48 protein-coding genes and 2 pseudogenes (1 of these 50 running past the window's edge) are annotated in these 57,671 nt (G+C 71.5%); 30 read left to right on the top strand and 20 right to left on the bottom strand.

Annotated features, from left to right (window positions below; genetic code table 11):
* The 3 genes from AB0H53_RS09155 to AB0H53_RS09145 form a co-directional block, all read right to left on the bottom strand.
* A protein-coding gene (locus tag AB0H53_RS09155; protein ID WP_362109152.1) for a gamma-glutamyl-gamma-aminobutyrate hydrolase family protein crosses the window boundary here: on the bottom strand, positions 1-96 show its 5' end (the start). 609 nt of this gene lie to the left of the window's left edge; 96 of the gene's 705 nt are visible here — the first part of the coding sequence; the start codon lies at positions 94-96; the stop codon falls past the left edge of the window.
* A 14-nt stretch (positions 97-110) separates the two neighbouring features.
* Complete coding sequence (eat, locus tag AB0H53_RS09150; RefSeq protein ID WP_362109150.1) at positions 111-1,559, bottom strand: ethanolamine permease; 1,449 nt, start codon at positions 1,557-1,559, stop codon at positions 111-113.
* Between the two features lie 336 nt (positions 1,560-1,895).
* Complete coding sequence (locus tag AB0H53_RS09145; RefSeq protein WP_362109148.1) at positions 1,896-2,633, bottom strand: FCD domain-containing protein; 738 nt, start codon at positions 2,631-2,633, stop codon at positions 1,896-1,898.
* Positions 2,634-2,711: 78 nt separating this feature from the next.
* On the opposite strand from AB0H53_RS09145, the gene AB0H53_RS09140 reads away from it, so the two are divergent.
* The 4 genes from AB0H53_RS09140 (at position 2,712) to AB0H53_RS09125 (ending at position 7,278) form a co-directional block, all read left to right on the top strand.
* Complete coding sequence (locus tag AB0H53_RS09140; RefSeq protein WP_362109146.1) at positions 2,712-4,076, top strand: glutamine synthetase family protein; 1,365 nt, start codon at positions 2,712-2,714, stop codon at positions 4,074-4,076.
* Positions 4,077-4,084: 8 nt separating this feature from the next.
* The gene (locus AB0H53_RS09135) at positions 4,085-5,449 is read left to right on the top strand and encodes an aldehyde dehydrogenase family protein (protein ID WP_362109144.1); all 1,365 of its coding nucleotides are present in this window, start codon (positions 4,085-4,087) and stop codon (positions 5,447-5,449) included.
* Positions 5,450-5,454: 5 nt separating this feature from the next.
* A complete protein-coding gene (locus AB0H53_RS09130; RefSeq protein ID WP_362109142.1) occupies positions 5,455-6,246 on the top strand; it encodes a 3-oxoacyl-ACP reductase in 792 nt (263 codons plus the stop codon).
* A 126-nt stretch (positions 6,247-6,372) separates the two neighbouring features.
* Positions 6,373-7,278, top strand: coding sequence for a DUF2510 domain-containing protein (locus AB0H53_RS09125; RefSeq protein ID WP_362109140.1), 906 nt, complete (start codon positions 6,373-6,375; stop codon positions 7,276-7,278).
* A gap of 46 nt (positions 7,279-7,324) precedes the next feature.
* Here the strand turns inward: AB0H53_RS09125 and AB0H53_RS09120 are convergent, their stop codons facing one another.
* Positions 7,325-8,527, bottom strand: a complete 1,203-nt coding sequence (locus AB0H53_RS09120) for an amino acid deaminase/aldolase (protein WP_362109138.1) — start codon at positions 8,525-8,527, stop codon at positions 7,325-7,327.
* Between the two features lie 779 nt (positions 8,528-9,306).
* Here AB0H53_RS09120 and AB0H53_RS09115 point away from each other — a divergent pair.
* The 3 genes from AB0H53_RS09115 to AB0H53_RS09105 are packed head-to-tail and all read left to right on the top strand — an operon-like array spanning position 9,307 to position 11,997.
* Positions 9,307-10,080, top strand: a complete 774-nt coding sequence (locus AB0H53_RS09115) for a hypothetical protein (protein ID WP_362109446.1) — start codon at positions 9,307-9,309, stop codon at positions 10,078-10,080.
* On the top strand, positions 10,077-11,285 hold the full coding sequence (gene mycP, locus AB0H53_RS09110; protein ID WP_362109136.1) for a type VII secretion-associated serine protease mycosin: 1,209 nt from the start codon (positions 10,077-10,079) through the stop codon (positions 11,283-11,285). The genes AB0H53_RS09115 and mycP overlap by 4 nt, the downstream gene beginning before the upstream one ends.
* Positions 11,263-11,997: an SseB family protein gene (locus tag AB0H53_RS09105; protein WP_362109134.1), complete on the top strand. Its 735-nt coding sequence runs from the start codon at positions 11,263-11,265 to the stop codon at positions 11,995-11,997. The genes mycP and AB0H53_RS09105 overlap by 23 nt, the downstream gene beginning before the upstream one ends.
* 3 nt (positions 11,998-12,000) lie before the next feature.
* On the opposite strand, the gene AB0H53_RS09100 is transcribed toward AB0H53_RS09105, so the two are convergent.
* A complete protein-coding gene (locus AB0H53_RS09100) occupies positions 12,001-12,363 on the bottom strand; it encodes a DUF1844 domain-containing protein (protein WP_362109132.1) in 363 nt (120 codons plus the stop codon).
* Between the two features lie 360 nt (positions 12,364-12,723).
* Between AB0H53_RS09100 and infC the strand changes: the two genes are divergently transcribed.
* From infC to AB0H53_RS09050, 10 genes are all read left to right on the top strand, one after another.
* Positions 12,724-13,362, top strand: coding sequence for a translation initiation factor IF-3 (gene infC, locus AB0H53_RS09095; protein ID WP_362109444.1), 639 nt, complete (start codon positions 12,724-12,726; stop codon positions 13,360-13,362).
* A gap of 100 nt (positions 13,363-13,462) precedes the next feature.
* Positions 13,463-13,657, top strand: coding sequence for a 50S ribosomal protein L35 (gene rpmI, locus AB0H53_RS09090; RefSeq protein WP_019884943.1), 195 nt, complete (start codon positions 13,463-13,465; stop codon positions 13,655-13,657).
* Between the two features lie 108 nt (positions 13,658-13,765).
* Positions 13,766-14,152, top strand: coding sequence for a 50S ribosomal protein L20 (gene rplT / locus AB0H53_RS09085; protein ID WP_064068121.1), 387 nt, complete (start codon positions 13,766-13,768; stop codon positions 14,150-14,152).
* 176 nt (positions 14,153-14,328) lie between these two features.
* Positions 14,329-15,183, top strand: coding sequence for an RNA methyltransferase (locus tag AB0H53_RS09080; protein ID WP_362109129.1), 855 nt, complete (start codon positions 14,329-14,331; stop codon positions 15,181-15,183).
* Positions 15,184-15,361: 178 nt separating this feature from the next.
* The gene (locus AB0H53_RS09075) at positions 15,362-16,405 is read left to right on the top strand and encodes an ATP-binding protein (protein WP_362109442.1); all 1,044 of its coding nucleotides are present in this window, start codon (positions 15,362-15,364) and stop codon (positions 16,403-16,405) included.
* 116 nt (positions 16,406-16,521) lie between these two features.
* A complete protein-coding gene (gene pheS, locus AB0H53_RS09070; RefSeq protein WP_362109127.1) occupies positions 16,522-17,661 on the top strand; it encodes a phenylalanine--tRNA ligase subunit alpha in 1,140 nt (379 codons plus the stop codon).
* Positions 17,661-20,189, top strand: a complete 2,529-nt coding sequence (gene pheT / locus AB0H53_RS09065; RefSeq protein ID WP_362109125.1) for a phenylalanine--tRNA ligase subunit beta — start codon at positions 17,661-17,663, stop codon at positions 20,187-20,189. Before pheS ends, pheT begins: the two co-directional genes overlap by 1 nt.
* Positions 20,190-20,347: 158 nt before the next feature.
* A complete protein-coding gene (locus AB0H53_RS09060) occupies positions 20,348-21,457 on the top strand; it encodes a PP2C family protein-serine/threonine phosphatase (RefSeq protein ID WP_362109123.1) in 1,110 nt (369 codons plus the stop codon).
* Positions 21,458-21,738: 281 nt separating this feature from the next.
* Positions 21,739-23,079 carry a transcriptional regulator gene (locus AB0H53_RS09055; RefSeq protein ID WP_362109121.1) on the top strand — a complete coding sequence of 447 codons (1,341 nt, stop codon included), beginning with the start codon at positions 21,739-21,741 and terminating at the stop codon, positions 23,077-23,079.
* A gap of 51 nt (positions 23,080-23,130) precedes the next feature.
* Positions 23,131-23,661, top strand: a complete 531-nt coding sequence (locus AB0H53_RS09050; RefSeq protein ID WP_362109119.1) for an NUDIX domain-containing protein — start codon at positions 23,131-23,133, stop codon at positions 23,659-23,661.
* Positions 23,662-23,676: 15 nt separating this feature from the next.
* Here AB0H53_RS09050 and AB0H53_RS09045 read toward each other — a convergent pair whose 3' ends face one another.
* Positions 23,677-23,934, bottom strand: a complete 258-nt coding sequence (locus AB0H53_RS09045) for a hypothetical protein (RefSeq protein WP_362109117.1) — start codon at positions 23,932-23,934, stop codon at positions 23,677-23,679.
* Between the two features lie 179 nt (positions 23,935-24,113).
* Complete coding sequence (locus AB0H53_RS09040; protein ID WP_362109115.1) at positions 24,114-24,974, bottom strand: 3-hydroxybutyryl-CoA dehydrogenase; 861 nt, start codon at positions 24,972-24,974, stop codon at positions 24,114-24,116.
* A 159-nt stretch (positions 24,975-25,133) separates the two neighbouring features.
* On the opposite strand from AB0H53_RS09040, the gene AB0H53_RS09035 reads away from it, so the two are divergent.
* Positions 25,134-26,450, top strand: a complete 1,317-nt coding sequence (locus AB0H53_RS09035; protein WP_362109113.1) for a family 10 glycosylhydrolase — start codon at positions 25,134-25,136, stop codon at positions 26,448-26,450.
* A gap of 9 nt (positions 26,451-26,459) precedes the next feature.
* Here AB0H53_RS09035 and AB0H53_RS09030 read toward each other — a convergent pair whose 3' ends face one another.
* Together AB0H53_RS09030 and AB0H53_RS09025 are read right to left on the bottom strand one after the other, a co-directional pair.
* Positions 26,460-26,654, bottom strand: coding sequence for a DUF1918 domain-containing protein (locus tag AB0H53_RS09030; protein ID WP_362109111.1), 195 nt, complete (start codon positions 26,652-26,654; stop codon positions 26,460-26,462).
* An 82-nt stretch (positions 26,655-26,736) separates the two neighbouring features.
* Positions 26,737-27,706, bottom strand: a pseudogene (locus AB0H53_RS09025) (DMT family transporter).
* Between AB0H53_RS09025 and AB0H53_RS09020 the strand changes: the two are divergent.
* The 3 genes from AB0H53_RS09020 to AB0H53_RS09010 all read left to right on the top strand — a co-directional run bounded on the left by AB0H53_RS09020 (position 27,705) and on the right by AB0H53_RS09010 (position 30,853).
* Positions 27,705-29,141 (top strand): PLP-dependent aminotransferase family protein, encoded by a 1,437-nt coding sequence (locus AB0H53_RS09020; RefSeq protein WP_362109109.1) that lies wholly within the window; start codon positions 27,705-27,707, stop codon positions 29,139-29,141. The pseudogene AB0H53_RS09025 and the gene AB0H53_RS09020 overlap by 2 nt on opposite strands.
* 81 nt (positions 29,142-29,222) lie before the next feature.
* Positions 29,223-29,657 (top strand): GNAT family N-acetyltransferase, encoded by a 435-nt coding sequence (locus AB0H53_RS09015; protein WP_362109107.1) that lies wholly within the window; start codon positions 29,223-29,225, stop codon positions 29,655-29,657.
* 47 nt (positions 29,658-29,704) lie between these two features.
* The gene (locus AB0H53_RS09010; RefSeq protein WP_362109105.1) at positions 29,705-30,853 is read left to right on the top strand and encodes a methyltransferase; all 1,149 of its coding nucleotides are present in this window, start codon (positions 29,705-29,707) and stop codon (positions 30,851-30,853) included.
* 88 nt (positions 30,854-30,941) lie between these two features.
* Here the strand turns inward: AB0H53_RS09010 and AB0H53_RS09005 are convergent, their stop codons facing one another.
* Positions 30,942-31,700, bottom strand: coding sequence for a LysR substrate-binding domain-containing protein (locus AB0H53_RS09005; protein WP_362109103.1), 759 nt, complete (start codon positions 31,698-31,700; stop codon positions 30,942-30,944).
* Between the two features lie 57 nt (positions 31,701-31,757).
* On the opposite strand from AB0H53_RS09005, the gene AB0H53_RS09000 reads away from it, so the two are divergent.
* On the top strand, positions 31,758-32,162 hold the full coding sequence (locus AB0H53_RS09000; protein WP_362109101.1) for a DUF5997 family protein: 405 nt from the start codon (positions 31,758-31,760) through the stop codon (positions 32,160-32,162).
* A 694-nt stretch (positions 32,163-32,856) separates the two neighbouring features.
* Here AB0H53_RS09000 and AB0H53_RS08995 read toward each other — a convergent pair.
* Positions 32,857-34,029 (bottom strand): epoxide hydrolase family protein, encoded by a 1,173-nt coding sequence (locus AB0H53_RS08995; RefSeq protein WP_362109099.1) that lies wholly within the window; start codon positions 34,027-34,029, stop codon positions 32,857-32,859.
* 103 nt (positions 34,030-34,132) lie between these two features.
* On the opposite strand from AB0H53_RS08995, the gene AB0H53_RS08990 reads away from it, so the two are divergent.
* Positions 34,133-34,708, top strand: a complete 576-nt coding sequence (locus AB0H53_RS08990) for a CGNR zinc finger domain-containing protein (protein WP_362109097.1) — start codon at positions 34,133-34,135, stop codon at positions 34,706-34,708.
* Positions 34,709-35,335: 627 nt separating this feature from the next.
* Here AB0H53_RS08990 and AB0H53_RS08985 read toward each other — a convergent pair.
* The 8 genes and pseudogenes from AB0H53_RS08985 to AB0H53_RS08950 form a co-directional block, all read right to left on the bottom strand.
* Complete coding sequence (locus AB0H53_RS08985; protein WP_362109095.1) at positions 35,336-36,250, bottom strand: hypothetical protein; 915 nt, start codon at positions 36,248-36,250, stop codon at positions 35,336-35,338.
* Positions 36,251-36,379: 129 nt separating this feature from the next.
* A complete protein-coding gene (locus AB0H53_RS08980; protein WP_362109093.1) occupies positions 36,380-36,532 on the bottom strand; it encodes a hypothetical protein in 153 nt (50 codons plus the stop codon).
* Positions 36,533-36,615: 83 nt separating this feature from the next.
* Positions 36,616-41,187 (bottom strand): ATP-binding protein, encoded by a 4,572-nt coding sequence (locus AB0H53_RS08975; RefSeq protein WP_362109091.1) that lies wholly within the window; start codon positions 41,185-41,187, stop codon positions 36,616-36,618.
* Between the two features lie 657 nt (positions 41,188-41,844).
* Complete coding sequence (locus AB0H53_RS08970) at positions 41,845-42,888, bottom strand: hypothetical protein (protein ID WP_362109472.1); 1,044 nt, start codon at positions 42,886-42,888, stop codon at positions 41,845-41,847.
* A 347-nt stretch (positions 42,889-43,235) separates the two neighbouring features.
* A pseudogene (locus AB0H53_RS08965) lies at positions 43,236-43,679 on the bottom strand (TniQ family protein); the annotation flags it as partial.
* Between the two features lie 11 nt (positions 43,680-43,690).
* A complete protein-coding gene (locus AB0H53_RS08960) occupies positions 43,691-44,950 on the bottom strand; it encodes a TniB family NTP-binding protein (RefSeq protein ID WP_362109089.1) in 1,260 nt (419 codons plus the stop codon).
* Complete coding sequence (locus AB0H53_RS08955) at positions 44,947-47,220, bottom strand: transposase (RefSeq protein WP_362109087.1); 2,274 nt, start codon at positions 47,218-47,220, stop codon at positions 44,947-44,949. The genes AB0H53_RS08960 and AB0H53_RS08955 overlap by 4 nt, the downstream gene beginning before the upstream one ends.
* Before the next feature lie 58 nt (positions 47,221-47,278).
* The gene (locus tag AB0H53_RS08950; RefSeq protein WP_362109085.1) at positions 47,279-48,046 is read right to left on the bottom strand and encodes a TnsA-like heteromeric transposase endonuclease subunit; all 768 of its coding nucleotides are present in this window, start codon (positions 48,044-48,046) and stop codon (positions 47,279-47,281) included.
* A gap of 210 nt (positions 48,047-48,256) precedes the next feature.
* Here AB0H53_RS08950 and argC point away from each other — a divergent pair, with 210 nt between their 5' ends.
* The 5 genes from argC to AB0H53_RS08925 all read left to right on the top strand — a co-directional run bounded on the left by argC (position 48,257) and on the right by AB0H53_RS08925 (position 53,277).
* Entirely contained in the window at positions 48,257-49,285 is a 1,029-nt protein-coding gene (gene argC, locus AB0H53_RS08945; RefSeq protein WP_362109083.1) for an N-acetyl-gamma-glutamyl-phosphate reductase, read from the top strand.
* 180 nt (positions 49,286-49,465) lie between these two features.
* On the top strand, positions 49,466-50,617 hold the full coding sequence (gene argJ / locus AB0H53_RS08940) for a bifunctional glutamate N-acetyltransferase/amino-acid acetyltransferase ArgJ (protein WP_362109081.1): 1,152 nt from the start codon (positions 49,466-49,468) through the stop codon (positions 50,615-50,617).
* Positions 50,614-51,543, top strand: coding sequence for an acetylglutamate kinase (argB, locus tag AB0H53_RS08935; RefSeq protein WP_362109079.1), 930 nt, complete (start codon positions 50,614-50,616; stop codon positions 51,541-51,543). Before argJ ends, argB begins: the two co-directional genes overlap by 4 nt.
* Positions 51,540-52,721, top strand: a complete 1,182-nt coding sequence (locus tag AB0H53_RS08930) for an acetylornithine transaminase (RefSeq protein WP_362109077.1) — start codon at positions 51,540-51,542, stop codon at positions 52,719-52,721. The genes argB and AB0H53_RS08930 overlap by 4 nt, the downstream gene beginning before the upstream one ends.
* A gap of 19 nt (positions 52,722-52,740) precedes the next feature.
* The gene (locus tag AB0H53_RS08925) at positions 52,741-53,277 is read left to right on the top strand and encodes an arginine repressor (protein ID WP_362109075.1); all 537 of its coding nucleotides are present in this window, start codon (positions 52,741-52,743) and stop codon (positions 53,275-53,277) included.
* 49 nt (positions 53,278-53,326) lie between these two features.
* On the opposite strand, the gene AB0H53_RS08920 is transcribed toward AB0H53_RS08925, so the two are convergent.
* Positions 53,327-54,010, bottom strand: a complete 684-nt coding sequence (locus tag AB0H53_RS08920; RefSeq protein ID WP_362109073.1) for a L,D-transpeptidase family protein — start codon at positions 54,008-54,010, stop codon at positions 53,327-53,329.
* Between the two features lie 780 nt (positions 54,011-54,790).
* Between AB0H53_RS08920 and AB0H53_RS08915 the strand changes: the two genes are divergently transcribed.
* Entirely contained in the window at positions 54,791-55,987 is a 1,197-nt protein-coding gene (locus AB0H53_RS08915; protein WP_362109071.1) for an argininosuccinate synthase, read from the top strand.
* Between the two features lie 114 nt (positions 55,988-56,101).
* Positions 56,102-57,529, top strand: coding sequence for an argininosuccinate lyase (argH, locus tag AB0H53_RS08910; RefSeq protein WP_362109069.1), 1,428 nt, complete (start codon positions 56,102-56,104; stop codon positions 57,527-57,529).
* Positions 57,530-57,671 lie beyond the last annotated feature (142 nt).

Genomic DNA, 57,671 nt, shown 5'->3' with positions numbered 1-57,671 from the left:
GGCGGGCATGTCCCACACGCCCCAGGCCGCCCGGTCCAGGTAGGTGGTGACGCCGATCAGCGGCCTGGGCGCGTCGGCGGACCCTCCTGTGGGCACCCCGGTCGCTCCTCTCACCCGCGTTCCAGTTCGGCCTCGGCCGCGGCCAGTGCCGCGAACTCCTCCTCGGGAGCGCCGGCGACGAGACGCTTGCGACTGTAGAGCGCGAAGTAGGCCAGGGCGACGCCGTAGACACCGAGCGCGATGAACGCGGCCTCCTTGTCCACCAAGAACGTCGCCACCAGCGCGGACAGCGCCAGCGCGAGGGCGACGGACGAGGTCAGCACTCCGCCCGGGGTGCGGTAGGGGCGCGGCAGGTCCGGCTCGCGGCGCCGCAGCACGATGTGGGAGAGCGCCATCAGCGCGTAGCTGATGGTCGCGCCGAACACCGCGATGTTGAGCATCCGCGCGCCGTCCCCGGTCCCCGCCGCCAGCGCGAAGCCGAGCGCGCCCGGGACCAGCAGGCCCAGGTACGGGGACTTGCGCCGGCTGGTCAGGGACAGGAACCGGGGCAGGTAGCCGGCCCGGGACAGGGCGAAGAGCTGACGGGAGCCGGCGTAGATGAGGGAGAAGAAGGACGCCACCAGGCCGGCGAGGCCCGCGTAGTTCACGAACCGGCTCAGCGGGGTGGGGGCGCCGTCCCCCTGGAGCGCCACGACCAGCGGGTTGCCCGCCTCCTGGATCGCGGCCGAACCGCGCGCCCCGGTGGCCGCGAGGAACGTCAGCGCGGCCAGTGCCACCAGGATCAGCATCGACAGGGACAGCGCCCTCGGCATGGACCGCACCGGGTCCTTCGCCTCCTCGGCGGCCAGCGGCACGCCCTCCACGCCCAGGAAGAACCACATGCCGAACGGGAACGCCGCCCAGATGCCCAGCAGGCCGAACGGCAGCCACGAGCCGGCGCCGAACGCGCCGGTGTCGACCGGGATGTCGTCCAGCCCGGCGACGTGGAAGTCGGTGAACGCGCCGGCCGCGAAGATCAGCAGCGCCACCACCGCGATACCGGTCACCACGAGACTGAAGCGCAGGGCCTCGCCCACCCCCCAGAGGTGGATGCCGATGAAGACGGCGAAGCAGGCGAGGTGGACGGGCCAGCCGGACTCCAGGCCGAACAGGCCGAGCGATTCGACGTAGTCGCCGATGAAGATGGAGATCGCGGCCGGGGCGAGGATGTACTCGATGAGGATCGCCGTGCCGGTCAGGAAGCCGCCCCAGGTGCCGAGCGCCCGGCGGGCGAAGCCGTAACCGCCGCCCGCCGCGGGCAGGATGGCGGACAGTTCGGCCAGTGCGTGGACCAGGCAGGCGTACATCACGCCCATCAGGACGGTGGCGATCGCCAGCCCGCCGAAGCCGCCCTTGGCCAGGCCGATGTTCCAGCCGGAGAAGTCGCCGGAGACGACGTATCCGACACCGAGCCCGGTGAGCAGCAGCCAGCCGGCGCTGCCGCGCCGCAGGGCCCGGCGCTCGAGATAGCCGTCGGGACCGTCCGGCGCGGAGGTGTCCTTGGTGTCGTCCAGCGTCATGGCAGCAGAGCTCCCGCATCGGCCCAATGGAATGGACCCATACCTTTGCGGCGGTGCGGCCCGAGCGCAAGACCCGTACCCGACTTTCGGGCGAACGCCCCGCTCGCGCGACCCGCGCTCCGCGCCCGGCGGCGCGACCGCCGGTGACCCACGCGCCCCGCGCCCGGCCGGCCGCCGCCGTCGCTCCCGGCCGCGGGCCGCCGCGGGCCGCCGCCCGCCGACCGCGCACCGGCCGCCGCCGCCCGCGCGCCCGCTGCTCGCCGGCGCCCGGCGGCGCGCCGCCCCCGCCGGCCACCCGGCCACCCGTGCGCCCGCAGGCCGCCGCCCGCCGACCGCTCAGCCCAGGAACCCGCGCAGCAGCGCCGCCGTCCCCGCGCAGTGCTCCCGCATCACCTCGCGCGCCGCGTCGGCGTCCCCCTCCAGCACGGCCTCCACCAGCGCGGTGTGCTGGTGCTGCGAGTGCTCCAGGTTCCGCACCAGCAGCGGGATGCAGTCCAGCAGGTCGTTCACCGACGCCCGCACCGCCGCGTACTGCGCGGTCAGCGTCGGCGAGCCCGACAGCTCCGCCAGCGTCAGGTGCAGCAGCGTGTCCTGGCGCCGGTAGTCGTCCAGCGGCGCGTCGTGCGTCGCCGCCAGCGCCGCGCGCAGCCGCTCGGCACCCTGCCCGGAGAGCCCGTGCGCGGCGCACAGGCCGGCCGCGCCCACCTCCAGGACCTCCCGGAAGCGCAGGGTGTCCTCCACGTCCACCGCCGCGATCCGGCGCCGCAGCTCCTGCTCACCGGGGGTGCGGTCGCGGTGCAGCACAAACGTTCCGCCGTAGCGGCCGCGCCGGCTCTCCACCAGGCCCTGCTCCTGGAGCACCTTCAGCACCTCGCGCAGGGTCACCCGGCTGATGCCCATCCGCTCGGCCAGCTCCCGCTCGGCGGGCAGCCGCTCACCGCCGGGCACCAGGCCGAGACGGACCACCTGGAGGACCTGCTCCAGAGCCTCCTCGAAGCCGTTGCCGGCCCGCACCGGCCGCAGTACGGGGGCCAGCCGGTCCTCCGGCCCGCCCCCCGGGGTCTTCTTCGCCACCTCGCGGTTTCCCCTTCCCAAGCAATGGTCTTCGGCAATACCTTATGGCTTCCGGCTGACCGAAGGAGGAGCAATCCCGTGGCAGACCGCAAACCCCCGCTCGCCGTCGAGGAGCTGCGCAGGCTCGTCGCGCACGGTGAGATCGACACAGTGGTCCTGGCCTTCCCCGACATGCAGGGGCGGCTCCAGGGCAAGCGGTTCGCCGCGCCGTTCTTCCTCGACGAGGTACTGGAGCACGGCACCGAGGGCTGCAACTACCTGCTCGCCGTGGACGTGGAGCTGAACACCGTCGACGGGTACGAGATGTCCTCCTGGACCAAGGGGTACGGCGACTTCGCCATGCGCCCCGACCTGTCCACCCTGCGCCTGGCCCCCTGGAACGAGGGCACGGCCCTGCTCGTCGCCGACCTGGCCTGGGCCGACGGCTCACCCGTCGTCGCCGCCCCCCGCCAGATCCTGCGCCGCCAGCTGGAACGGCTCGCCGCACACGGCTACACCGCCCACGCCGGCACGGAGCTGGAGTTCATCGTCTTCAAGGACACCTACGAGCAGGCCTGGAACGCGAACTACCGGGGCCTGACCCCGGTCAACCAGTACAACATCGACTACTCGGTCCTCGGCACCGGCCGTGTCGAACCGCTGCTGCGCCGGATCCGCAACGAGATGGCCACCGCGGGACTGACCGTCGAGTCCGCCAAGGGCGAGTGCAACCCCGGCCAGCACGAGATCGCCTTCAAGTACGACGAGGCCCTGGTCACCTGCGACCAGCACGCCGTGTACAAGACCGGCGCCAAGGAGATCGCCGCCCAGGAGGGCGTCTCGCTCACCTTCATGGCCAAGTACAACGAGCGCGAGGGCAACTCCTGCCACATCCACCTCTCCCTCCAGGACGCCGGGGGCAACAGCGTCATGGCCGGCGCGGGACCGGGCGGCATGTCCCAGGTCATGCGGTACTTCCTGGCCGGGCAACTGGCCGCGATGCGCGACTTCTCCCTCCTCTACGCGCCGAACATCAACTCGTACAAGCGCTTCCAGCCCGGCTCCTTCGCCCCCACCGCCGTCGCCTGGGGCCACGACAACCGCACCTGCTCGCTGCGGGTGGTCGGCCACGGCCGGTCCCTGCGCTTCGAGAACCGCCTCCCCGGCGGCGACGTCAACCCCTACCTGGCCGTCGCCGGCCTGGTCGCGGCCGGCCTGTACGGCATCGAGCACGAGCTGGAACTCCCCGAGGCGTGCCAGGGCAACGCGTACACCGCCGACTACGCCCATGTCCCCACCACGCTGCGGGAGGCGGCCGAACTGTGGGAGTCCAGCCCCATCGCGCGGGCGGCCTTCGGGGACGAGGTGGTCGCCCATTACCGCAACATGGCGCGGGTCGAGCTGGACGCCTTCGACGCCGCGGTGACCGACTGGGAGCTGCGCCGCTCCTTCGAACGCCTGTGAGGAACGCCTTGTCCGCCGAGCACCACGTACTCAACCCCGCCACCGAAGAGGTCGTCGCCACCGTCCCGGCCGCCACCGCCGCCGACGTCGACGCCGCGGTGGCCCGCGCCGCCGTGGCCCAGCGCGGCTGGGCCGCCGCCGCCCCCGCCGACCGCGCCCGGCTGCTGCGCCGGTTCGCCGCCGTGGTGGACGACCACCGCGAGGAACTGGCCCTGCTGGAGGTCCGCGAGGCCGGGCACACCCTCGGCAACGCCCGCTGGGAAGCCGGGAACGTACGCGACCTGCTGGACTACGCGGCCGGGGGAGTCGAGCGGCTGAACGGCCGGCAGATCCCCGTCCCCGGCGGTCTCGACATCACCCTCCTGGAACCCCTCGGCGTGGTCGGCGTCATCGCCCCCTGGAACTTCCCCATGCCCATCGCCGCCTGGGGCACCGCCCCCGCGCTCGCGGCGGGCAACGCGGTGATCCTCAAGCCCGCCGAGACCACCCCCCTGACCGCCCTGCGCCTCGCCGGCCTCGCCCTGGAGGCCGGCCTGCCCGAGCACCTCTTCCAGGTCCTGCCCGGCGCCGGCGACGTGGCGGGGAACGCGCTGGTCGAGCACCCCGGCGTCGCCAAGATCGTCTTCACCGGATCCACCCGGGTCGGCAAGCGGATCATGGCCACATGTGCCGACCGCGTGAAGCGCGTCACCCTGGAACTCGGCGGCAAGAGCCCCAACATCGTCTTCGCCGACGCCGACATCGAGGCGGCAGCGGCCGCCACGCCCATGTCCTTCCTGGACAACGCCGGCCAGGACTGCTGCGCCCGCACCCGCGTGCTCGTCCAGCGGACGGTGTACGACCGCTTCATGGAGCTGCTGGCGCCCGCCGTGGAGGCGGTCGTCGTCGGCGACCCGGCCGACGAGAAGACGCAGATGGGGCCGCTGATCTCCCGTACCCAGCTGGAGCGGGTCCGGTCCTATGTCCCCGACGACGCGCCCGGTGTCCGGGGCACGGCCCCCGAGGGCCCCGGCTTCTGGTTCCCGCCCACCGTCCTCACCGGACTCGCGCCCGACGCGCCCGCCGCCGTCGACGAGGTCTTCGGACCGGTGGCCGTCGTCCTGCCCTTCGAGGACGAGCAGGACGCGGTACGGCTGGCCAACGCCACCGAGTACGGCCTGTCCGGCTCCCTCTGGACCCGCGACATCGGCCGCGCGCTGCGCGTCTCGGGCGCCGTCGCGGCCGGCAACCTCTCCGTCAACTCCCATTCCAGCGTCCGCTACTGGACCCCGTTCGGCGGCTTCAAGCAGTCCGGCATCGGCCGCGAACTGGGCCCCGACGCCCTGACCGCTTTCACCGAGACCAAGAACGTCTTCATCAGCACGGAGGCCTGAACCACATGACCGACCGCACCCCAGAGACAGTCTGCCGCCGCCTGGTCGGCCGTACCGCCGTCGTCACCGGCGCCGGCAGCGGCATCGGCCTCGCCGCCGTCCGCCGCCTCGCCTCCGAGGGCGCCCACGTCGTCTGCGGCGACATCGACGAGACGGCGGGCGGGGCCGCGGCCGACGAGGTCGGCGGGACCTTCGTACGTGTCGACGTCACCGACGCCGAACAGGTCGAGGGGCTCTTCAGGACGGCGTACGAGACCTACGGCAGCGTGGACGTCGCCTTCAACAACGCGGGCATCTCGCCGCCGGAGGACGACTCCATCCTGACCACCGGTCTGGAGGCCTGGAAGCGGGTCCAGGAGGTCAACCTCACCTCCGTGTACCTCTGCTGCAAGGCCGCCATCCCCTACATGCGGCGCCAGGGCAGGGGCTCGATCATCAACACCGCCTCCTTCGTGGCCCGTATGGGCGCGGCGACCTCGCAGATCTCCTACACCGCCTCCAAGGGCGGCGTGCTGGCGATGTCGCGGGAACTGGGCGTGCAGTTCGCCAGGGAGGGGATCCGCGTGAACGCCCTGTGCCCGGGACCGGTCGACACCCCGCTCCTGCGGGAGCTGTTCGCCAAGGACCCCGAGCGCGCCGCGCGCCGCCTGGTCCACATCCCGGTCGGCCGTTTCGCCGCCGCGGAGGAGATAGCCGCCGCCGTCGCGTTCCTGGCGAGCGACGACTCCTCCTTCGTCAACGCCACCGACTTCCTGGTCGACGGCGGCATCGCCGGGGCCTACGTCACCCCCGTGTAGCCCCCCGTCCCGGCGGCCGGGTGCCGTACGGCGCCCGGCCGGCCCGTACCCGCCGCCGGAACGGCCCGCCCGGACCGGCCGCCGGGACGGTGTACGGGCCGCGAAACCGCCCCCTATGGTGGCCGGATGAGCATGACGAGCCCGCCGGGCTGGTACCCCGATCCGGGCATCCCCGCCCTGGAACGCTGGTGGGACGGCGCCGCGTGGAGCGAGCACACCCGCCCCGCGGGCGCGCCGCCCCGGCGGCGCGGCCGGCCCGCCCTGCCCGTCGCGGTCGCGGGCGTGGTCCTGGTGGCGGCCGTCGCCGTGGCGGCGACGTTCCTGCGCCCCGGTGACGACGGGGCGGGCGGGGGCACCGGGTCCCCGCCCGCCCCGTCGGCCTCCGCGTCCGGCCCCGTGTCCGCGCCGGCGTCGCCACCGGCGTCCGCGCCCGCCTCCGCCCCGCCGTCCGACGGCCCGGCAGACGGCCCGGCAGCCGTCGCCGACCAGCTCAACGGCATCACCCTGCCCGTCCTCGACGGCTGGCGGGAGCCCGAGTACGGCACCGACGGCGCCCCCACCGTGGCCACCGTCGCCGACGCACCCTGCCCCTCCGCCACCGGCCGCCGCTGCGCGCGCGGCACCGTTTCCTCCCGCACCGCCCCGGCGAGTGACACGACCAGCCCCCAGGCGCTCGCCGAACAGGACATCGAGCGGGCCGCCGAGTGGGCGTACGGGGAGGACCGGCTGGGCAACCGGCCGCACGGCGGCATCCGTTCCCACCGGCTGCTCGCCGCCCGCCCCGCCGTCGTCGCGGGACGCACCGGCTACCTGGTCCGGTGGCGGGTCGTCACCGGCGCCGGGCCCGGTGGTTACGTCCAGTCGCTGGCCTTCCCCTCACCGGCCGGCAGCGAGGCACCGGTCGTCGTCCGCTTCGCGCTGGACGCCACCCAGGACGCGCCGCCGCTCACCACCATGGACGAGATCACGAAGGGCATCCGCCCCATCGGCGGCCCCACCGGCGGCGGGGTCGGCAGCACCATCGCCCCCTGACCGGGCGCCGGCCGCCGCACAGCGGGGGCCGGCGAGGGGACGCCGGTCACAGGAAGGTCCGGCCCTCGCCCCGGTAGGTCGGCACGGTCGCCGTGACCCGGTCGCCCTCGATCAGGTGCAGCGCGTCGAAACGCTCGCACAGCTCCCCGGCCTTGGCGTGCCGGAACCACACCTTGTCGCCGATCAGCAGGTCGTCGGCGGGCGAGCCCAGCAGCGGCGTCTGCACCTCGCCCGCGCCCTCCCGCGCGTCGTAGCGCAGCCCCTCCGGCAGGTACGGGACGGGCAGCCGGTCCCGGCCCGCCGCCCCGGACGCGGGATAGCCGCCCCCCAGCACGGTCACCGCGCCCATACCCGGCCTGCGCACGACCGGCTGGGCGAACAGCGCCGCCGGGCGCCCCGTGAAGGAGGTGTAGTGGTCGAACAGCCGTGGCAGGTACAGCCCCGAGCCGGCCGCGACCTCGGTCACCGCCGCCTCGGCGGCCGTGTGCTGGACGCTGCCGGTGCCACCGCCGTTGACGAACTCCAGACCGGGCGCCACCTCCCGTACCGCCCGCACCACCGCGGCCCGCCGGGCCGCCAGCTCCCCGCGGGCCGCCGCCTGCATCAGCCGGACGGCCCGGGAGCGCACCGGACGGCCCGGGACCGCGTCACCCACCCCGGCGACATGCCCCTCGTAGGCCATCAGCCCCACCAGCCGGAAGCCCGGCCTGCGGGCCACCGAGCGCGCCAGCTCGGCCAGTTGGGCGGGCTCCCGCAGCGGTGAGCGCCGGGCCCCGACCCGCACCCGGCCGCCCAGCAGGCGCAGTGAGGTGTCCACCTCCAGACAGACCCGGATCACCTCGCCCCCGCCGTCCCTGGCCCCGTCGATGAGGTCGAGCTGGGCCGGGTCGTCCACCATCACCGTCACCGCGCCCGCGAGCTTGGCGTCCCCCGCCAGCTCCGCGAACCCGGCGCGGTCCGCCGAGGGGTAGGCCAGCAGTACGTCACCGAACCCGGCCCGGGCCAGCCACACCGACTCGGCCAGTGTGAACGACATGATGCCGGCGAACCCCTCACGCGCCAGCACCCGTTCCAGCAGCGCCCGGCAGCGCACCGACTTGCTCGCCACCCGGATCGGCTTCCCGGCCGCCCGGCGCACCAGGTCGTCGGCGTTGGCGTCGAACGCCGCCAGGTCGACCACGGCGAGCGGGGCGTCCAGATGGGCGGTGGCCCGGTCGTACCGGGCGCGGTCAGCGGCACGCGGAGTCATGGCCAGAGCCTGCCAGAGCCGCTGGTCCGGGGGTAGGGGGACGTTCCGGTCACTTCCCGCCCCCACCTGCGGCCTCGTTGCCGACGACCCGGTCGGAGCCCGTAAAGTGACGCCCACGCGCTACGAACGGGCCTGCCCCGAAAGGCGAATACGAACGACACCGAGGGGGGCGGATGAGCACCGAAGCACGACACCCCTTCCGCTCCTCCTCGCGCGTCACGGACGCCCCGCTCCCGGGCGCCCCCGGACGCCCCGCCCCCGCGCCGGCCCCGCAGACGCCCGCCGGGCCGCCCCCGCCCATACCGCCGGGCGGTCCCGCGCGTCCCGCGGCCCGGTCCGCCGGGCCCGGCCACCGCGTGCCGGAACCGGCGGCCACGGAGATCACCACCCGGCTCCGGCCGGTCCGCCAGGCGGCCCCGGCCCCCGGACCGGCACCGGCCGAGGAGCCGGCCCGTCCCACGTCCCCGTCCGCCCGTCCGGTGCCCCCCTCCCGTTCGGGTGTCCCGCCGCGCCCAGGCCCGGCCGCGCCGGCCGGCGGACCCCGCGGCGCCGCCGCGGGCGCCCCGCCGGGCACACGCCGGGCCGGGTGGCCCGCCGAGGGCGCCCCGCCGCCCCGGCCCGCCGGCCCGCCGCCCACCCGCCGGCGGCCGGTCGGCTCCGTCGACCTGACGCCGGGGCCGGGCGCCGTCCCCTGCCCGCCGGTCGGCCCGGGCACGAGCCGCCCCGGCGACCGGTTCGCCTGGGCGCCGCCCGAGGCCCCGGCCGGGACCACCACCCGGCTGCGCCCCGTCCGCGCCCGGTCCGCCGGCCGGACCGCCGCCGCCCTGCTGTGCCTGGTGCTCGGGCTGGGGCTGGTCGGCGGCGCCGCCGCCGGGACCTGGCTCGTCGGGGACGCGGTCGGCGAGACCGCCGCCGGCACCGGGTACGCCCAGACCCGCACCCTGTGGCACAGCGTTCCCGTGGACACGCTCTTCCCGCGCACCCTCAAGGGCGACGGCGCCGGCCCGGGCGGGGCCGACCGGGTGTGGACCCGCCTGACCGTCGCGCCCGACGGGCCCTGCGCGGGCGCGCTGGACCCGCTCCTGGCCCGGGCGCTGCGGCCGGTGGGCTGCCTGCGTCTGCTGCGCGCCACCTACACCGACGCCACGTCCACCGCGGTGACCACCGTCGGGCTGGTCTTCACCGAGGCCGACGCCGCCGGTATGACCGCGCTGCACACCCGGTTCACCGACGAGAGCCTGGACGAACGCCCCGACCTGATGCCCCGCGCCCTGCCGGCCCCCGGTACCGCCGCCGCCGGCTTCGGCGACCGGCAGCGGGCGAGCTGGCGGGTGAACGTGCTCACCGAGGTGCCGGTGGTCGTGTACGCGGTGTCCGGGTTCGCCGACGGCCGTGCCGTCACCGACCCGCAGCCCGCCGCCGAGGCGATGGCCGACGGCCAGACCACCGCGCCCGCCCAGGCGGGCCTGGGCCACGAGGCCAAGGGCATCGCCGACCGGATCGAGCGGGGCCTGCGCGGCGCCGTCGGCGGGGCCACGGAGGAGCCCGGGTGAGACACCTCCGCCGTACCGCCGCCGCGGCCCTGGCCGCCACGGCGTTCGCACTGCTGCCGGCGCTCCCCGCCCAGGCCGACACCATCCGCTCGCGCCAGTGGGGCCTGGCGGCGCTGCGCACCGACGAGGCCTGGCGCACCACCAGGGGCGCGGGCGTCACCGTGGCCGTCCTGGACACCGGTGTCGACGCGAGCCATCCCGACCTGGCCGGCAACGTGCTGCCCGGCAAGGACCTGGTCGGGTTCGGCGCCCGGCGGGGCGACCGGGCCTGGGCCCGCCACGGCACCGCCATGGCGGGGATCGTCGCGGGACACGGGCACGGCCCCGGCCGCGAGGACGGCGTCCTGGGCATCGCGCCCGAGGCGAGGATCCTGCCCGTCCGGGTCATTTTGGAAGGCGGCGACCCGGCCCGTACCAAGGCCCGCAACACCCGGGGCACCGCCCTCGCCCAGGGCATCCGGTGGGCCGCCGACCGGGGCGCGGACGTCATCAACCTCTCGCTGGGCGACGACAGCGAGTCGGCCCACCCCGACGCCGGCGAGGACGCGGCCGTCCAGTACGCCCTGGCCAAGGGCTCCGTCGTCGTCGCCTCCGCCGGCAACGGCGGCGAGAAGGGCGACCACATCTCCTACCCCGCCGCCTATCCCGGGGTCATCGCGGTCACCGCCGTCGACCGGTACGGCACCCACGCCGCCTTCTCCACCAGCCGCTGGTACGCCACCGTCAGCGCGCCCGGGGTCGACGTGGTCATCGCCGACCCCGACCGCAAGTACTACGAGGGCTGGGGCACCAGCGCCGCCTCCGCGTTCGTCTCCGGCGCCGTGGCGCTGGTGCGGGCCGCGCACCCGGGCCTGACGCCCGCGCAGGTCAAGAAGCTGCTCGCGGACACCGCCCGGGACCGCCCGGTGGGCGGCGGCCATGACGACGACAAGGGGTACGGGACGGTCGACCCGGCCGCCGCGATCGAGGCGGGCACGCGGCTGCCCGGGGCCGGCGCGCGGGCCGCCGGCCACCGGGCGCGGTACTTCGGCCCCGGGCCGCCGGCCGTCCGCGCGGACGAGGCGGGCACCGGCCTGCTCGCCCCGGTCACCGGGGGCGCCGGCGTGCTGCTGCTGGCCGCGGCGGCCGTGCTGTGGCGCGGGGGCGCGCGGCACGGCGCTGAGCCCCGGATAGGCTCTCGGCGTGGCGCTCAAGAACATCCCTGACCCCGGTTTCTCCGACGACGACGGCACCGCCGACCCCAGGCTCACCGAGGCCCTCGCGGCCTGGGCCGTGGACCGGTCCGCCGAGCCGCGCGTCCTGGCCGCGCTGAAGGACGCCCGACTGCTGGTCCCGGTCGTCGCCATCCTCGGTGAGGCGGAGGAGGACGAGGAGACCGGGCTGCGCCGCGAGAAGACCAGCGACATGGCCGTCCCGACGCTCACCGCGGGTGACCGCCGCGCGCTGCCCGCGTTCACCTCCACCGAGTCGCTGGCCCGCTGGGATCCGGCCGCCCGCCCGGTCGCCGTGCCCCTGCACCAGGCGCTCCAGGCCGCCGCCCACGAGAAGGCCGACACCCTGGTGCTCGACCTCGCCGGGCCGGTGCCCTACCAGCTGACCGGTCCGGCGCTGCTCGCCCTCGCCGAGGGCCGCACCAGCACCGACCCGCTGGTCGACCCGGCCGTCGCGGCGGCGGTGCGGGCCGTGGTGGCCGCCGAGCCGGCGGTGCTCCGCGCCCACCTGGGCCCGGGCAGCGCGGACGGCACCCTCGCCCTGGTGCTGGCCCCGGACGCGGTGCCCGCCGAGGCGGTCCGGCGCGTCGCGAGCGCCCTGGCGGCCGACGAGACACTGAGGGCCCGCCTGGTGCGGGGCCTGGACCTGGCGCTGCTGCCGGCCTCGGCCACGCCTCCCGGCGAGCCCTTCCACGTACGAGGGTGAGGATCAGCCGAAGACCGGCCCGGTGTACTTCTCGCCCGGGCCCTGACCGGGCTCGTCGGGCACCAGGGACGCCTCGCGGAACGCCAGCTGGAGCGACTTCAGCCCGTCGCGCAGCGGCGCCGCGTGGAAGGAGCTGATCTCCGTGGCGCCCGCGTCCAGCAGGCCCCCGAGCGCGTGGATCAGCTTGCGCGCCTCGTCCAGGTCCTTGTACTGGTCGCCCTCCTCGGTGAGCCCCAGCTTGACCGCGGCGGCGCTCATCAGGTTGACGGCGACCGTCACGATCACCTCGACCGCGGGAACCTCCGCGATGTCGCGGGTCATGCTGTTGAAGTCGGGGGCGTCGTTGCTCGGCGTGGCGTCACTCATGCCCACACGATATGCGGCCCCCGCGCCGGTTGGCCCCCACCCCCTCGGTGCTGTTAACCTGGTGTGACGACCGGCCGGACACCTCATGTGACCGGCCCACAAGTGGAGGCTCCGATCTCCCACCTGGCCGTCCTCCGGGACGGCGGGTCACCGGTCAGGTGGCAGCCATCGTTCCGTACGGACGATGGGGCCGCCCGATGTGCGCCCCGCGGTAGACCGCGGCGGTGCTCCGGTATTCATCAGGAGCCCCGCCTGTGTCCCGTCCGGGGCATTTTTGCGTGCACCGGCGCGGTTGGTCTCAAAAAAAGACGTTACGCGTCCGTCCGCCAGGCGGTCGCGTGGTGCTACCGAGGAGGATCCATCAGCGCCGAGCCCCGCATCAACGACCGGATTCGCGTTCCCGAGGTGCGACTTGTCGGTCCCAGTGGCGAGCAGGTCGGGATTGTCCCGCTTGCCAAGGCCCTGGAGCTCGCACAGGAATACGACCTCGATCTCGTCGAAGTCGCGGCGACCGCCCGTCCGCCCGTGTGCAAGCTCATGGACTACGGGAAGTTCAAGTACGAGTCGGCCATGAAGGCCCGTGAGGCGCGCAAGAACCAGGCGCACACGGTCATCAAGGAGATGAAGCTCCGGCCGAAGATCGACCCGCACGACTACGACACCAAAAAGGGTCACGTCGTCCGGTTCCTCAAGCAGGGCGACAAGGTCAAGATCACGATCATGTTCCGTGGTCGCGAGCAGTCCCGGCCGGAGCTCGGCTACCGGCTGCTGCAGCGGCTGGCGGAGGACGTCCAGGACCTCGGGTTCGTCGAGTCGAACCCGAAGCAGGACGGCCGAAACATGATCATGGTTCTCGGTCCGCACAAGAAGAAGACCGAGGCAATGGCCGAGGCCCGCGAGGCGCAGGCCGCCCGCAAGGCGGAGCGCCAGGGTCTGCCCGCCGAGGCCGACCAGGCCACCGAGGCGGACCAGCCCGCCGACGAGGCCGCCGAGGCCTGAGTCCCGGGCGACCGCCCAGGAATCAACCGACACATCTGACGCTCCCGCGCCGGTCCGGCGGACCGGCTGGGAGCGCCACTGACGAGGAGAGAACGGCGCTATGCCGAAGAACAAGACGCACAGCGGTGCCAAGAAGCGCTTCAAGATCACCGGCTCCGGCAAGGTGCTGCGCGAGCGCGCCGGCAAGCGCCACCTGCTCGAGCACAAGTCGTCCAAGCTGACGCGTCGCCTCACCGGCAACGCCGAGATGGCCCCGGGTGACGCCGCGAAGATCAAGAAGATGCTCGGTATCTGAGCGTCCGACTGACTCTCGCCCCCGGTGACGGGGGCAGCCCGAAACCGGGACCCAATCGTTTCCGGGCCGTGTGAGCTCAACCACGGCCCCGCTACAAGGAGTTAACAAGTGGCACGCGTCAAGCGGGCAGTCAACGCCCACAAGAAGCGCCGGGCGATCCTCGAGCAGGCCAGCGGCTACCGCGGTCAGCGTTCGCGCCTGTACCGCAAGGCCAAGGAGCAGGTCACCCACTCCCTGGTCTACAACTACAACGACCGCAAGAAGCGCAAGGGCGACTTCCGTCAGCTGTGGATCCAGCGCATCAACGCCGCTGCCCGCGCCAACGGCATGACGTACAACCGCCTCATCCAGGGTCTGAAGGCCGCCAACATCGAGGTGGACCGCAAGATCCTGGCCGAGCTCGCGGTCAACGACGCCAACGCGTTCGCCGCGCTGGTCGAGGTCGCTCAGAAGGCGCTCCCGAGCGACGTCAACGCCCCGAAGGCCGCCGCCTGATCCCGAGGCCGGAGTTCTTCCGCGTTCATGCCCGGACCCGCAGGCCCAGCGCCTGCGGGTCCGGTGCGTTCGCCCCGGCGGCTCCCGGGTGCCGGCCACGCCCCCGCGCCGGGCCCCCGCCGCACCCGTAGGCCACCAGCCCCCTCCGCCCCGTCAGGAAAGAGCCGCCGAGCACCATGGCAACCCCCGAGCTGATCTCCCCGCGTTCCCCGCGCGTCGTCGCCGCCAAGCGGCTCGCCAAGCGCAACTTCCGGGGCAAGGACCGCCGGTTCATCGCCGAGGGGCCGCAGGCCGTGCGGGAGGCCGTCGAGCACCGCGGCGACGGGGAGCCGACCCTGGTCGAGCTGTTCACCACCGTGGAGGCGGCCGAGCGGTACGCCGACATCGTGGCCGCCGCCCGGGCCACCGGCGCCCGCGTCCACCACGCCTCCGACGCGGTGCTGGCCGAGGTCTCCCAGACCGTCACCCCCCAGGGCCTCCTCGGCGTCTGCCGATTCCTGGACTCGCCGTTCGAGGAGATCCTCCGGGCCCGCCCCAGGCTGGTCGCCGTCCTCGCCCACGTGCGCGACCCGGGCAACGCCGGCACCGTGCTGCGCTGCGCGGACGCGGCGGGCGCCGACGCGGTCGTCCTCACGGACGCCTCCGTCGACCTGTACAACCCCAAGTCGGTGCGCGCCTCGGTGGGGTCCCTCTTCCACCTCCCGGTCGCCGTCGGCGTCCCCGTCGAGCAGGCCGTGGCCGGGCTCCGGGGCGCCGGGGTGCGGATCCTGGCCGCCGACGGGGCGGGCGAGGACGACCTGGACGCCGAGCTGGACGCCGGGACCATGGGCGGGCCGACGGCCTGGATCTTCGGCAACGAGGCCTGGGGCCTGCCCGAGGAGACCCGGGCGCTGGCGGACGCGGTGGTGCGGGTGCCCATCCACGGCAAGGCGGAGAGCCTGAACCTCGCGACCGCCGCGGCCGTATGTCTCTACGCGTCCGCACGTGCGCAGCGTGCTGCCGGAGGGTGCCGTTCCGTCACCTTCAGCTAGTAGTGTGGCGGGCTCGGGGCCCACTGCGCTGGACGGAGAGGTGGGAGGCGGGATGACGGTCGGGACGAGCAGGCCCGCGGCGGAGCGGGGTGCCTTAGCGGGGGTGCCCGCCGGCCGCGCCGCGTCCGCCGCCACCGGTGCGGCAGGTGCCTGGGCCGACCCCGGCACGGCGCCCGGCATCGACCCCGACGACCTGCCCGACGGCCTGGTCGTCGCCGACGAGCACGGCCGGGTGGTCTGCTTCAACGCCGCCGCGGCGCGGATCACCGCCCTGCCGCGCGCCCGGGCGCTGGGCCGCCCGCTGGAGCAGGCGCTGCCGCTGGAGGACCTCAAGGGGCACCGCTGGTGGGCGATGACCGACCCCTACGGCGGGCTCGCCATCCGCAACGGCCAGCCCGAGCGCAACCTGCTGCTGCCCGGCAACCGCGAGGTGCTGGTCGCCGCCCGCTATGTGCGCGAGCAGCCGCTGGGGCCGGTCCGCAGAGTGGTCGTCACCCTGCGCGGCACCGAGGCCCGGCGCCGTACCGAGCGCAGCCACGCCGAGCTGATCGCCACCGTCGCCCACGAACTGCGCTCCCCGCTCACCTCCGTCAAGGGGTTCACGGCGACCCTGCTCGCCAAGTGGGAGCGGTTCACCGACGACCAGAAGCGGCTGATGCTGGAGACGGTGGACGCCGACGCGGGGCGGGTGACGCGGCTGATCGCCGAGCTGCTGGACATCTCCAGGATCGACTCCGGCCGGCTGGAGGTGCGCCGGCAGCCCGTCGACATCGCCGCCGCCGTGGGCCGCCACGTCCAGGCCCACACCACGCGCGGCCAGTCCCCCGACCGGTTCTTCGTCCGGGTGCGCCGCCCGCTGCCCGATCTGTGGGCCGACCCCGACAAGGTCGACCAGGTCCTCGGCAACCTGCTCGAAAACGCGGTGCGCCACGGCGAGGGAACCGTCACCATCGACGTGGCACCCACCACCATGGACCACGACGAGAAGGGAACGGCCGTCACCGTGAGCGACGAGGGCCCCGGCATCCCCGAGGAGTCGATGGGGCGTGTCTTCACCCGCTTCTGGCGGGGGAGCAAGCGCGGCGGGACCGGTCTGGGCCTGTACATCGTCAAGGGCATCGTCGAGGCGCACGGCGGGACCATCACCGTCGGCCGAGGTCCCGCGGGCGGGGCCGAGTTCCGATTTACGCTGCCCGTGGGCGCCCCGGCCTATCTGAGCTGAGGAACCCCGCGGGCTCATCCGCCTCCCAGTACCCCGTTAGACTCGACCTTTGGCACCTTTGCGTCCTCGGTCGTCGAGCGGGGGCCCCAGCCAGCCCATCGGAAGTACGGGAAGAAATGTCGGCACCCAATAAGTCGTACGACCCTGTTGAGGTCGAGGCACTGAAACCGGACGAGATCGAGCGCATGCGCGACGAGGCGATCGCCGCCTTCGCCGCCGCGGGCGACCTCGACGAGCTCGCGCACGCGAAGGTCGCGCACACCGGCGGCACCTCGCCGCTCGCGCTGGCCAACCGGGAGATCGGCGCCCTGCCCCCGCACGCCAAGGCCGAGGCCGGGAAGCGCGTCGGCCAGGCCCGCGGTGCCGTGGCCAAGGCGCTGACCGCCCGCCAGGCGGAGCTGGAGGCCGAGCGCGACGCCCGAGTGCTGGTCGAGGAGGCGGTGGACGTCACCCTGCCGCACGACCGCACCCCGGCCGGCGCCCGCCACCCGCTGACCACCCTCATGGAGCGCGTCGCGGACGTCTTCGTCTCCATGGGCTACGAGGTGGCCGAGGGCCCCGAGGTCGAGGCGGAGTGGTTCAACTTCGACGCCCTGAACTTCGTACCGGACCACCCGGCGCGCCAGATGCAGGACACCTTCTTCGTCGAGGGCACCTCCCCCGAGGGGAAGGCCACCTCCGGCGACGAGTCCGGCATCGTGCTGCGCACCCACACCTCCCCGGTGCAGGCCCGTACGCTCATCGACCGCGAGCCGCCCGTCTACGTGGTGTGCCCCGGCCGGGTGTACCGCACGGACGAGCTCGACGCCACGCACACCCCGGTCTTCCACCAGATCGAGCTGCTGGCCGTCGACGAGGGCCTGACCATGGCCGACCTCAAGGGCACCCTGGACCACATGGTCCAGGCGCTCTTCGGCTCGGACATGAAGACCCGGCTGCGCCCGAACTTCTTCCCGTTCACCGAGCCGTCCGCCGAGATGGACATGCTCTGCTACGTCTGTCGCGGCGAGTCCGTCGGCGACCCGGACCGGCCCTGCCGCACCTGCGGCAGCGAGGGCTGGATCGAGCTCGGCGGCTGCGGCATGGTCAACCCCAAGGTGCTCACCGCCTGCGGCGTCGACCCGGAGAAGTACAGCGGGTTCGCCTTCGGGTTCGGCATCGAGCGGATGCTGATGTTCCGCCACAACGTCGAAGACATGCGAGACATGGTCGAGGGTGACGTCCGGTTCACCCGGCCGTTCGGGATGGAGATCTGATGCGGGTCCCGCTTTCGTGGCTGCGGGAGTACGTCGACCTGCCGGCGACGGAGACCGGCCGTGACGTACAGGCCAAGCTCGTCCCGGCCGGGCTGGAGGTCGAGACCGTCGAGCGGATCGGCGCCGGCCTGTCGGGGCCCCTGGTGGTGGGCAAGGTCCTCACCATCGAGGAGCTGACCGAGTTCAAGAAGCCCATCCGCTTCTGCACCGTCGACGTCGGCGGCGCCAACGGGACCGGCGAGCCGCAGGAGATCATCTGCGGCGCCCGGAACTTCACCGAGGGCGACAAGGTCGTCGTCGCCCTGCCCGGCGCCGTGCTGCCCGGCGACTTCCGGATCGCCGAGCGCAAGACGTACGGCCGGTTCTCCCGCGGCATGATCTGCTCCGGCGACGAGCTCGGCATGGGCGACGACGGCAGCGGCGGCATCATCGTCCTGCCGCCCGAGCACGAGGTCGGCACCGACGCCACCGCGCTGCTGGAGCTGTACGACGAGGTCCTGGACATCGCCGTCACGCCCGACCGGGGCTACTGCCTGTCCATGCGCGGTGTGGCCCGCGAGGTCGCCATCGCCTACGGGCTGCCGCTGCGCGACCCGGCGCTGCTGGACGTGCCCGCGCCCAACTCGTACGGCTACCTGGTCAAGGTCTCCGACCCGATCGGCTGCTCCCGCTTCACCGCGCGCACCGTCGTCGGACTCGACCCGGAGGCCCGCTCCCCGATCTGGCTCCGGCGCCGCCTGCAGAAGGCGGGCATGCGCCCCGTCTCGCTCGCCGTCGACGTCACCAACTACGTGATGCTCGAACTGGGCCAGCCGCTGCACGCCTACGACCGCACCCGGCTCGACGGCCCCATCGGGGTCCGCCGCGCCGAGCCCGGCGAGAAGCTCACCACCCTCGACGGCACGGTGCGCGTCCTGGACCCGGCCGACCTGGTCATCACCGACAACCGCGGGCCGATCGGCCTGGCGGGCGTCATGGGCGGCGCCAACACCGAGATCGCCGACGCGCTGACCGACCCGGAGACGGGCGAGGTCAGGGGCACCACCGAGGTGGTCATCGAGGCCGCGCACTTCGACGCGATCTCGATCGCCCGCACCGCCCGCCGCCACAAGCTGGCGTCCGAGGCGTCCAAGCGCTTCGAGCGCGGTGTCGACCCGCAGGCCGCGGCCGCCGCCGCGCAGCGCACCGTCGACCTGCTGGTGCTGCTCGCGGGGGGCACCGCCGAGGCCGGTGTCACCGAGATCGTCGCGCCGTCCGCGCCGCACACCATCACCATGGCCGCCGACCACCCCGACCGGGTGGCGGGCGTCGCCTACGGCCGGGAGACCGTCGTCCGCCGCCTCCAGGAGGTCGGCTGCGACGTCCACGGGCAGGACGAGCTGGTCGTCACCGTCCCCTCCTGGCGGCCCGACCTGCGCGAGATCAACGACCTCGCCGAAGAGGTCATCCGGCTGGAGGGCTACGAGAACCTGCCCTCCACCCTGCCCAGGCCGCCGGCCGGCCGCGGCCTCACCGAGCGCCAGCGCACCCACCGGCGGGTGGGCCGCGCCCTGGCGGGAGCCGGTTACGTCGAGGCGCTGAACTACCCCTTCATCAGCGAGCAGGTCCTCGACCAGCTCGACATCCCGGCGGACGACGTCCGCCGCCGGGTCGTCAGGCTGGTCAACCCGCTCTCCGACGAAGAGCCCGTACTGCGCACCGCGCTGCTGCCCGGCCTGCTCGGCGCGCTGCGCCGCAACGACGGGCGCGGCAGCCACGACCTGGCCCTGTTCGAGACCGGGCTGGTCTTCCGGGCCGCCGAGCGGCGGGGTGTCGCGGTGCGGCTGCCCGTCGACCGGCGTCCGACCGACGAGGAGATCGCCGGCGTCGACGCCGTCCTGCCCGAGCAGCCGCGGCACGCCGCGGTCGTCCTCGCCGGGGCGCGCGAGCAGGCCGGCTGGTGGGGCGGGGGCCGCCCGGCCGACTGGGCCGACGCGGTCGAGGCCGCCCGGACCGTCGCCCGCGAGGCCGGTACGGAACTGATCGTGCGCAACGGCCAGTACGGGCCGTGGCACCCGGGCCGCTGCGCCGAGCTGGCGGTGCTCGTCGACGGCCGGGAGCACGTCGTCGGATACGCCGGTGAGCTGCACCCCCGTGTCGTCAAGGCGCTGCACCTGCCCGCCCGTACCTGCGCGATGGAGCTGGACCTCGACACCGTCGAGCAGGCCTCGGCCGGTGCCGTGCGCGCGCCGCGGATCTCCACCTTCCCGGTGGCCACCCAGGACGTCGCCCTGGTCGTCGCCCAGGACGTGCCGGCCGCCGATGTGGAGGCCGCGCTCCGCGAGGGCGCCGGTGAACTGCTGGAGTCCATCCGGCTGTTCGACGTCTTCACCGGTGACCAGGTCGGCGAGGGCCGCAAGTCCCTGGCGTACGCCCTGCGGTTCCGCGCCGCCGACCGGACGCTGACCGTCGACGAGGCGTCGGCGGCCCGGGACGCCGCGGTGGCGCTCGCCGCCGGGCGGACCGGCGCGGTGCTGCGCGGGGCCTGACGCCCAGGCGCGGCGGAGAGCCCTGATGAGGGGGTGCCCGGACCACCGGGCACCCCCTCACTCATTCGAGTGAGAAGTCTGGTGGACCTTCCGTCCCGACATGGACGATCGACTCAGTCGTCCCGTCCGCGTAAGGGGCCTGACGAAGGGCGGTCCGCATGACCCGTACGAGACCCGGGGTCCGTCGCTCCGCCCCGCTGCCCCCGCTGACCTGCCGGTTCTCCTTCGCCCCGCTGGTGCTGCCCGCCCTGTGGGGGGCGGCGGCCATCACCTGGAAGCTGGCCTGCCCGCTGGCCGAGCAGGAGGGGCTGGCCGGCCGGATCGCCACCAGCGCCGTCTTCTTCACCGTCGGCACCTGCCTGATCCTGGGCATCCGGCGCGGTCTGGTCCGGGAACTCAGACAGGCCCGCGAGATCGCGCGGGCGACCCAGCAGGTACTGCTGCGCCCGCTGCCGCCCCGGCTGGACGGCCTGTCCATCGCGGCGGGTCAGCTCTCCGCGTCCCGGGGCGCGACCGTGGGCGGCGACCTCTACGAGGCGGTCCTCACCCCGTACGGCGTACGGGTGATCATCGGCGATGTGCGCGGCCACGGGCTGGCCGCCCTCGGGGCGGTCGTCGCGGTGCTGGGCAGCTTCCGGGAGGCCGCGCACGACGAGCCCGAGCTCGGCGGGGTGCTGCGCCGGCTGGACCGGGCGATGAGCCGCCATGTGCGCGATCGGGCGCGCGACGACCCGCCGGCCCCGGGCGGCCGGGAGACCGGCAGCGCGTCGGCCGAGGAATTCGTCACCGTCCTGCTGCTGGAGATCCGCCGGGACGGCTCGGTGCTGACGCTCAACTGCGGGCACCCATGGCCCTACCTGCTCCATCACGGTGCCAGGCCGCTCGCCTGCGGTGACCCGCTGCCGCCGCTGGGCGCCTTCCCGCTGCCGCCCGAGCTGCCGGTACGGCGGTGCGTGCGACTGCAGCCGGGGGAGGTGCTGTTCCTGCACACGGACGGGGCGGAGGACGCCCGGGACGCGACGGGGCGGTTCTTCGGGCTGGTGGAGGTGCTGGCCGAGGCCGCGCGGGGCGATCCGCCGTCACCGGAGGCGGTGATCCACCGGGTGCACTCGGCCCTGCTGCGGCACACCGGCGGCCGGGTCACCGACGATGTGGCGCTGCTGGTGCTGCGCAACGACCGGGGCGACCGCGGCGACGGCTCCCGGGTGCCGGCACAGCCCGCCCGACCGCGGCTGCGCCGGTGCCGGCCCGCGCCTTCCTCCCGATAGCGGCTGGTACGGAAGGCGCGGGCGGCGCCGCCCGCCCCGCCGTCGGGGTCGGGCGGACCGGCGGTGCGGGCGGCGTGGTACGGGCCGCCGCACGGTACGAGGGGGAGCCGGCGGCCCGGTCGTCCCGGTGGGGGACGCCTCTCGGGGAGAGGGAGCTCAGTCAACCGGCGCCCGGCGGGCGGCGGCAGCGCACACGGGCCACGGACGCGGGCACTGCGTTCACACCCCGTGTGAACGCCGCTCCACTACGCTGGGCCGTACCGAGCCACCGGAGGCGTCTCGTGCAGCCCAACACCCTGCTCGACGCCCTGCTCGACGAGGCAGGGATCTCCCATGCCGGCCTGGCCGCCCACGTCAACCAGGCGGGCCGGGCCCGAGGTATGGCACTGCGGTACGAACACACCGCCGTGGCGCGCTGGTTGAAGGGGCAGCGTCCGCGCGGCCGGGTGCCCGACCTCATCTGCGAGGTGCTGAGCGCCCGGCTGCTCCGGCCGGTCACCCTCGACGACATCGGGCTCGGCGTGTCCGGTGAGGCGGTGGCGCCGCACGGTTCGCCGCTGTCCGGCTTCGTGGAGCGGGCCACCGCGCTGTGGCGCTCCGACGAGCAGCGGCGGCCCCACATACTGGGCGCGCAGGCGGTCACCGGCACGCCCGCGGTGATGCCCGTCTGGGAATGGGAGAACCCCCCGGAGGACGCCGACGTCTCGCGGGACGGCCAGACGCGCGTCAGCCACTCCGACATCCAGATGCTGCGCGCCGCCCGCGCCCACTACGAGTTCATGTACCGCAGGGCGGGCGGGGTGGCCACCCGGGCCCGGATCGTGCGGTTCCTCAACGCCGAGACCGCGCCGCTGCTGCGCGGGGCCTACAACGACGTACTGGGCCGCCAGCTGCACCGGGCGACCGGCGGACTGGTGGCGGTGGCGGGAATCTGCGCGTACGACTCCGACGCCCACGGGCTGGCCCAGCGCTACTTCCACCAGGCGCTGCGGCTGGCCAAGGCCAGCGGGGACCGGGGGCTGGGCGCCTATGTGATCGCGCTGCTCGTCAACCAGTCGCTGTTCATGGGCGAGTACCGGCAGGCGGTGGCGTTCGCGGAGGCGGCGCTGCGCACCGCGGGCCGGCAGATCACCCCGGCGCTCGCCACCGACCTGTACGCGATGCAGGCCAAGGCGTACGCCCACCTCGGTGACGGGCAGGGTGCCCTGCGGTGCATCCGGCGGGCGGAGTCGGAGGCGGAGCACATCCGGCCGGGGCACGAGCCGGACGAGACCGGCTACGTACAGCCCGGCCTGGTCAATGTGCAGGTCGCCGAGGCCCTGCTGAGCCTGGGCGACCTGCCCGCCGCCCGGGAGCACGCGGCGGCCGCGGTGCGGACCGAGGCGCACGACCGGGGCCGGGTGCACCGGCTGGCCATGCTCAGTGAGATCGAGCTGTGCCAGGGCGAGACCGACCGGGCCGCCCGTACCGCGGTCGAGATGGCGGAGCGGGCCCGGGGAATGGAGTCGCAGCGGCTCCGGGACCGGCTGCGCGCGGTGCGCGAGCGGCTGGTGGCGAGCGGGTGCCGTGACGCGGCGCAGGCGGCCGAACTCATCTCCGGGGCGTTGCGCGTTCCGCTGTGAGGACGTGCCTGCTGCGATATTGCCACCGACGTGTCGAAAGGTGGCAGAAACGTGCAGTGGACGAACTTAAGCGAACAGACGGTGTATGAGAACCGCTGGTTCAAGGTCAATCTCGCGGATGTGGTGCTCCCCGACGGCCGGCATCTGGACCACTACCTCATCCGGCTCCGGCCGGTAGCGGTGGCGACGGCCGTCAACGAGGCGAACGAGGTGCTGATGCTGTGGCGGCACCGGTTCATCACGGACAGCTGGGGCTGGGAGCTCGCCGCCGGCGTGGTCGAGGACGGCGAGGACATCGCGGCCGCGGCGGCCCGGGAGATGGAGGAGGAGACGGGCTGGCGCCCCGGCCGGCTCCGGCACCTGCTGACCGTCGAACCGTCCAACGGCCTCACCGACGCCCGCCACCACCTGTACTGGTCGTCGGACGCCAGCTACATCGGTCACCCGCAGGACGACTTCGAGTCCTCGCGCCGCGAATGGGTGCCGCTGAAACTGGTGCCCGACATGATCGCCCGGGGCGAGGTCCCGGCCGCCGGCATGGCGGCCGGGCTGCTGATGCTGCACCATCTGCGGCTGGGCTGACAGCCGGTCCGCCGGTCAGCGTCCGAGTGCCTGCCAGAGGGCCGTCGCCAGGGCTCCCGCCGCGGTGAGCGCGGACACCGCGGGCAGGGGCCATCGGGTGTGCTCCAGGGTGGAGACCCGGGCGGCCAGGTCGGTCAGGTCGCGGTCGATCTGGCCGTGCCGCTGGGCGAGCAGCGCGAGCTGCCCGTCCATCCGGGCGAAGCCGACGTCGAGGCAGCGGCGCAGTTCCGCGAGCTCCTCGACGGCGGCTAAGTGGTCGGGTTCGGTGGTCACGGTTCCGCTCCTCCGGGGGGAAGGTGTGCAGGTCCTGCACTGAGCGGGTCCGAGTCAACTCCCCCTGGTGGGGCCGGGGGAGCGTGTGCGCAGGGCATATGCGAACACGCTCCGCACACCCCGTGCGAATCACCGGCACGCGTCGGCGGCGCCCGCCCGGAGCAGGGGGGAGCAGCCCGTCAGGAGTAGGGGTAGAACCCGGAGCCGGTCTTGCGGCCCAGCCGCCCCGCGTCCACCATCCGCTGGAGCAGCGGGGGAGCGGCGTACAGGGGCTCCTTGTACTCGGCGTACATCGAGTCCGCGACCGAGGCGACCGTGTCCAGGCCGATCAGGTCGGCGAGCTTGAGCGGGCCCATCGGGTGGGCACAGCCCATCTCCATGCCGTTGTCGATGTCCTCGCGGCTGGCGATCCCCGACTCGAACATCCGGATCGCGGAGAGCAGGTACGGGATCAGCAGCGCGTTCACCACGAAGCCGGAGCGGTCCTGGGCCCGGATCGCGTGCTTGCCCAGCACCTTCTCGACCACGGCCTGGGAGCGGCTGATCGTCCCCTCCGAAGTGGTCAGCGCCGGGATCAGCTCCACGAGCTGCTGCACCGGGGCGGGGTTGAAGAAGTGGATGCCGATGACTTGGTCGGGGCGCGAGGTCGCCACGGCCAGCTTCACCAGCGGGATGGAGGAGGTGTTGGACGCCAGGATGGCGTCGGGGCGGGTGACGACCTGGTCGAGGACCTGGAAGATCTCCGTCTTGACCTGCTCGTTCTCGACCACCGCCTCGATGACCAGGTCCCGGTCGGCGAATTCGCCGAGGTCGGTGGTGAAGCTCAGCCGGGCCAGCGCCGCGTCGCGCTCCGCCTCGCTGATCTTGCCGCGCTCGGCTGCCTTGGACAGCGAGTTGTACAGCCGGGTACGGCCGATCTCCAGGGCCTCGCCGGTGGTCTCGGCGACCTTGACCTCCAGGCCGCTGCGGGCACACACCTCCGCGATGCCCGCGCCCATCTGGCCGCAGCCCACCACTCCGACGCGTTCGATGTCGGTCACATCGTGCCTTTCGCTGATCTTCCTGCGGCAGGTCCCCCGTGTGATTCCGGCGCCCGCCTCGACCCCCCGACGTTACTCCGTACGCACGGATGGATGGCGGCCCGGGGCGGGCATGCTCTGCGAGGACGGCGGGACAACTCACGACGTAAGGGGCGACGAATGGGGCACATCGGTAGAAGGCGGCTGGTGGCGGGGGCGGCAGGAGCGCTGGCGTCGCTGCTGGTCGCGGCGGACGCGGTCGCGGCGGGCGGGTCCTCGCTCCCGGCGGCGGGGGTGCCGCGGGGCGGGAGCGGAGGGGGTCACGGACGGGGCCAGGGGAACCGGAAGGGGCGCCGGAGGGGCAGGGCCGGCCAGGAGTTCCGGGGGATGTGGCTGGCGACCGTCGCCAACCGCGACTGGCCCTCGCGCCCCGGGCTGACCGCGGCCGAGCAGCGCGCCGAACTGCTGGCGTACCTGGACACCGCGGTCAAGCGGCGGCTGAACGCCGTGATCTTCCAGGTGCGGCCCACCGCCGACGCCCTGTGGCCCTCGCCGTACGAGCCGTGGTCGCAGTACCTCACCGGCGTCCAGGGCAAGGACCCCGGCTGGGACCCGCTGGGCACCGCCGTGGCGGAGGCCCACCGGCGCGGTCTGGAACTGCACGCCTGGTTCAACCCCTACCGCGTCGCCAACCACACCGACCCCGCGCGGCTGGCCGAGGGGCACCCGGCCAGGGTGCATCCCGACTGGGTGCTGCCCTACGGCGGAAAGCTGTACTACGACCCCGGACTGCCGGAGGTCCGGGACTTCGTGCAGGACGCGATGCTCGACGCGGTACGCCGCTACGAGGTCGACGCCGTCCACTTCGACGACTACTTCTACCCGTACCCGGTGGCCGGGCAGGTCTTCGCCGACGACGGGACCTACGCGGCCCACGGTGCCGGGTTCCCGGACAAGGCCGCCTGGCGGCGGGACAACATCGACCGGCTGGTGAGCGGGATGGCCGGCCGCATCCAGGAGACCGGGAAGGACGTGCGGTTCGGGATCAGCCCGTTCGGGGTCTGGCGCAACGCGGCCACCGACCCGCTCGGCTCGGACACCAGGGCCGGGGTGGAGACCTATGACGACCTGCACGCGGACACCCGCAAGTGGGTCAAGGAGGGCTGGATCGACTACGTCACGCCGCAGCTGTACTGGCACATCGGGTTCGCCGCGGCCGACTACGCCAAGCTGGTGCCCTGGTGGGACGGCGTGGTGGCGGGCACGGACGTCGACCTGTACGTGGGGGAGGCGCTGTACAAGGCGGGCGACCCCGCCCAGCCGGCCGCCTGGCAGGACCCGGCGGAGCTCTCCCGCCACCTCGCTCTCGCCGAGGAGTACGGCGGGGTGGGCGGCCATGTGTTCTTCTCGGCCAAGGAGGTGGTGGCGGACCGCATCGGGGCGATGGCCAAGGTGGTGGCCGACCACTACCCGACGTCGGTCCGCCCGCCGGGCTAGCGGGCGGAGCTAACCCATTTCCTTGTGCCGCACCACGGTGTCGGGGCCGGGTGACATCACGGCCTCGTGGTCGTCGTCGTTGAACCGGACGCGGTACGGGGGTGTGCCGTCGGGCCCGAGCACTTCGATGACCTCGGCGGTCCGGTCGTGCTGGCCGACGTGCCTGCCGTGCACCAGCAGTGTGTCGCCCACAGTCGCTTGCATCGGGAGTGACCTCCTCGTGCCGGTTATATCCCTCTTGTCGGTCTGTATGGGGAGTCTACGTCCGCCGGTGTGCCGCGTCGCGTCACATAGCCCGGCGGTGGACGGCCCGGCCGTCGGTCCCGCCCGGCCGGCCCTCCTGCCTGCCCGTCCGCTGGGTGACCGCGATGCACACCAGTACCGCTCCGGCCGCGACCGGCGCGGCGGCCGACAGCGGCTCCCCGAGCACGCACACCGACCACAGGAGGGTGAGCATCGGCTGGGCGAGCTGGAGCTGGCTGGCCCGGGCGATACCGATCGACGCCATGCCCCGGTACCAGACGTACAGCCCGAAGAAGGTCGACCCGGCCGCCACCCACAACAGGCCGAGCACTCCGTGGGCGGTGAGCCGCACCGGCTCGAAGGCCAGCGCCACCGCCGAGCCGGCCACCGCGAGCGGGAGGCAGAGGATCAGCGCCCAGCCGATCACCTGCCAGCCCGGCATCACCCCGGCCAGCCGGCCGCCCTCGGTGTAACCGGCGGCGCACACCAGCAGCGCGCCGAACAGGTAGAGGTCGCCGCCCGACAGCGCCCCGCCGCTCTCCAGCAGGGTGAACGCGATCACCACGGCCGCCCCGGTGAGCGCCGCCAGCCAGAACAGCCGGGGCGGGCGCCGCCCGGTGCGCACGGCGGCGAAGGCCGCGGTCGTCAGCGGGAGCAGCCCGACCACCACCGCGGCGTGCGAGGTGGTGGCGGTCCGCAGCGCCAGCGTGGTGAGCAGCGGGAAGCCCACCACCACACCGCCGCCGACCACCGCCAGCCCGGCCCAGTGGCGGCGCTCGGGAAGCGGGACGCGCAGCGCCAGCAGGAAGCCCCCGGCGAGCACCGCGGCCAGGACGCCGGCGGACCGCCACCAGCGACCACGGGCCGAAGCTCTCCAGCCCCCACACGGTGGAGGGGAAGGTCAGCGAGAAGGCGACGACGCCCAGTGCGGCGAGCAGCGTGCCGCCGCCGGGGCGGGAGGGGGAGTGGCCCGCTATCGGGCCGGAGTGAGTAGCGCTATCGTGTACTTTCATGCAAGAGCGTAGCAGTGTGGCCGAGTTGGCGCAGGTCCTGAAGCAGGAGCTCAACCGCTACTCCCCGGGTGAGAAGCTGCCGTCGAGCCGTGCCCTGGTGGAGCGCCACCGGGTCTCCCCGGTGACCGTCTCCCGCGCGCTCGCCCGGCTCGCCGCCGAGGGCCTGGTCGTGACCCGGCCCGGTGCGGGCGCCTTCCGGGCCCGGCCCCGCGCCGCGACCCCGCCGGCCGGGGACACCTCCTGGCAGGAGGTGTCCCTGAGCGCCGATTCCGCCGGTGACGCCGTGCCCCGCTCCGTCGACGCGTCCGGCGTCCTGGTCACCCTGGCCGCCCCGCCGACCGGAGTCATCGAGTTCAACGGTGGCTACCTGCACCCCTCCCTCCAACCCGAACGCGCCCTCGCCGCCGCCCTCGCCCGGGCCGGCCGGCGGCCCGGCGCCTGGGGCCGGCCCCCCGTCGACGGCCTGCCCGAACTGCGCGACTGGTTCGCCCGCGAGATCGGCGGCACGGTCGGCGCCGCCGACGTGCTCGTCACCGCCGGCGGCCAGGCCGCGATCACCACCGCGCTGCGGGCGCTGGCCCCGCCGGGCGCCCCCGTGCTGGTCGAGTCACCCACCTATCCGGGCATGCTGGCCGTCGCCCGCGCCGCCGGACTCCGCCCCGTGCCCGTCCCGGCCGACCGCGACGGCGTACGCCCCGAACTCCTGGCCGCCGCCTTCCGCGCCACCGGCGCCCGGGTCTTCGTCGCCCAGCCGCTGTTCCAGAACCCGACCGGCGCGGTCCTCGCCGGCGAGCGGCGGCACGAGGTCGTCCGGATCGCCCGCGAGGCGGGTGCCTTCGTGGTCGAGGACGACTTCGCGCGCAGCCTCGCCCACGAGGACGCGCCCCCGCTGCCCGCTCCGCTCGCCGCCGACGACCCGGACGGCGTCGTCGTCCATGTCCGCTCGCTCACCAAGGCCACCTCGCCCAGCCTGCGGGTGGGCGCGCTGGCCGCGCGCGGTCCGGTGCTGGAGCGGCTGCGCGCCATCCAGGTGGTCGACAGTTTCTTCGTGCCCGGACCCCTCCAGGAAGCCGCCCTGGAGCTGGTCGGATCGCCCGCCTGGAGCCGGCACCTCCGGGCGGTGTCGGCCGCGCTCAGAGCCCGGCGCGACACCATGACCACCGCGCTCGCCCTGCACCTGCCCGCGCTGGCCCTGCCCCACATCCCCTCCGGCGGCCACCACCTCTGGTTGCGGCTGCCCGACACCACCGACGAGCCCGCCCTGCTCGCCGCCGCCCTGCGCGCGGGTGTCGCCGTCGCCCCCGGCCGCCCCTACTTCTGCGCCGAACCACCCGCCGGGCACGTGCGGTTGGGTTTCGCGGGCGTCGCCGGCCCGGCGGAGATCGCCGAGGGGGTGCGCCGGTTGCGCGCCGCCCACGACGAAGTCACCGCCTGACCGGCCCCGTCCGCCGTCCCGGCGGGACGGAGCGTGGCATCCGCCACTGACAACGGGCACGCCCTCTGCGAACGTTGGGCCATGAACCGGACCACCGCCCTCGACGCGTACGAGATCTCCACCGACCCCGCCCGCCTGGACCGGGCCCGCGTCCACCAGTGGCTGACCACCGACGCGTACTGGGCGCTCGGCCGCAGCCGCGAGAAGCAGGACCGGGCCATCGACGGATCGCTCAACTTCGGCGCCTACGAGACCGGTTCGGGAGAGCTGGCCGCCTACGCCCGGGTCGTCACCGACCACGCCACCTTCGCCTGGCTCTGCGACGTCTACGTCGACCGGCGCGCCCGCGGCAACGGCCTGGGCACCGCCCTCGTCGAGGCGGTCCGCGACCACCTCGCCCCGTACGGGGTGCGCCGGATCGTACTCGCCACGCAGGACGCCCACGGGGTGTACGCCAGGGCCGGGTTCACGCCCCTCGACGTCCCGGAGCACTGGATGCACCTCGGGCCGGCGTGACGCCGCGGTCCGGGGCCACCGCCACCACCGGCTAGCCTGAAGGCACGATGAACCGTTTGACCACGCCCTGGGGCGAGCTCCGGCTCGCCCGCCATCCCGAGGACCCGCGCGACCCCCTGCGCGCCTGGGACGCCGCCGACGAGTACCTGCTGCGACACCTGGCGGAGGAGCACCCCGCCGGGCTCCCCGGGACCGTCGCCGTGGTGGGGGACCGGTGGGGCGCCCTGGTCACCGCGCTGGCCGAGTACCGCCCCGTACAGATCACCGACTCCTACCTCGCCCACCGGGCGACCCGGGCGAACCTGGCCCGCAACGGCGTCGACGAGAGCGCGGTCCAGTCGCTGACCACCAGGGACACGCCGCCCGAGCGGATCGATGTGCTGCTGGTGCGCCTGCCCAAGAGCCTGGCGCTCCTGGAGGACCAGCTGCACCGCCTGGCCCCCGCCGTCCACGCCGGCACGGTCGTCGTCGCGACGGGGATGGTCAAGGAGATCCACACCTCCACGCTCAAGCTCTTCGAGCGCGTCATCGGCCCCACGCGCACCTCGCTCGCCGTGAAGAAGGCCCGGCTCATCCTCTGCACACCGGACCCGGCTCTTCCGCGCACCGCCAGCCCCTGGCCCCACCGCTACGCGCTGCCCGGGGACGCCGCCACCGTGGCCGGCCGGACCGTCGTCAACCACGCGGGGATCTTCTGCGCCGACCGCCTCGACATCGGTACGCGCTTCTTCCTCCGGCACCTGCCCAGCGGGCTCGGCGACGCCCGGGTCGTCGACCTGGGCTGCGGCAACGGCGTGGTGGGTCTGGCCGTGGCGCTGGCCGACCCCGGCGCGGAGCTGCTCTTCGTGGACGAGTCCTACCAGGCGGTGGCCTCCGCCCGGGAGACCTTCCGGGCCAACGCGGCACCGGAGACGAGGGCGGAGTTCCTGGTGGGCGACGGCCTGACGGACGTCCCGGCCGAGTCCGTCGACCTGGTCCTCAACAACCCGCCCTTCCACAGCCACCAGGCGACCACCGACATGACGGCCCGGCGGATGTTCACCGGGGCGCGCCGCGCACTGCGGCGCGGCGGCGAGCTGTGGGTGGTCGGCAACCGTCACCTGGGCTACCACGTGACCCTGCGGCGCCTCTTCGGCAACTGCGAGGTGGTCGCGAGCGACCCCAAGTTCGTCGTCCTGCGAGCCGTCAAGAAGTGACACCCGGGGCCACCGGCCGCCCGGTGCCGCCACCGGCGCGACGGGCGGCGGGCCCTGGACCGGCGGCGGGGCGACGAGGACCGGCCGGCTACGACCGGCGGCGGGGCTTGCCGCGCTTGGCTCCCTTGCCGCCCTTGGGGCCGCCGGAGCCACCCCGGGAACCCTTGCCGGCCGCCGGCTTGCGCTGGGCGCCGCCCGCGTCGGGGCGCTTGCGCTTGGGCTGAGCGGGGGTCGCCGGGCGGCCCCGTGTGCTGTTCACGGTGCGCCCGCGGACGATCCCGATGAACTGCTCCACCAGATCGGTGGTCGCCTCCTCGGGCCACGACAGCGCGACGGCCGACTGCGGAGCGTCCGCGACCGGCCGGTACGTGAGGTCCTTGCGGTGGTGCAGGCGGGCGAGGGACTGGGGGACGACCAGGACGCCCACCCCGGCCGCCACCAGTTCGACGGCGTCCGCCGTGGTGGCGGGCCGCTCCTTGGCGGGCTTGCCGGGCAGGCTCTCCCATTCGAGGATGTCGTCGAGGGGGTGCAGCACGATGTCGTCGGCGAGGTCCTCGGTGGACACCTCCTCGACGGCCGCCACGACGTGGTCCTTCGGGACAACGACCACCGTCGTCTCGGTGTAGAGCGGGATCGCGCTGAGGTCCGTCCGGTCGGCCGGCATCCGCACGAGGCCGGCGTCGGCGCCGCTGCCGCGCAGCACGTCGGGCGCTTCGGCGGCGGTCACCGCGACCAGGGTCAGCGGGACGTCCGGCAGCCGCTCGTGCCAGATCCGCACCCATTTGCTCGGCGTCACCCCGGGGACGTACGCGAGCCGGAACGAGGGGGGTACTTCCGAGCCTGTCACCGGGCCAGCTTACCGGCCGTGGTCAGAGGTCGCGCACATGCTCGATACCCTTGACGCATGACGTCGCACCAGACCACCCAGACGATGAAGCCCGCCACGGCGGCGAAGAAGCTGGGTGTGTACCTCGAAGCCACCCCCGCCGAGTTCCGCGAGGGTGTCGTCTCACGCGCCGAGCTGAGCGCGCTGCAGACGGAGCCGCCCGAGTGGCTGGTGGAGCTGCGACGCAACGGCCCGCACCCCCGGCCGGTGGTCGCGGCGAAACTGGGCGTCTCCATCTCGGGCCTCGCCCGTGGCGGCGTCACGGACGCCCTCACCACCGAGCAGATCGAGGCGCTGAAGGCGGAGAATCCCGGCTGGCTGCGGCAGGAGCGCGCCACCCAGGCCGAGGTCCGCAAGGAAGCGGCGCGCGTCAAGGAGGAGAAGGCCGCGAAGGCCGGCCAGGTCTCCCAGCCGCGTTCCTGATCGCCCCGTCCTCCCGGCGCCCTCCCGAGCGCCGGTGGAGGACACACGGCTCGCGAGTCGCCCGCCGCCCGAGCGAGCACAGCGATCCGGGTGGCGGCGGCGGCCGAGCGTCGCCCCGGACAGTGGCGGGCCGCGGTCCGGCCGGCACCGGAGCCGTCGGCGCCGGGGTGCCGGGTTCGCCCGTCCGAGCGGATGCCGACAGGTGCACGGGGGACTCACGGCCGGCTTGCCCGGACTTGCCCGTCCCGTACGCATAGCCTCCCGTCCAGCGTCATCCGGCGACGAAACTGGAGGTACGGTCGTGGGTCTGCCCATCGTTGGTGGTTTGGTCGACAGCGTGATCGGCATCGTGACCGGCACGGCGAACGGAGTCGTGCCGCAGGTCGCGGCTCTGCTGCGGGGGCTGGGTCTGCCGGTGTGAGCGAGCCGCACACCGTGGCGCCCGGCGCCTTGGAGGCCGTACTCCTGGTCACGGGAGTACGGCCTCGGCGCGTGAGGGGGGCGCGCGGCCGTCCCGCCGCCACTCGACCGCACCCGCACCGCTCCGCCCGGTGCGCACTGTGACCGGGAGTTTCAGTCGGGGGATCACGGTCGTGGCACGTTCCGCCGTTGCGATGAGCCCGGTCCGGCGGGTGTCGGGCAGCGCCTTGAGCCGGACCACGCGGTCATCGAGTGCCGGGTGGCCGAGCCGTGTTCACCGATTGGCGGCCAGCACTGCCGCGAGGCCCTCCTGCAGATCCTTGACGAAGTACTCGGGGACCTCCAGCGACGGGAAGTGTCCCCCTGTTTCGGGCGACCTCCATCGGACGATCTGTCGGTACCGCTCCTCCGCCCAGGGGCGCGGACACTTCTCGATGTCGCGGGGGTACATACTGATCGCCGCCGGGACATCGACCCGAAGTTCGGGGTCCAGCGAGTTGTGGCTCTCGTAGTAGATGCGGGCCGCCGACGCGCCGGTCCGCGTCAGCCAGTACAGGGTGACGTCGTCAAGAAGGCGGTCCATGGAAATCGTCTCGAACGGGCTGTCCTCGGTGTCCGACCACTCGGCGAACTTGTCAAGGATCCAGGCGAGAAGCCCGACCGGTGAGTCGACGAGCGAGTGGCCGATCGTCTGCGGTCGGGTCGCCTGCTGCTTCGCGTACGCCGTGCGGTGGCGCCTGAATTCGCGGGTTTCCTCGGTCCACTCGCGCTCGACCGCCGTCAGCCCGTGCGTTGTCAGTCCGGGCGGTGCCTCAGCGAACGTTGTGTGGATACCGAGAACGCGCGCCGGGAACCTGCCACCGAGGACCGTGGTGATCACGCCTCCCCAGTCGCCGCCGTGGGCTGCGAACTCGCTGTAGCCGAGCCTTCCCATCAATTCCACCCATGCGGCCGCGACCTTCTCGGTTCCCCACCCAGTGGTGGCCGGCTTGTCGCTGTAACCAAAGCCTGGCAGCGAGGGCACCACGACGTGGAACGCCGGCGCGTCGACATCTGCGGGATCCGCCAGTTCGTCCACTACATCGACGAACTCGGCAATGCTGCCCGGCCAGCCGTGCGTCAAGATCAGAGGAGTGGCATCCGCGCGCGCGGATCGGCGGTGCAGGAAGTGGATTCCCAGATCATCGATCGTCGTGCGGAACTGGCCGATCCGATTGAGGCGCTCTTCGAACGACCGCCAGTCGTACCCGGTGCGCCAGTAGTGCACGACATCGACGAGGTCGGCGAGAGGAACGCCCTGTTCCCATCGGCGAGGGCCGGGCGCGGCGCGATGGACCGTCTCCGTCTCCGGTAGTCGCGCCGCGGCCAGTCGCGCGCGCAGATCGTCGAGGTCGGCGTCGGTCGCGTGGGCTTCAAAGGCTTGCACGTCGCTGGTCGGACGGGGCATGAGACCTCCTTGCCGTCGTGGAACCGGCCACGATCCACCGCGAACCGGCTAAGACGGTTCTAACAGGTCTTCGAGCCGCGCTGCAACCGGCTAAGGTGGTTCCATGTGTGCTGCCTTTCCAGACTTCCGCCTCGGTGACGTGCTGGCGACCAGCTTCACGGGGACTCTGTCGGAGCGGTATGGCAACGCTGTGGAGCGCATTCCCACGCCGCAGCGACTCATCGACTGGCTGGCGGTGAACGGGCTCGCCGTGGACTCCTGCTCCACAGCCCAGCTCGACCTCGCTCGGGAGCTGAGGGAGTCGATTCACGCCGCCGCGACAGCGGCCGCGATCCAGGCCGCTCTCCCTGCGTCTGCCGTCCAAGTCATCAACGGCCGCAGTGCTCAGGGCCGGGCCGTGGCGATACTGACTCCCGAGGGCGAGCGGCGATGGCGGCTCAGCTCGGCTACCCGCGTGGAAGACGCCCTCGGCGTGATCGCCGCCGACGCGATCAGCATCATCGCAGGTGAACGAGACGGAAGATTGGCCTTGTGTGCTTCGCCAACCTGCCGGGCCGCCTTCTTGGACACCAGTCAAAGCCGCACTCGCAAGTGGTGTGACATGAACACGTGTGGAAATCGTCAGAAGAAGGCGCGCTTCACCGCCAACCGGCGCGCAACCCTCGGATCGGCGGAGTGATCGTTACCTCGTGGTGCGCGACACCGCGCAACCGGCCGTCCGAGCCCCGGCCGGTCCCGCGGTGCGTCATGTCCGTCGTGCGCCGCGACCGGGTGGTTCGGATGACGTGTATCCGGCGGGTTCCTCGCGCTTGTCACCTTTCCCGTACATCAACGGCAGCGTCACGCGACCGGCGGCGGGGGCCGTTCCCGCGACTTGCGCCGGCCGAAGTTCTCGGTCGCGGCGTCTGTGACGAAGACCGATAGGTGGCCTAGAGGCCTCTGAGAGTTCCAGGTCGGTAGGTTGCAAGGAAGGGTAGTTGGCCCTAAGGAAGGCCTCTAGGTGGCCCAGACGGGCCTCGATGTAAGGCTGGGTCCCGCTGCTGGTGGGGAGACGTTGGTCCCACTAGCGTCCGTTCTGCCTTCGTCGGCTTCCAAGAATCTGCTCGTTCCGCCTGCCGTCGGGGAGGAGCCGGGCGGGGCGGTGCCGTCGGTATGTTTGCGCTGCAGAGGTGTCTGGGCAGGGGGCGGCTAGGCAGGTAGGCCAGCGAGTAGTCCTTGCAGAGGGTTGAAGGGCTCATACCATCTATGGCGAGCCGGTCAGGGCACCGTGTCTGTGTTCTGGCCGACTCACCGAAGACGCACTGGGTTAGGAGCGCTGCACGGCACCCGACGCGAACAGTTGGACCAAGGTCGAGGCGAGGTGCACCGCCATGAACGCCTCCTGCACGGTCTCGTCCCGGGTCTCCTGCAGGTTGCCGTGACGGCTGGTTTGTCCTGTCCACAGCAGGTCCATCATGCTCTCGACCACAGCCAGGCCCTCCGTCCCGGACTGTCCAGCGATCGGCACACTGAGCTTGGCCTTCACCTGGCGGAACTCCCCGAGCATCGTGCCCAGCGTCGCCTTGGCGTGCTTCGGCTGCAGGGTGGCGTGCGCGGCCGACTCGACCGCCTTGATCGCCTCGCTGTACGCCTTCACGGGGTCAGGCTGCAGGGCATACGCGGCGCCGAGGGCCTGCCGCAGGTGACGGGTGGCCGAACCGCGTTCGGGCTGGTCCGCTGTCTTGGCGGCCGCGTCGGTGACTGCCGCCACCGCCGAGTCGACACGCCGCACCAAGGCCCGCCCGTCGGCTCGGATCGTGTACAGCGAACCAGCGTCGTTGAGGAGCCGCTGCAGCGGAACGCGGTACTGCGAGTCGGGCAGGGAGTTCGCCGCTATGAGGGCGGCCTGCCAGGTTGGAAGGCTTGCGGTCAGCGGAGTGTTCTGCCATCCACCGGTGGGCGCCAGGTCAAGCAGCGCGTCGATAATGTCCAGCAGCTTCTCGGTGGGAGTCCAGTAGGCCAGGCGCTCGCCGGTGCCGACGTCCTCATGCCCGCCTTCCTCGGCGTACAGGACCACGTCGATTCGGAGGGCGGCCCGCTCGGCAGCACCGGTGTACCGCTCGGCGGTGGTGCGGATCCATTCCCTGAGCGGGAGTTCGAGGCTGGCGGGAACGCCGTCCCGCAGGGCGCGGGCAGCAGGAGCATCACGGTCGGACAGAGGCGTCCACTGGTCTTCGGTCACCCAGTAAACGGTAAAGCTCCGCCCTGTCGCACCGCACACGGGTTTCGGTTCGACTGCGCGGACCGTTAGGTGGCCATGCTTTGCGGCAGTGAGACGATCTCGAAGCCTGCCGCGGACCGACTTGAGGGCTCAGCCTTCTTCCTCGTCGTGCTCGACGGCGGACGGGACCCCCAAGAAGCGTAGATCCTGGCCGGAGCCGCTGCTCTTGACGTTGAACAGGGAGCGACCCAGGAGAACGATGTGCCCGCCCTTGGGCGGGGGAGGGGCAGGTAACGTCCTCATCGTTGACGTCGTGGCCTTCCGGCGTGAATTGCCTGGGTCTTGCTCAGCTGATCATGCCGGGCTAGTGCGGACAGCCGTAGACGTCAGTCGACGAGATCGGAGAGGCGCGAGTCTCCCGCCACCGTTAGTACGTCCACAATGCGTTGCCACTGCTGGGCAGTTGTTGATCCTTTGGCCGAGCTGTGTACGTCACGCAGCCAGCCAGGGAGTAGATAGGACTGCTGTGCGATCTCATCGGAGTTCTCTGATACGAGCTTCTCCAACCAGGGCATTCCGTATCGGATCTGATCGTCAATCGACAAAGTACGCAGCGCTGCAACAAGCGCGTCCACGCATGCGGGCACCCCTGTGCCGTACGGAAGCCAGCGGTCGATCTGAGCTGCCCATGATGAGAGCGCGGTCCACGTGCAAGGTGGGCCGGCAAGCTCCCGGTGCAGGTAGGCGTTGTCGTAGGTCGGTGCAGGCACAAGAGCTGCTACGGCTTGAGCGCCGAAGAACCCGTGGACGTCGGGCTTGTGTCCTGCATCAACGAGGTCGAGTACGTGATCCATGACTTCCGGCCAGATCTGTCTAGCCACGATGGCGAGTTGCTCATTCTCCTCCGCTGAGGCGGCCAAGGCATGCAGAGCCTCCGCGAGGGCATCCGCGCTCCCGGCGTATGCGGTGAGGTGGCGGCGGAGAGCAGTGCCGTCGCGATCGGTGATGGTCAGCAAGGCCCGGGCCGCGATGAGAGCGTCGTTGCTGCTGTGGTGGTACTGATACTCAAGGCTGGCGAGCCCACGACTGTGTGCTTCCAGTAGAACCCTCAACAGCGTCATAGCTTGATGCGAACGGCATCCGGATATAGCTGCCGGCGCCAGCCCCCGTATCGCGGGGCTTAGTTGGGGAACCAAGATCTCATCTCCTGGGATGCTCGCGAGATCTTGGGCGAGACTGCCATCCAGGTGACGAACGTCCCTCCGCTGGCCGTCCTGGTCCCATGGACCGATCGCGCTGTGTCGCGCAGAATCCTGCAGTACCTCAAAGGCGCTGTTGTGGGGGCAGTCATCTGGGACACAGGGTGCTGACCAGAGTGGATCAAGCGCAGCTGCAAAGAAAATCCGGGTTTCCAGCGTGGAAGCGCAACCCAGATCGTGCAGAGCATCGTTGAGCTGCTGCTTGCCCGTGTGGGTATCCAGTCCCAGGGAACGCCGCAGGGTAGTGGCTTGAGGTAGGAGTAGCAGGGGCAGGGCACGGGCAGCGCTTCGGTCTGCTCCCCAGGGGAAGGTGCTCTCATCGTCGATTGCATGCTGGATGGTTTCAGCGATGTCGAGAAGCGTGGTTGCCGCCCACGCAATGTCATCTGGTGAAAGATCCTCCCCATGGAGCAGGGCTGCTTGCAGGGCGTAGGCGGCCACGTCGGCGGGTGCCTGGGCTGGGTCGCTGGCGCTGATACGCGGCGGGTTGGCCTGCAGGTCGCGAGCGACGGCGAGGTCGCGTGTCAGCTCGCTAGCGGAGACAGGGCTGCTTACGGTGGAATGACGGTGCACTCCGTATCGATTGCTCAGAGCTAGAGCTTGATTGACGCGAGCAATATCCTCGTTTCCTGGCTGCAGTTGGGTAATGACGTCCTCGGGCGGCTCTGCCTGCGCCAGCACGGTGCCGTCAGGTCCTCGCTCGAAGGAGTAACGGCTTCGGTCCAGGCAGCTGGCCCAGTTGCGGACCATAGCTATGGTGGTTGTTGCTGCCTCATTGAATCGCTCTAGTTCTTCCGCGGAAACGGCGGCAGAGCGGAGACGATCGAGTTCTTGGCGTGCTTTCGCTTCCAAGATCTGTCCGATCTGGCGAAGCCGTTCCTGGCGACGAGCATCAGTCGCTTGCAGCGCGATGAGTGTCGCCGCATCGCGCAGGTTCCACTTGCGTCTCTCGACATGAGAAATACCTGGTGTAGCTGCAGCCAGGCCAATGTGTTCGCTGGTTGCTCGGGAGAACTCAAGGTGCCAAATCCCCGGTTCGCTGAGAAAGTCGTCCAGAGTCGTCCCGGCGGAATCTATGTGCCGAATGAGCATGCCGACAACCAGCCCGACCATGGCGAGGTTTTCGCATCCTTTTAGAAGGATGGATATCAAAACTGATGTAGGTGCACCGTGCTCGATGTACCTGTCGCAGGTAATTTCCAGTGCCTGCAGTGCGCTCATACAGGGATACGGCCCAACCCCGGTTCCGCGGTACCAGAGATATGTCTGCGCATCGCCTATGAAGCGACGTTCGACGGCATCGATTGTCAGGGTCTCGAAGTAGTCTTCGGCGTCCCTGTCAGAGTTTGATCCGAATCTTGGAGATGTCAATTTTCTGACTCGGTGCCGGGCGGCGGCGTTCAGCATGGCGTTGATTACCTCTACACCTTCACGGAATCCCGTTTGGAGCATCGGGAGGAAGGGGCCGCGATAGTAGGCGGCCAGTGGTGAGAACGGAACACTTCGCCCGTCGTGACGGCGGATTCCGTCGTCGAGGAACCCTGAAGCGAAATAGTCGTCTTCGGTATCTTTCTCTTCAATGTAGTAGGCTTTTACAAGCCTGCGGAGGAGTTCCGGGCTGTAGGCGGCAAGGGCTCGCCCCGTCCCGATCTCCTCCAACGCAGGTGCTAGATGATGAGGTTGGTGGTTGGCGACCTCAAGGAGAAGCTGCTCACCATCATCTCCGATGTCGGGACCAAGAAGAGCAAGCTGCTCCAACAATGCGCGGTCTGTCAGCTCCCTTGGTAGCTGATGTTGCCGCCGGCGTCGCCGGCGAGCGAGGGAAGTGGAGCTGAAGATCCTGAACTGTTCAGCTCGCTCCTCATCGGCAGCGACCTGCTCCGGCGTACGCGCGGCGAGTCGCGCCTTGCGCTCGGAGTCCTCTCGAGCCAGTCGTTCGGCACCCTCCCGACACCTCGCCACCAACTGGTCGCGCAGTTGCAGGCGCAGTGCATTGCTGGCCGGGGCGTCCATGGTGATCAGGCCGAGCTGCCAGTCTCGGATCGTCTCCGGGACGGCCTCGCTGAGAGGTGCTGTGAGGCCGTCATCGAGCAAGCAGGCGACGATAGGTGAAGCGGCTATCGGATCGAGAATTCCGTCTTGGCGGTGGCGTTGGTTCAGCAGACGCAGGAGGCGGTCGATCAGGTCTGGACTGGCTTGAGTGATATCGGGCCAAGCCGCCTTCCAACTAGCTGCATCACGGCCAGCACTCAGGAGAGCCTCGCCAGGCACATCGGCCCAGCGTTCACCAAAGCCTTTAGCAGTCAAGGCCTGAAACTGCTGGTGTAGCGAGGCGAAGCGCTGCGCAAGGGTTGTCCCCAAGGCATCTGCTGAGGTTGTCAGCAGAGCCTGACATGCAAGCCGTGCTGCTGGCAGTGCCCAGCGGGGGGCATGGCATGTATCAAGTTTGTCGCCGGGCTTGGCGTCAACGAGCAGCACGTGTGCCATTGCGTAGTTGCGCAACAGGTCGTGGGAGAAGACCGGAAGGGAATGCCACGGAAGCTCGAGGGCTGGGCGTAGCAACCCGTCCTGGCGCAGCCCAGCCACGGCTGCGTCGTCTAGCTGGCCTGCAACTTCCTCTGTGGACTGCTCGTCTAGCTGCTGTCGTGCAAGCAGGCGCATGACCCGATCACGGGCATTCGGCTGGCCGTTGCTGGAATTTTCGTTACGCCGGACCAACCCATGCCAAACCTCCCGCATTGCATCGGCGTCGGTGAGCGGGACTTCGCTGCCGCCGGCGCGAACAAGGAGGTCGGATACGGCTGGACGTCGAAGCAGTTCGCGTGCCTGGACGTTCTCGACGAGACGGCGCATCCGAGGGAATGCCACAGCGATGGTTGCCAGTTCCTCATCGTCCAAGCCAGAAACTTCGTACTCGGAGACACTGGTCATTGTCCGCCGCGTGGCGTCTCGAACAGCGCCCAGCGCTGCGTCGTTTGTGACGATGACAACCCTGATGGCAACACTCTTCGCAGTCTCAAGGAGATAGAGGAGCGCCTCGGTATGAATCTCCGCAGCCGCATCTGCACCATCGATGATCAGGACACTGGGCTGCGGTTGCAGAGCAGAGAGTGCTTGGTCTAGCTGCATGCCGAGTAGCTTTTCAAAATCGAGGAAGGCAGGCGGCAAGTGACGCAGGTTCAGACCTTGGCTGGTGTGACGGCTGTGCGATATGGCGTCGATGATCAACGCACTCTTGCCAGTGCCCGATGCTCCATGGATGATCAGAGCCCCGGAAGTCTCATCGATGGCTGCGAGCATCGCATCACGTGCTGCTTCTCGACCGAGGTGTTGAGTCTGATCTCCGTTGTAGCCACCGATTGCGTTTCGTACGTGGCCTCGCCAGGCGGTGTCAAGGCGGGTCAGCAGGTGGTGTGCCTGGGCGAGACGGCTGACCTCGTCCGGTGCGGTGGAGTGGAGGTGCAATTCGCCGACGCCACCACTGATCGCGAGACCACCGTCGGTGGCTGTCGCGTCGCCGGTACCGACGACTGTGAGCGGCATGCTGTGGTGGTCGGTCGTACCCCGGTAGCCGGTTAGCGCTGAGGAGTTCTGAGAAGCCATCGCATCCCCGGTATCTCTCACCTGCACCGCTGCGTCTGTCGAGGTCGGCGCTGGCGAAGACGTGGCCTTGCGGAACTTCCAGAAACGTAGCCTCATGGCAAAGACCTCTCACCCCACGGTTCAGCTGTAATCGACGCCTGTCCCAGCGCTGCTGTCAGGGCCGTCAGCCGTTGCATTGCCTGTGTTCTCCGCGCGGGCACCCCGTGCACCCTTGCCGCCAGGCCGCCGAACTCCCGTGTGAGCCCGCCCACCCTGGACAGATCGAGCTTCGCCAGTACTGATTGCTTCGTCACGCTGACCGTTTCCGCTCAAGACAGCCCATAGAAGTGCGAGCGCCCCTGTACCGGCCTGAATGGATGCACCGACGATCTCGCCAGCACTCGGGCCGCCGAGCAACCAGACCAGAGGGGTCGCCAGTACCGCGACAGCTCCAGCCACGGCCACAACAAGTTTCCAGCCATGAGGCAAGGAAGATCTCCGTCTCGTCAAGGAATGCACCCCTCTGCTAGGGGTTGCGTGTTCAGGTAGTGCACCCAGTCTCTCTCAAACCGCTCCTCTTCGACAGCCTCGCCAGCAGCGGTCGTAGCCCCGCGCTGCGAGGTACATCAAGCGTTGGGGGTACGGCTTCGGCGAGCCGCCGTGTCGGCAGCCCATGTAGTCACGCTTGGTGACCTGCCCTTGGCGGGTAACTGAGACAACCACGGCAAGACCTCAGGCATGTAGGTGTCGCGACTCTCTTGCCGCCTGAACTGGTCATCGATGAAGTTCTGATGCCAGCCGCTGATCTGCACCACCCCCGCGGTCGATGCTTCGGGCTAGATCTTCCGCGTACTCGGCGAGGACGCGGCGAAGGGCGACGTAATGCGGGCCTGGGTTGACATGGGAGTAGAGAAGGTGCCACGTGGTGTTGCGTCGGGCGGCCCACCGCTCCTGGACGTGAGGAGGCTGGGCGGCTTCGATGGGCCGGGGCGCGAACAGGTGCTCTCCGTGGGTGACGCGGACCCAGACGAACACGGAGGCATCCTGGCGCTTGCGATCGTCGAGGACAGGCTGTTTGCCAGGACTGTCCTGTAGCTGACTGGTCAGTTCCCGCCAGGTCTCGGGGGTGAGAGCCCAATCGCTGAGAGCCTCGCGGCGGCGCTTGTAGTTGATGAGCATCTCGGCCCGCTCTTTGAGCTCTGCGGCCAGGTTGCCCAGTGCAACGCCGAAGTCTTGGACGTCATGTGAGGAGTTCAACCAGAGGAGCACGTTGTCCTCGGTGTGCTGCATTTTCTCGGGTGTGATGCCGAGATAGCGGGTTGCTGCCTCGACGGAGGTGTTTGTGGCCCACTGGACAAGTTGAATGGCCGCCATCCGGCGTAGGACTCTGTGGTTCGTCAGTCCGGTGAGATCGCGGAAGTATCGGTCGTGCCAGTCCGGCTCCAGATGTGCGGGGACGTGTTCGGCCCGGTAGCCGACAGGGGGTGTGGAACGTGGTGCGGTCCATCCGGGAGATGGTGAGTAGGTACGGATCAGGGGAGCCATAGCAGTGCGCAGACGCAGCGAGCATGAGGTCTCGTACTTGGCAAAGACCCGGGCCCAGCCGGCTCTGGCCGGGACGCTGGTGAAGGCGGATTCGAGGGAATCGGCGAGCACGTCGCGAAAGGCGTCGGCATGCAGCAGAGAGTTAGCGACGCCAAGCACGGCTCCGCTCGCGACAGGGTCGGCAGGGGCAGCGTCGTGGAAACGGAGTGTGCCGAAAGTCCTTCTCGCACGGACCTCGGCATCGACAGCTGAGACGAATGCGGGGTCCACCATGTGACTGCTGTGGGCCACGAGGCTGTGATCAGCACGCTCAGAAGGTGCAGGTCGTTGAAGTATGCGCGGACTTCATGGTCGTCCCTATGAGAGGCCAGGAGGCTCAGGAGCTGAGTTTGCAGGTCCAGGAGCTGCCGGGTGGGGCGTACGGAAGGCAACGGAGCGCGGTCGAGCCGGGCCCGGCAAGGAAGACGTCTGAGTTTGCGAGCGGTAGGCGGTAGTGGATAGCGGCACTCGGCCGGGTGGAGGCCGCGTACACCGTCGTAAGGGATCAGTCCCGTCGCACGGTCGTAGTCAGGCGGTTCTCCTCCCTGCGGACATCGGTGCTGGAGGAAGCCATCATGTTGTGGGCAGGCGAAGACGATCCCGAGGTGCCATTCCTTCTTCCAGGGGCCGCCGTACTCGCGCTGGATTGGGCTGCCATCACCCGCCAGGCAGCGTGGACAGTAGCGCGTGAGTCCGCCCGGCAGCCACTTGTCCATTTGTGGGGCTGGCCCGTGCGGAGGAGGTAACCACCGGTGAATGGGCGGATAGTTCTGCCGCCACGGGCCCAGGGTGAGGGCAGAGGCTTCGCCGCGTGACAGTCGCGTGGCCTGGGTGAACTCGTCGAGCGCAAGGCCGGTGAAACCGAGGATGAGCCTGCGGGGGAGATAACCGCCACTTGTGGACACCAGGCCCGCGAAGCGTCCTAGCTCGGCAGGCGTCAGACCGAGCCGAAAGGACAGCCGCAGCAGGTACCCGGGCAAGGACTCATCAGACAACGGATCGAGGCTTCGCGGAAGTGGAGCCATGAGTGGCCTCGTCAGCTTCCAGTGTCTGCGGCGGTGGGACCACGGTCGTCAAAGCTGCTGTTACGTGCACGCCTGCGCTGGCCAGCGGTCTCGTGCTCGGGAACGCGAGGGACTTCCCCGGCCTGATGGTCACGGTGGGGGTCGTCGGTGATGTCGATGTCGATGCCGTCCAACAGAGTTTCGGTCAGGCATTCTGTGCCGGTGTCGATCGCCTCCTCGCAGCCGTCTTCGATGAGTCGTTCCAGTAGGCCGACGACGCCGTTCGTGCGCCTGTAGAGGTATTCGGGCATGGCTCCACCGGTGAGCATTCCCATAGGTGCCTTGAGCAGCCGAAGGCAGTGCTCCACGCCGGCCAGGTGCTCGGCCCATGCGGAGATCTGGACGGGGGTGCCGTAGTGGAACCGGTCGAGTTCCACCAGGTCGAAGCGCCGCTCGGTCTGCGTGGACTCCAAGCCGAATACCTTGGCGCTCTTCGGGGCCGGGAAGGCGACCTGACCACGCTGCGTGTCAAAACGGCCCTCCCGTAGGAGCCCGGAGGAAGGAATGTCGACACCGATGAGGACGAGCGTGACGTGCATGCTCATGAACGCCCGGATCAGATCGAGGGTGTCCTGGTCGTCGGCCCGGTGCATGCGAAGCCGCGTGATGTCATCCAAGACAAGGACACGCGTCCCGTGATCATGCAAGGATGCGGCGACCTGGCGGACGAGGTCGGGCAGGTCCATCCGGCTGGCTACCGGGGCATCGTAGAAGCTCAAGATGGCCTTGCAGGTGCTTTTCGGCTTCGCTGTCACCGGCGTCTGGACATAGGCGACCGGCGCCGTGACGTCGCGGGTGCCGGGCATGCCAGGTGCCATGAGCCGACCCAGTCGCTCCCAGTCGTCCTGAAAGGTGGCGATGATCTCGCAGACAGTCTCCGTCTTACCCTGAGCACCGCCGCCCGTGATCATGATGCCCGCGCGGGTGGTCGGCTTCTGCTTCAGCCAGTTGGTCTTCAGACGAGCCGTCAAGCGCCGGGCGATCTTCCTGGTCATCGGGGTCTGCAGGACGGGGAGGTTCGAGTGCGTGGCTGCCCGGTGCAGGTCGTGCAGCAGCCGCTCGCGGGGGCTGAGGACTCGCCACGTAGCCAGGTCCATCTGCGGGGCCGGGGCGAACTCGGCCCGTGCCGTCCGCCACTGCTCCCATCCGGAAAGTGTTTCGCGCACCGGAGGCGGTCCGCCCGTCATGAGGCGGGCAAGAGTGGCGGCGGTGTGCTCGTCGTCTTTCGTCATGCACCCTCTCCTGCGGCCCCACCAGAGGGCATGTCAGCTTCGTCATCCAGGTCGTCCAGCAAGGCGAAGAGTCCTCGGCGCCGCAAAGCTTCCCCAAGTCGGGGAGGTGGCGTGGGACGGTTTGGCACGGCTGCTTCGCGGCGGCGCCGCATGTCGGCGCGGAGAGCGTCGTCGGCCCCACGGGCCTCGCGTGGCCAGGACAGTGCAACTACCTCGTCGGCGATTGGCTCCCGCAGCTCCGGTACCGGAGGGGAGGGCGGACGGTCGGCACGGGCCGCAGCAGCCTGCGTGGAACGGCGGGCATGCTGGGTGCGCGCGCCTTTGCTAAAACCGGTCGGCCATTTGTCGACCGGGACGGTACCGCCGAGCAGCTCCAGCAGCACCGGCAACAGGTCGCCATCCGAGTGAGGGGAGATGCCTCTGCTGCGGGCCTCCGTCAGGAGGGCCTCGGCCGTGGTTGAGGTGAAGGCCGGAACCTCGTCCTCGGCCGGCAGCCCGTTCCACCGCAGCTGGTGCCACACCTCGGCGTCGGCAGGGTCCTGGAAATACACGCTGCGGCGATCACGGCGATCGGAGCGGACCACCCACTTGCCCTTATGCCGGCCGCCACGTGTCGACGGCTGGTCCCAGTGTTCGCCCAGAGCGGCCTGATCCTTGCCGTACCAGAGGCCGCCGATCTTCACCCCGCGCCGGGCGTGGATCTTCACGTAGTGCCGTGGCAGCAGCAGGTAGTACAACTCCGGCTGCGGGATCTGCAGGGCGAACCCGCCCTGATTCATTGCCGCTGCGAAGAGGGTGTTCGGGCTGTGTTCCTCGCCGGGGCCCCAGGCCGGCGCGTACTCGCCCAGCCTGCGGTTCTGCCACACCTTGACGATCCAAGTCGCGATCAGGTGCTCCATCTCGTCCAGCGTGAGCGTCGCATCGCTCTCCGGGTCGGCTCCGCGGTCAGCGACGTCGACTCCCGTGTAGCCGGGCAGCACTTCGAACAGCAGGCTCCGGACTCCACCAAACGTCCGCTCGATGACGTGCTTGTCAGTAGGACGCAGCGTGCGGGCGGGGAGCACATTGCAACCCAGCACACGTTCGGCCTCCACGAGGTGATGGTTCTTGTAGGGGCCGCCGTGGTCGGTGGTGACCGTTTCGGGGGCGACAAACGGCAGCGCGGCTGCTCTGTGGCCGGCCAGCTGGGCGACCACCGTTGCAGGGACGCCCGGGTACGGCCACTCCATTTCATCTCCCCAGCCGGCCCGCATCGGCAGGGGCATCATCACCTCTCGGAGCAGCATCGCCACGTCCACCGACGTGTCCGAGACGAGCGTGAGCCGGAAAGCGACCAGTGAGTGGGAGTAGCAGTCCAGCGCTAGGGTCAGGTGTACGGACACAGGTTCGCCGAAGACTGTCTCGCGGACCTTTACCGGCAGGACGGTGGTGTCCAGCGCGACCACCTGACCGGGTCGGTGCACCACCATCCGTGCAGTGGAAGTCTCGGTCTGCTCGGCGGAGCGCACGTACCGTTGCCGGGCTCCTCCGGGGCCGAACCACTCACGCCAGACGGCCCTGAGCGTGTCATACCCCGGGACCGTGACGTCGCTCCCGTGCTTTTCTCGGACGTACTGGTGGATCAGACGCTCGCGGCTTCGCATGCTCATCCGCGAGCGGTGAATGGTCTCCTTGCGCACCGCGAAGATGGCCTCGCGTACCTCCTCGGTGATGCTGCGACGCCCGCCCGAGATCCGCAGCCATCTCCCGTCTGCGCAGCCCAGCAAACCTTTGTCGCACCAGGCGGCTGCCATCCGCTTCAGCGTACGTTCGCTGATCTGCGCCAAGCCGAGCGCTTCTGCCTCCTGCCGGCCCAGAGCCTTCAGCTCGGCGACCTTCGCACGGCGCCGCTGGCCCACAGTGGTGTGATCCGGGTCGTAGGCCGGGCGCGGTTCGCCCGGGTCGGCGAGTCGAGGGTCGCCGGAGCGGAAGCCGGTCTCGGCCTCCAGCAGGTGTGCCGCCCGTAGTCGAGCCTTGGTCTGCTGGCCTTCGGTGAGATCTTCCCAGCCCGCAGGTTGCCGGTCGCCCGTCTGTCGCGGGGCCTGGGGAAGAGTCCGGCAGTCGGGGTGTTGGATAAGCCAGCGGAGAGAGCGCCGCTCGGCCTGACCGCTCTCACTCAGCAGCAGCACCCGTCCGAACTGCGGCTCGATACTGAGAACCTCCCAGTCCAGGCCGTCGAAGCGGAGCCGGGAACCCGTCCGGACCTGCAGTAGCCCCACCTGGCCTGTCATCGTGAAATCTCCGCCGCTGGCCAGACGGCCGAGCCGTTGTCCAGTGGGCGACCCAGGTCTACCCCAGACGGCGGTGCCACAGCAGGTGAAGTGTATGAGCCCTGGCCACCACCGGTAGTGACGTGCGACTGACGAGCTCACTGAAGGTAACCGGACCGCGAGCCGCCTCCTGCAGAACCTCTTCTTGCAGTTGGAACGGATCACTGAGCGGCCGACGCTGGGACGAAAGTGCGTCTAGCACCGACCACACGTGCCGTTGCCAGCCGACGACCACCGCGTACCGCCAGCCACACGACAGCGCGACCTCAGCTGCCGCAGCGAACTTGAGCTCGTCCGCCTCCTTGACCAGGTGGCGGGGGCGCACGTCGAACAGCCACCGCGTTCCGTCGGCCATTACCGCCAGAAAGTCCGGCGTGTGCTCCGCGCGGCCCGCGTCGTGTGCGAAGGCCATCCGGAACGGTTGCGGCAGCACCTCCTGCACACGCAGGAAATCCAAGGCCAGCAGCAGGCGGCCTTCTTCCAGCGACTCGAACCCATGATGACGTCCGGTCGACACGAGAAACTGCAAACCCGGTCGGTGCCGCTGCCGAGCCCGCCAGGTGAAGCGACGGACCGGTTGAGACGAGAACAGTGGTACCGCCATGAGGTCCCGCACGGGCCACGTGACCTCATCGCCGTCGATGGACCAAGCAGTCGTCCATGAACGTGCCCACCCCTCGCGCAGCGCGAGTCGGGAACGTACGGGCTCGATGATCGCGTCGGTCGTGATCATCTGCTCCAGCCTGCACTGCTCCGAGGGGGCAGCTGCACCGTCATTGGCGTACATGTCACCAGAAAAACAGTTGCTGAGTGGTAAAGGGGATGGGCCTCGCTATTTGACCGAAAGGTGGCAAGCTCGGAGTGAGGTGGGGCCAGCAAACGATCGGAGGGGCCAGCTATCGATCGTCGTCACAGCGTCCGCGCAGCGACCCCTCGAACCCTCTTTGCATAAACGTGCGGCAATGCGTATGGTCATGCCATCGACGAGGAGGGCTCGATGGCAGTACGTGCAGCAGTGGCGGGCGCGAGCGGTTACGCGGGCGGAGAGGTGCTCCGTCTGCTCCTCGGCCACCCCCATGTCGAGCTCGGCGCCCTGACCGGCAACTCCAACGCCGGACAGCGGCTCGGCGCGCTCCAGCCGCACCTGCCGCCGCTCGCCGGCCGGGTCCTGGAGCCGACCGGTCCCGAGACCCTCGCCGGGCACGACGTCGTCTTCCTGGCTCTGCCCCATGGCCAGTCCGCCGCCGTCGCCGAGCGGCTCGGAGACGATGTCCTGGTCATCGACATGGGCGCCGACTTCCGGCTGAAGGACGCGGCCGACTGGGAGCGGTTCTACGGCTCCCCGCACGCCGGGACCTGGCCCTACGGGCTGCCCGAGCTGCCCGGCGCCCGGGCGGCGCTGGAGGGTGCCCGGCGGGTCTCGGTGCCCGGCTGCTATCCCACCGCCGTGTCGCTCGCGCTCTTCCCCGCGTACACCGGCGGTCTGGTCGAGCCGGAGGCCGTGATCGTCGCCGCCACCGGGACGTCCGGGGCGGGCAAGGCCCTCAAACCGCACCTGCTCGGCTCCGAGGTCATGGGCTCCATGTCCCCGTACGGCGTCGGGGGCGGCCACCGCCACACCCCCGAGATGATCCAGAACCTCAGCGCGGCGGCCGGCGAGCCGGTCTCCGTCTCGTTCACCCCGACCCTCGCGCCCATGGCCCGCGGCATCCTCGCCACGTGCAGCGCCAGGGCCAGGCCCGGCACGACGGCCCAGGACGTGCGGGCCGCCTACGAGAAGGCGTACGCCGACGAGCCGTTCGTCCACCTGCTCCCCGAGGGGCAGTGGCCGGCGACGGCGTCCGTCTACGGTTCCAACACCGTCCAGGTGCAGGTCGCCCATGACGAGGCGGCGGGCCGCGTCATCGCCATCAGCGCCATCGACAACCTCACCAAGGGCACCGCCGGCGGCGCGGTGCAGAGCATGAACATCGCCCTCGGACTTCCCGAGGACACGGGTCTCTCCACGACAGGAGTCGCCCCGTGAGCGTCGCGCGGGCAGCCGCCGGGCCGCGGATGACGAAGAGAGCCGCGCCCTCGTGCTGCGCGGGCGGAGAAGCGAACGGAGAAGCACCGTGAGCGTCGCGCGGGCAGCCGCCGGGCCGCGGATGACGAAGAGAGCCGCGCCCTCGTGCTGCGCGGGCGGAGAAGCGAACGGAGAAGCACAGTGAGCGTCACGGCAGCCAAGGGATTCACGGCGGCGGGCATCGCCGCCGGAATCAAGGAGAACGGCAGCCCGGACCTGGCCCTCGTGGTCAACAACGGGCCCCGCCGCGCCGCCGCGGGCGTCTTCACCTCCAACCGCGTCAAGGCCGCGCCGGTCCTCTGGTCCGAGCAGGTCCTCAAGGCCGGTGAACTGCGCGCCGTCGTCCTCAACTCCGGTGGCGCCAACGCCTGCACGGGCCCGCGGGGCTTCCAGGACACCCACGCCACCGCCGAGAAGGCCGCCGAGGTCCTGGACATCGGCGCGGGCGAGGTCGCCGTCGCCTCGACCGGACTCATCGGGGTGCCGCTCCCCATGGACAGTCTCCTGGCCGGCGTGGAGAAGGCCGCGGGCGCGCTGTCCGAGCACGGCGGCGAGAAGGCCGCCATCGCCATCAAGACCACCGACACCGTCCACAAGACCTCCGTCGTCACCAGGGACGGCTGGACCGTCGGCGGCATGGCCAAGGGTGCGGGCATGCTCGCCCCCGGCCTGGCCACCATGCTCGCCGTCCTCACCACCGACGCCGACCTGGACGCCCCCGCGCTCGACAAGGCGCTCCGCGAGGCCACCCGGATCACCTTCGACCGGGTCGACTCCGACGGATGCATGTCCACCAACGACACCGTCCTGCTCCTCGCCTCCGGCGCCGCCGGCGTCACGCCCGGGTACGGCGACTTCGCCGACGCCGTACGCGAGGTCTGCGCCGATCTGGCCCGTCAGCTCGTCGGTGACGCCGAAGGGGCCTCCAAGGACATCCGCATCGAGGTGGTCAACGCCGCGAGTGAGGAAGACGCCGTCGAGGTGGGCCGCTCCATCGCGCGCAACAACCTTCTCAAGTGCGCCGTCCACGGCGAGGACCCCAACTGGGGCCGGGTGCTGTCCGCCATCGGCACCACCGCCGCGGCCTTCGAGCCCGACCGGCTCAACGTGGCCATCAACGGCGTCTGGGTCTGCAGGAACGGTTCCGTCGGCGAGGACCGCGAGCTGGTCGACATGCGCTACCGGGAGGTACGCATCACCGCCGACCTCGCCGCCGGGTCCGAGTCCGCCGTCATCTGGACCAACGACCTCACCGCCGACTACGTCCACGAGAACAGCGCGTACAGCTCATGAGCCCTTCGAACCCCGCGCGGAAGCACACCGCGCTGCCCAAGGCGCAGATCCTCATCGAGGCGCTGCCCTGGCTGACCCGGCACCACGGCAAGACCGTCGTCATCAAGTTCGGCGGCAACGCCATGGTGGACGAGGAGCTGAAGGCCGCCTTCGCCCAGGACGTCGTCTTCCTGCGCCACGCCGGCCTCAAGCCGGTCGTCGTGCACGGCGGCGGCCCGCAGATCAGCGCCCAGCTCGACCGGCACGGCCTGGTCAGCGAGTTCAAGGCCGGGCTGCGGGTGACCACGCCCGAGGCGATGGACGTCGTACGGATGGTCCTCGCCGGACAGGTCCAGCGCGAGCTCGTCGGGCTGCTCAACCAGCACGGCCCGCTGGCCGTCGGCATGACCGGCGAGGACGCCCACACCATCACCGCCACCAAGCACCGACCGCGTATCGAGGGCGAACTCGTCGACATCGGCCGGGTCGGTGAGATCACCGACATCGACACCGGCGCGATCGAGGCGCTGCTCGCCGACGGCCGCATCCCGGTCGTCTCCTCGATCGCCCGTTCCCAGGACGACGGACATGTCTACAACGTCAATGCTGATACGGCGGCTGCGGCACTCGCTGCGGCGCTGGGTGCCGAGACCCTGATGGTCCTGACCGACGTGGAGGGCCTGTACGAGGACTGGCCTCACAGTGACGAGGTCATCAGCCGGCTCACCGCCACCCAGCTGGAGAAACTGCTGCCCGAACTGGCCAGCGGCATGGTCCCCAAGATGGAGGGCTGCCTGCACGCCGTGCGCAACGGGGTCAACACGGCCCGCGTGATCGACGGCCGGGTCCAGCACTCCATCCTGCTGGAGATCTTCACCGACGAGGGCATCGGCACGATGGTCGTGCCCGACGCCCTTCCCGACGAGCGGTCAGGGGGAGCCCGGTGACCGGACAGGAACTGACCCGGCGCTGGCAGGGCGCGCTGATGGACAACTACGGCACGCCCAGGCTGTCCCTGGTGCGGGGCCGGGGCGCCCGGGTGTGGGACGCCGACGGCACCGAGTACCTCGACTTCGTCGGCGGGATCGCGGTCAACGCGCTCGGCCACGCCCACCCGGCCGTCGTGGAGGCGGTCTCCCGGCAGATCGCCTCCCTGGGCCATGTCTCCAACCTCTTCGTCGCCGAGCCGCCGGTCGCGCTCGCGGAACGGCTGCTCCAGCTCTCCGGCCGCCCCGGCAAGGTCTTCTTCTGCAACTCCGGCGCCGAGGCCAACGAGGCCGCGTTCAAGATCGGCCGACTGACCGGCCGCACCCACATGGTCGCCACCACCGGTGGCTTCCACGGCCGCACCATGGGCTCACTGGCGCTGACCGGCCAGCCCGGCAAGCAGCAGCCCTTCCTGCCGCTGCCCGGGGACGTCACCCACGTGCCGTACGGGGACGCCGGGGCGCTGCGCGAGGCGGTCACCGACCGGACCGCCCTCGTGATCGTCGAACCGATCCAGGGCGAGAACGGCGTGGTCGTCCCGCCGCCGGGCTACCTCGAAGCCGCCCGCGAGATCACCCGGGCCACCGGCACGCTGCTCGTGCTGGACGAGGTGCAGACCGGTATCGGGCGGTGCGGGCACTGGTTCGAGCACCAGGCGCACGGTGTCGAGCCCGACATCGTCACCCTCGCCAAGGGGCTGGGCGGCGGGCTGCCCATCGGCGCGGCGATCGCGTTCGGGGAGACGGCCGGCCTGTTCCGGCCGGGACAGCACGGCACCACCTTCGGCGGCAACCCCGTGGCCTGCGCCGCCGGACTCGCCGTGCTGGACACCCTCGCCGCCGATGGAGCGCTCGACCGGGTCAAGCGCCTCGGCGAGCGGTTCCGCGAGGAAATCGAAGCCCTGGACCACCCGCTGGTGTCCCACGTCCGCGGCGCGGGCCTGCTGCTGGGTATCGTGCTCACCGAGCCCCTCGCGCCCCAGACGCAGCAGGCGGCTCAGGACGCCGGCCTCCTGGTGAACGCGCCCGCCCCCGATGTCGTACGGCTGATGCCACCGCTGATCCTCGGCGACGACGAGGCGGACGCCTTCCTGCGGGCCCTGCCCGGTGTCCTCCAGGCAGTGCACGGGGACAGATGATCCGGAGATTGAGACGACGATGAGCGAGGCCCAGGACATCGAGCACGGGGGGCCGTCCGTTCCGCAGACGCGCACCGCCCGCCACCGCCGGATCGTGGACATCCTCAACCGGCAGCCGGTGCGCTCGCAGAGCCAGCTGGCCAAGCTCCTCGCCGACGACGGGCTGAGCGTCACCCAGGCGACGCTCTCCCGGGACCTGGACGAGCTCGGCGCGGTGAAGATCCGCAACACCGGCGGCGAGCTGATCTACGCGGTCCCCAGCGAGGGCGGCTTCCGCACCCCGCAGGCCCCGCTCGGCGAGTCCGCCAAGGAGGAGCGGATGCGGCGCCTCTCCGGCGAACTGCTGATCTCCGCCGAGGCCTCCGCCAACCTGGTGGTCCTGCGCACCCCGCCGGGCGCGGCCCAGTTCCTGGCCTCCGCCATCGACCAGGCCCAGCTCCACGCCATCCTGGGCACCATCGCGGGCGACGACACGCTGCTGCTCATCTCCCGCGACCCGGCCGGCGGCCAGGCCCTCGCCGACCACCTGCTGCGGCTGGCGCAGAAGGAGAGCTGAGGGGTTTCGGGCCACGGGCCGGGATGTCGCACGCGTCCGGCGGGTGGTGTCAGTACCGCACGACGGCCGTCTTCCCGCCGTCCGTCCCGATCGCGATGTGCGGCCGGCGCTCCGGCCTCGCCCACGCCAGGATCCGGGCCATCGCGCCCTTCGGCACGGAGACACAACCCGCCGTCGGCCCGCGCCCGTCGACGTGCAGGAAGATCCCGGCGCCCCGCCCGCGCACCGGACGCGCGTAGTTGAAGCCGACGACCAGCGCGTGCGCGTACTGCGCGCGGTGGTCGATCAGGTGCTCGGCCTCCGCGGCCCGGCAGTCGGCGGGCAGCCCCTCCACCCAGCGGTTGTAGGCGCGGGACCGGTTGTCCTGGCACCACCAGGAGGCGCGGGTCACCCGCCGGTAGGCGTGGCCGGTGCGCGGCGGCGCGGGCTCGATGCCGAAGGCGTACGGCAGGTCGTAGAGCCCGGCCGGTGTGGTGGAGGTGCCCTGCACGCGCCGGGCGCCCTCGACCAGGCCGCCCGCGCCGAACCGGGCCCGCGCCGTTCCCGTCCTGACCCACCGTCCGCCGCGCCGGTCCCACCACGTCACCGTCCCGGTGGTCGCCCCGGCGTGCGGCGCCACCGCCGTGATCAGCTGAGTGCCACCGCCGGTGTCCGCCATCCGGGCGGGCAGCGGCGCACCGTCCACGGGGGCGAGCGTCAGGAGCACGGACGCGAGTACGAGGCCGAGGCGCATGGTCGGGACCGTACGCGGGCCGGCCCCCGGCCGCTTGTGGAGCGGGCCCGAACGGGGGCGCTCGGGCGGTGCGCGGCGGCTGCGGCGGTGCCGGCAGGCCGCCGACGCTGTACCGGACGGGCTCCTCACGCCCGCCGCAGGCGGCCGGCCACCGGTCCGGCGTGCGCCCGGAGTGCCCGGCGCGCCGGATGCGCTCCTCGGGGACCGGGGGTGGTCCGCGAAGGGCCGGCGGAAGCGCACGCGTCGCTGATCCGCCGGCGCGCGGCCGATGACGACGGCGCCGGCGGCGGGTTCGCCGGCGTCCGTGGACCGGCCGGGGCACTCGGCCCACCGGGGTCCGGCGCGGAACACCGCTCGGCCCCAGCACCTCGGGCGGGCCGCTGAACGCGCGCCGCAGCAGGGTGATCCGGCCGGTTCCCCCTCCCGCGGGGCGCGCCGGTCCCGCCGCCGTCGAAGTCCCGGCGGTCGCGGGCGCCTTCGTCGACCACGACGAGCGTTCCCCGCGGCCCTCGGGAAGAGGCCGGTGTGCCCGCCGCGGCGAGCGGGGCGGTCGCGGTGAAGCAGACGGGCCGGTCCTCGGCGCGAGCGCCGCCGGCGGGCCGCGCTTCCGGCCCTCGACGCGTGCGGTCACCGCCCGTGGCCGCGCTTCCCCGCCCCCCGTACACGCCGAGGGTTCCGGTTCTGCGGGCGGCGGTCACCCCCCCGGGGGACCGCGTTGACAAAACATACGGAGCTCTGCATAATTATACCCGTCAGTGATTGCACCGTAAGGAGAACCCCGTGACCGAGCGCGTCGTACTCGCCTACTCGGGCGGACTGGACACCTCCGTCGCCATCGGCTGGATCGCCGAGGAGACGGGTGCCGAGGTCATCGCCGTCGCCGTGGACGTCGGCCAGGGCGGCGAGGACCTGGACGTCATCCGCAAGCGCGCGCTCGCCTGCGGTGCGGTCGAGGCCGAGGTCGCCGACGCCAAGGACGAGTTCGCCGACGAGTACTGCCTCCCGGCGATCAAGGCCAACGCCCTGTACATGGACCGCTACCCGCTGGTCTCGGCGCTCTCCCGGCCCGCCATCGTCAAGCACCTGGTGGCCGCCGCCCACAAGCACAACGCCTCGGTCGTCGCCCACGGCTGCACCGGCAAGGGCAACGACCAGGTCCGCTTCGAGGCGGGCATCCAGGCCCTCGGCCCCGAGCTGAAGTGCATCGCCCCGGTCCGCGACTACGCCATGACCCGGGACAAGGCCATCGCCTTCGCCGAGAAGGCCGAGCTGCCGATCGCGACCACGAAGAAGTCCCCGTACTCCATCGACCAGAACGTCTTCGGCCGGGCCGTCGAGACCGGCTTCCTCGAGGACATCTGGAACGGGCCGATCGAGGACATCTACGAGTACACCTCCAACCCGGCCATCCCGCGGGAGGCCGACGAGGTCGTCATCTCCTTCAAGGGCGGCGTGCCGGTCGCCGTCGACGGCAAGCCCGTCACCGTGCTCCAGGCGATCCAGCAGCTCAACGAGCGGGCCGGCGCCCAGGGCGTCGGCCGGATCGACATGGTCGAGGACCGGCTGGTCGGCATCAAGTCCCGGGAGGTCTACGAGGCTCCCGGCGCGATCGCCCTGATCACCGCCCACCAGGAGCTGGAGAACGTCACCGTCGAGCGCGAGCTGGCCCGGTACAAGCGGCAGGTCGAGCAGCGCTGGGGCGAGATGGTCTACGACGGCCTGTGGTTCTCCCCGCTCAAGCGGGCCCTGGACGGCTTCATCGACGAGGCCAACCAGCACGTCACCGGTGACATCCGGATGACCCTGCACGGCGGCCGCGCGGTCGTCACCGGGCGCAGGTCCGAGGAGTCGCTGTACGACTACAACCTCGCCACCTACGACTCGGGCGACACCTTCGACCAGTCCAAGGCCCAGGGCTTCATCGACATCTTCGCGCTCTCGTCGAAGATCGCCGCACGGCGTGATCTGCGGGCGTAGCCATCGCGCGCCCGGCCGGGCGCGCCCCGTTCCACCGCCGCCTCCCCGTTCCTCCACCGCGCGGGGAGGCGGCCGCACACCCACCCTCTTGAGGCTTTCCGAGGAGCAGCAGCTGTGAGCAGCAACAACGGTGACGTCCGGCTCTGGGGCGGCCGGTTCGCCGACGGTCCCGCCGAGGCGCTGGCCAGGCTGTCGGCGTCCGTGCACTTCGACTGGCGGCTCGCGCCGTACGACATCGCCGGCTCCCGCGCCCACGCGCGCGTACTGCACCGGGCGGGCCTGCTCACCGAGGACGAGCTCACCCGCATGCTGGCCGGGCTCGACCGGCTGGAGGCGGACGTGGCGGACGGTTCCTTCACCGGGACCATCGCCGACGAGGACGTGCACACCGCCCTGGAGCGTGGCCTGCTGGAGCGGCTCGGCCCGGACCTGGGCGGCAAGCTGCGGGCCGGCCGGTCCCGCAACGACCAGGTCGCCACGCTCTTCCGGATGTACCTGCGCGACCACGCCCGGGTCATCGGCGGCCTCGTCGCCGACCTCCAGGACGCGCTGGTGGGCCTGGCCGAGGCCCACCCGGACGTCGCCATGCCGGGGCGCACCCACCTCCAGCACGCCCAGCCGGTGCTCTTCGCCCACCACGTGCTCGCCCACGCGCAGTCGCTGTCCCGGGACGCGGAGCGGCTGCGGCAGTGGGACAAGCGCACCGCGGTCTCCCCGTACGGTTCGGGTGCGCTGGCCGGGTCGTCGCTCGGCCTGGACCCGGAGGCGGTCGCCAAGGACCTCGGCTTCGAGAACGGCAGCGTCGGCAACTCCATCGACGGCACGGCGTCGCGGGACTTCGTCGCCGAGTTCGCCTTCATCACCGCGATGATCGGGGTGAACCTGTCCCGGATCGCCGAGGAGATCATCATCTGGAACACGAAGGAGTTCTCCTTCGTCACCCTGCACGACGCCTTCTCCACCGGCTCCTCGATCATGCCGCAGAAGAAGAACCCGGACATCGCCGAGCTGGCGCGCGGCAAGTCGGGCCGCCTCATCGGCAACCTCACCGGCCTGCTGGCGACCCTCAAGGCCCTCCCGCTGGCGTACAACCGCGATCTCCAGGAGGACAAGGAGCCGGTCTTCGACTCCTGCGACCAGCTGGAGGTCCTGCTGCCCGCCTTCACCGGCATGGTCGCCACGCTGACCGTCAACCGGGAACGGATGGAGGAGCTCGCCCCGGCGGGCTTCTCGCTCGCCACGGACATCGCGGAGTGGCTGGTCAGGAAGGGTGTGCCGTTCCGGGTGGCCCACGAGGTGGCGGGGGAGTGCGTCAAGGAGTGCGAGGCGCACGGCATCGAGCTCGACCAGCTCACCGACGAGCAGTTCGCCAAGATCTCCGAGCACCTCACGCCCGAGGTGCGGACGGTCCTCGACGTGCCGGGCGCCCTGGCCTCCCGCAACGGCCGGGGCGGCACCGCCCCCTCCGCCGTGGCCACCCAGCTCGCCGAGGTCAAGGCCGACCTGGTGATCCAGCACGCCTGGGCCACCGCCAAGAAGTAACGCCGCCACAGCACAGCACAGCACAGCACGACACACCACAGCGTCGCCGCCCGGTCCACGAGCGCGCCGGAGCCCGGCCCGGCTCCGGCGCCCGCCGCGCCGGGCGGGGGGCGGGGCGCCGCCCGCGGGGGGTGGGGGACCC

The organism is Streptomyces sp. NPDC050856 (genome assembly GCF_040653855.1).
In the GTDB taxonomy this organism is placed as follows: Bacteria; Actinomycetota; Actinomycetes; order Streptomycetales; family Streptomycetaceae; genus Streptomyces.
This window is presented reverse-complemented; position numbering and strand designations above follow the sequence as displayed.

Coding starts and splice junctions, on each gene's coding strand:
- AB0H53_RS09015 (WP_362109107.1), top strand. CDS start 29,223: ATGAACCGGACCACCGCCCTCGACGCGTACGAGATCTCCACCGACCCC.
- AB0H53_RS09080 (WP_362109129.1), top strand. CDS start 14,329: ATGGCAACCCCCGAGCTGATCTCCCCGCGTTCCCCGCGCGTCGTCGCC.
- AB0H53_RS09020 (WP_362109109.1), top strand. CDS start 27,705: ATGCAAGAGCGTAGCAGTGTGGCCGAGTTGGCGCAGGTCCTGAAGCAG.
- AB0H53_RS08950 (WP_362109085.1), bottom strand. CDS start 48,046: ATGTACGCCAATGACGGTGCAGCTGCCCCCTCGGAGCAGTGCAGGCTG.
- AB0H53_RS09130 (WP_362109142.1), top strand. CDS start 5,455: ATGACCGACCGCACCCCAGAGACAGTCTGCCGCCGCCTGGTCGGCCGT.
- AB0H53_RS08980 (WP_362109093.1), bottom strand. CDS start 36,532: ATGAGGACGTTACCTGCCCCTCCCCCGCCCAAGGGCGGGCACATCGTT.
- eat (WP_362109150.1), bottom strand. CDS start 1,559: ATGACGCTGGACGACACCAAGGACACCTCCGCGCCGGACGGTCCCGAC.
- rpmI (WP_019884943.1), top strand. CDS start 13,463: ATGCCGAAGAACAAGACGCACAGCGGTGCCAAGAAGCGCTTCAAGATC.
- AB0H53_RS08975 (WP_362109091.1), bottom strand. CDS start 41,187: ATGAGGCTACGTTTCTGGAAGTTCCGCAAGGCCACGTCTTCGCCAGCG.
- AB0H53_RS08920 (WP_362109073.1), bottom strand. CDS start 54,010: ATGCGCCTCGGCCTCGTACTCGCGTCCGTGCTCCTGACGCTCGCCCCC.
- argC (WP_362109083.1), top strand. CDS start 48,257: ATGGCAGTACGTGCAGCAGTGGCGGGCGCGAGCGGTTACGCGGGCGGA.
- AB0H53_RS09035 (WP_362109113.1), top strand. CDS start 25,134: ATGGGGCACATCGGTAGAAGGCGGCTGGTGGCGGGGGCGGCAGGAGCG.
- AB0H53_RS09030 (WP_362109111.1), bottom strand. CDS start 26,654: ATGCAAGCGACTGTGGGCGACACACTGCTGGTGCACGGCAGGCACGTC.
- AB0H53_RS08955 (WP_362109087.1), bottom strand. CDS start 47,220: ATGACAGGCCAGGTGGGGCTACTGCAGGTCCGGACGGGTTCCCGGCTC.
- AB0H53_RS09100 (WP_362109132.1), bottom strand. CDS start 12,363: ATGAGTGACGCCACGCCGAGCAACGACGCCCCCGACTTCAACAGCATG.
- AB0H53_RS09060 (WP_362109123.1), top strand. CDS start 20,348: ATGACCCGTACGAGACCCGGGGTCCGTCGCTCCGCCCCGCTGCCCCCG.
- AB0H53_RS08970 (WP_362109472.1), bottom strand. CDS start 42,888: ATGGTGGACCCCGCATTCGTCTCAGCTGTCGATGCCGAGGTCCGTGCG.
- AB0H53_RS09000 (WP_362109101.1), top strand. CDS start 31,758: ATGACGTCGCACCAGACCACCCAGACGATGAAGCCCGCCACGGCGGCG.
- AB0H53_RS08960 (WP_362109089.1), bottom strand. CDS start 44,950: ATGACGAAAGACGACGAGCACACCGCCGCCACTCTTGCCCGCCTCATG.
- pheT (WP_362109125.1), top strand. CDS start 17,661: ATGCGGGTCCCGCTTTCGTGGCTGCGGGAGTACGTCGACCTGCCGGCG.
- AB0H53_RS08995 (WP_362109099.1), bottom strand. CDS start 34,029: ATGCCCCGTCCGACCAGCGACGTGCAAGCCTTTGAAGCCCACGCGACC.
- pheS (WP_362109127.1), top strand. CDS start 16,522: ATGTCGGCACCCAATAAGTCGTACGACCCTGTTGAGGTCGAGGCACTG.
- AB0H53_RS09120 (WP_362109138.1), bottom strand. CDS start 8,527: ATGACTCCGCGTGCCGCTGACCGCGCCCGGTACGACCGGGCCACCGCC.
- AB0H53_RS08925 (WP_362109075.1), top strand. CDS start 52,741: ATGAGCGAGGCCCAGGACATCGAGCACGGGGGGCCGTCCGTTCCGCAG.
- AB0H53_RS09125 (WP_362109140.1), top strand. CDS start 6,373: ATGAGCATGACGAGCCCGCCGGGCTGGTACCCCGATCCGGGCATCCCC.
- AB0H53_RS08990 (WP_362109097.1), top strand. CDS start 34,133: ATGTGTGCTGCCTTTCCAGACTTCCGCCTCGGTGACGTGCTGGCGACC.
- AB0H53_RS09010 (WP_362109105.1), top strand. CDS start 29,705: ATGAACCGTTTGACCACGCCCTGGGGCGAGCTCCGGCTCGCCCGCCAT.
- argB (WP_362109079.1), top strand. CDS start 50,614: ATGAGCCCTTCGAACCCCGCGCGGAAGCACACCGCGCTGCCCAAGGCG.